Raw genomic sequence first — 53,775 nt, forward strand, 5'->3', positions numbered from 1 at the left:
CGGGCCGAATGCGCCGCCTATTCCGATTCCTATCGCCATGGCGATCGGAGAGCTCGACCGATTTGACGCCGACTGGATTGCGGACGATGAACGGCACGAGAGCTTGTGGCAGATCCCGAGGCTGGCCGCGCCGGATTGTCCTTCGACGGCCCATCCATCCCATTACCGTTTTTTCCGGAGATCACCTGGCAAAGCGTCAATGAGTTGATGCACTTTTCCGGTCGCGAACGCGATGTCCTCGCGCGGCAGATGGACTGTTATCTCAATCTCTTCCCACCTGCCGCCATGGTCTTTTGCGAACCTGACGGCGGCTTCCAAAGATGTGAATTGCACGGCCGGTGCGTTGGCGGTCCAGAACTGCACGCTGCAGTCCGCCGCACTGTAATCTAAAAATGCTTTTTCGGGATCTAACGCCATGGCGTTTGCTTTACACCGCCGGCGGTTGGTTGGCCAGCGAATGCCTACCCGTCGTAAAAAGCGCGTTGTCCGCCGAGGGGGAAGAAAACGCCTGCTTTCGGATTCATCAACGAAACAGGCGATTGCTTGAAAAAATGGCTCCCCGGGCCGGATAATTTTTATCAACTTTAATGCTCCATAATGTAAACAGCATATGTTTTAACCTATTGTTTTTGTTGCAATCACTTGTCTATTTTATCCAAGAGGCCTATTTATAGCGCATCACCCAAAAGTGGGGAAAAAGTGGGGAAGACATATGGGGAGCCATACTCGAAACGCGCTCACTGTGAAGGCTATAGCGGCCAGCAGGGCGGTCAAACTTCGTGATGGTGGCGGCCTTTGGTTGGTGACCAAAGGCACCGGCCGATACTGGATCCTTGTCTACACCCATGCCGGCCTCCGCCGAGAGATGGGCATCGGACCGCTGCATACGGTTGGCTTGGCAGACGCGAGAGAGAAGGCGGAGGAGGCCCGCAAACTTGTCCGAGCCGGTGTTGATCCGGTTGCAGTTCGGCAAGAAGAAAGGGCCGACACGCCGAAGGCAATGACTTTCGGTGCTTATGCCGATTCTTTTGTAGATGCAGCGGTGAAAGCTGGGCGGTGGCGCGGCGCTAAAACTGAGGCGCGGTGGCGCAACCTGCTTGAGAACCACGCCAAGCCGATCCGCGCGAAGACGCTGGCAAGCGTCAAAACGAAGGACGTGATCAATGTGCTCAATCCGATCTGGGGCTCGAAACAGGAAACTGCGGAAAAGCTGCGAGAGGCGATCGAGCGGGTGTTGGATGCAGCCAAAGTCGAGGGGCATCGTGTAGGGGACAATCCGGCCGCGTGGAGGGGCAATCTTGAGCATGCAATGCACAAGCCCCATCAGCTCACTGCCACTGCTCACCATGCTGCGATGCCGCATGCAGACTTGCCGGCCTTCATGAAGAAGCTCGCGAAGGTGAAAGGCGTAAGCGCTCGCGCCCTAGAACTTACCATACTGACAGGAGTGCGAAGCGGGGAAGCGCGCGGTGCTGTGTGGTCTGAGATTGACCTCGAAGCGAGCGTTTGGACGATCCCGGCAATCAGGATGAAGGGCGGCAAGTTACACCGCGTGCCGCTGTCGAAAGAGGTCGTGGGCTTGCTGCGAACGATGAAGGCACAATCCGTCAACGAGTTTGTTTTCCCCGGCGTCCGAGACAAGAAGCCTCTTTCCGACGCCAGCCTCGGCAAGGCGCTTCAGGCGGCGGGTGGCGGCGCCTACACCGTTCACGGCTTCCGGTCCACATTCCGCGATTGGGCGACAGAGGTTGCCCATGCTCCGCGAGAGATCGCAGAAGCCGCCCTGGCCCACGTGGTTGGTGATGCGGTCGAGCGATCTTACGCTCGGTCTGATGCGCTTGAAAGGCGCCGTGCCCTCATGCAGGAATGGGCAGCGTACTGCGGCTCGCTGTAAAGGCATGTAAACATACAAACTCGTCAAGAGGTTTATTGCAACCTCTGATAAATATCCATTTTGACTTTTTAGTATGTTTACATCACATTTAGAGCATAACCTTCGAGACCGCACGGTCTCGCCGCCCAGCGCTTCGGCGCAACGCATGCACCACTAGCCCGGCTTTTCACTTCGAAAATTCCACCCTGTCAAGCGCTCGGATTCTATCCGGCGAGAGGAGATGTTTGTGCAACCTGTGAATGACAACCTTCCAATGTTGATCAGCTTAAATGATGCGTGTCGTCTCACGAGCATGTCGCGCACGATGTTGAACCGATATCGTGCCGAAGGACGGTTCCCCGTGGCCGTAGAGCTTGGTGACCGGCGGGTCGCCTTCGTCCGCAGGGAAGTCACCGATTGGGTACAGGCCAAGATCGCCGCCCGGGCCGCCTGATTTCTGGACAATTCGGATCGAGCTGCCGACAATACGTCACGCCACCACATTTCGACATTTTGCCGACCGGCGCCGCCGGCGAGGAGGTTTTTTGCGCGTTTCTGAAACCACTAATGCGGTCCGCGGATATGGGCTCACCGTCTACAATGATGGCGATCGCGACATCTGCGGATTTCTCGACGGTTCTCCAGTCCTGATCCCATCGAGGGTCGAGAACGACGGAAACCTCCGCCGCCTGCGCTTCAATGAAGGTAAGCGCGAGATACGATCTCGAGGAGACATCTTTTGCGCCGACGCTGAGATTGCGGCGCTCGTCCGTGAGGCGGTCAACGAAAAACTTCAGCGTGACGCCGACGCTGCAAACGCCTTTCGTGTCACGGACAGCGGTGTAACCCGGCGCGGGAAATTCGTGTTCGTGACGGTGCATGTGGTGTCGATCCAGTCCGGTGCGCCTGACATCTTCAAATTCACAGTGGAGGCGCCGAGTTATGAGGTCCAATCCGATGGCCAGGCCGAATTCGGAAAGCTCATTTCAGCATTCGGCCTGAGCGAGATTGGCGACACAAATGAGCTCCATGGCCTAACGGCAACCGTGGAAACCCACAATGGCAGGCCGTCGTTTAAGCGTTGGGCGGCATGAGAATCCTCGACATCAAACCCGTCGTCAATGTGGGCGGCGGGACGATGAAGGTGGTCGCAAGCTTCGATCTACAGCTGACACCCGACATCGCAGTTTATGGAATGCGACTCCTGAAAGCACCCAACGGCCAGCACGTTTCATACGCGCCTACCGCGATTGGTGGTCGCCGATCGGTGACATTCGCTCGGCCCTTAGCTGAGGCCATCACCGCCGCTGCCTTACAGACACTGGAGCATGACACAGCCAATGGCGCCCATTCCGAAAGTTAAGATCAATCCGGCCGCTGTCTTCAATGAAGCGGCGATCAGAGCGCATGCTGAGATGGTCCATAGCCTTGCCGCCGGCATTGACGGCCTTCTCGTGACCTCCGCATACTTTGCAAATCCCACCGGAGACTGCGACGCACCTGGCGCCGTGACGCATCATGCCGTTGGCGATGTCGATGGCATGGTCGAAGCCATCACGGCTCACGCTTCTACCCCCAACGCGAATGTTTTCACTGGTCTGCAGGTCATGCGGAAGGGACTTGCCCGTGGGAAACGAGGTCGTGAAGCCGACATTGTTGCGGTTCTCGGCCTCGTCGTCGACCTAGACGCGGACACCGGCAAATCAGGCCAGATGCCGGTCGAGCCGAATTTGGTTCTCGAAACATCCGGCGGAAATTTCCAGCCTTTCGTGCTTTTCGACCGAGCAATATCACCAGCAGAGGCGAAGCCGTTGGCAGCGGCGCTGAAACGCGCGACCGGCAGCGACCATGGGACAGCAGACATCGCTCACGTCTGGCGCATTCCGGGTACGTTGAACTGGCCAAATAAGAAAAAGCTAGAGCGCGGTCGCTCACCAGAGCCTATCAGCGTTCTTGTGGATCTCGCGTGGGACGGCGCCTTGACGAGCGTCGATGAATTGCGCGCTGCGCTCGAGCCTTGGGCAGTTGCACCAGATGGTCACTCATCAGTGACAATCGGCGATCTGCCGTCGATTGAGGGTGTCGAACTGTCGACCCGCGCCGCCGAGATGCTGGCCGCCAACGATGTTGGCGACAGATCGGCGTGGGCGTCAAAGGTTGTTGAGCAACTGGCGTTCGATGGTCTCACAGCCGAGCAAGCATGCGCCGCATTTTTGTCCGCGACCGGCAACTGGTTCGAACGGTACGCCACGAAAGACCCCATTGCTGATTTCAGGCGGACGTGGGCGAAGTTTGGGATACCCCACATAGAAGAAAGAAAATCCAGCGCTGAGGTCTCAGCGGTCTTCATCGAGAAGAACGCTGGGAAGCGGGCACCGGTTGCCGCCAACGACAACACGCCGGCGGATCTCTGGTCGACGCCGCGGATGCATCCAGATCCGTTCACGCCTCAGGCGGCAGGTGGATTGCTTGCCGAGATCGCAACGTGGGTCAGCACGACAGCAATCGTTCCAGTGCCGGAATTATCGCTGGCGGCGGCCATTGCCCTCTTTGGAGGATGCTTCGGCAAGAAGGCGATTGGCCCCACCAACGCCGGCGTGAATATCTACTTCGCCACGTTGCTGGCGACAGCGGGAGGGAAGGGCCACCCGCCGAAGGCGATACGGGCGCTGGGAGACCTGTGTGGGGCAACTGGGGCCGTCAGCAATGGCGACCCGACCTCGTACGCTGCGATCGAGCGGATGCTTCGCAAGAGCATCTCCACGGTCGCGGTCCTCGACGAGTTCGGCATCCTCTTGCAGGACATCAACGGCAAAAACCAGAACTCCGCTTCGGCGTCCATCCGGAAGATGCTGCTGGCAATCTTCGATCAATCGAACAGCGTGTTTGACGGACGGATTTACGCCTCCTCAGAAACGAAAAAAGACGACGGCCCGTTGGTCGGTCCAGCCCTAACCGTCCTGGCAATGACGACGCCATCGACCCTTTACGCCGGCCTCAGTGCGGCATCTGTCGCGGACGGCTTCATCAACCGCTTTATCTTCGTCACCGGAGCGCGAGACGAGAACGGAATCCGCGTTCCCAGTCTCGATGTCAACCTGAAGCCGCCAACCACACTCGTCGCCTCTCTGCAAAGGGCAATCACTGACTTCCCTAAGCCGCCGGCAGGCTCAACCAAAGCAAAAGTGCCCTTCGACGGTGGTGAGCAGGGCGACGCATACAAGCGCTGGGGCGAGATCTTCATGTGGCAGCACCGGCCGGGATGGGACGAAGTATATAACGACATCAACGGTCGTGCTGCGGAAAACACCGTGAGGCTTGCGACCATAAGGGCTATCAGCCGCGACGCGCGTAACCCTGCTATCTCGCTCGATGACGTCGAATGGGCCTGGGCAATTGTCTACCGCTCGATCGAATTGATAGCCAATGGCGTCACCCGCCACATGTCATCCAGCCCGGCGGAGGCCCTCCGAAAGTGCATCGTCGAGATCCTGAGAGAGGCGCCCGACTGCACCATCGCTTACTCGGCACTCCTGCGCCGAAAGGGCGTCCGCGGAAGTGCCCTACGCGAAGTCGATGAGGCACTGCAGTACCTGATCGAGAGCAAGGAAATCAAAATTCTCGGCCGCCCCAAGCCGGGTGCCGGAAGCAAGTTTCAACTGCTCGATTTGGCAACGGAACTGGCAACGTAGCAACGGCGGTAGCGTAGAATTCGGCAGCCGTGGCAACGGTTGCCATCCATTGTCACGCTCTAGGAACAGGAAAATATATATATATCAATAAGATATATATAAAAAATATCTCTATTGCCATATTGCCAAGATGCTTTTCGACTTCGTTTTTAGGGGATTTAGTCTGCCTCTGAATCCATGTTGGCAATGTGGCAATACGGCAATGGCGGCTTAGGAAAGGAGGAATTCATGAGCAGGAGAGTTCGAACTGCGGAGGAATCCGCGCGCCGCGAGACCGCAGCTGCAAAGCTGGCCACCTACACGCTGCTGGCCGACAGCACGGCGCCCAGAGATCCGCGAGGGCGGGGCGATCATTTCCGCAAGCATCTGGTCGATGCACACCGGATCATCGAAACCCTTCAGCAGAAGATCAGGGACATCGAGGAGGAGCGGGACAAAGCGAAGGCCGACAAGGACTATGCCCTAAGCCTCTGTGTAACCAGGACCGTCGCAGAAGATGCGAGGCTTGCGGCTTTCCGGCTGGCAAGAGGCAAGGCGTCGCTCCTGGCCGAATGGCCGCCCGGCGTTCCAACCAGCATGTCGCACGCAATCGACTGCATTCCCGACCCGAAACCGAAGTGGAGCTAAAATGACGTCAGCACCCGAAAAGCACCGCGACCTTTCGCAACTATCTGCGCTGCTCGCGACCCACACTACCCCGGTGGCCGCTAAGCCCAAGACGGCGCCTAAACTCGTCGCCGCTGCCAACGACAACAAGCCCGTGCGGGTCAGATTGGCGTGGCCGGCATTCGAGCGGCTCGCACATCGGGGAGACTATGCTCGCTTGTATGCTCTCCGGCACTGGAAGAATATGATCTTTCCTGGATCCGAAGTTGATGTGTCGGAAGAGGATTATGATCCGGAGGTCGCGATCGAGATCCGGCCATCCGAAGGGGAATTGCTCACTGCCGTCGGGTGGGAGATAGTCGATCGCGAGCGCTGGGCCTTCACGGGTGAGATGGTCAATACGTATGAGCCGACGCAGGAGGTCTCGCCTAAATATCGCACCAACAGGAATGGCGCTCTGGAGGCGCGTCTTGGCGATCTGTTGTTTCGGGACGGCGATCTCAAGCAATGGGGCTCGACGAGGAAGGGTGCGGCCCTGCAGCCGGTTGAACGTTCTCGGGGCATCAAAGGCGGCGGCAAGTCATCCCGGTCGGAAAGCGCAATATGGTCCTACATTGAACTGCGTGGCGCCGTTTCGCCACTTACCGCGATACCGTATGCCAAGCCCATATCGAGTGAACCAGCGATCCATGATTGCTACTCACCATTGCCGCGAGAGGCTCCAAACGCGAAAGACAGGCATGGTCGGTACGGAGCCGCCGAAGCTCGCCAGTTGCTGCAGCAGTTCGGTGTCGACGGGAGCGTGCGCATTGATGAGTTGCCAATCAAGGCTACTCGCTGCCCAGACGGCCTCATCGATGGGAAACAATGGATCGGAGGAGTGAAGCAACCGAAGCCGACCGGCGAAATATCGGCGCCAGCCGGCCGAGAGCCTGAATTCGTGCGCCTGGTCGAAACGATCGACTATGTCGAACATCTCAGAAGCAGGCTTGGTCGGAACGCCAAGGTTCTCGACATGGCAATCACTGATGCCTCTGCGAAGGATATCGGCGTCGCTATGGGACTTGCACCAGCGTATGCCGAGAAGCGCGGGACGGCGGTGATCGATGCGGCGATCGACGCGCTAATCGAGGTCGATGAGACTGCGCGGCGGGAATTCGCACCATCAGAACAGAAAATTGCCGCCTGATGTCCGGTTAAGCGTAGGCTCGCGTCGTATTTGATTGAAGGGTTCAAATCCCAACGGCGCCTTCGGGCGCCGATTTCATTTGAGGCGCTGTATTCGAGCGGACGTTCAGACTCGCGATCGATGCCGGGACTGCCTCAATCCCCATTACCTGGCGCGCCTCCTCTCGCGACAGGTAGTCCCGCGGCCGGCTCCCTTCAGTGGTTGAGCTGGCCGCTTTCGCTTTTGCTAGGTATTCTAGTATGGCTTCCTATATACCGAGTCACATGCGTCTCGCTGGTAGCCAGGAGGTCAACAAGAGGTTGACAAACACTTGTACATAGCCCATATATTGCTTCGGAACGAGGGCGCTGGATCATTAGTTACCCAGGATCGTTTCACCAAAAAGGCTCGCTTCGGCGGGCCTTTTAATTTTGTGGCTTGACGGTATCACCCTTCGGAATGACGGAAAAGAGTTCGGCCTTCGGCTTTCGAGCGGTTAGTTCAAATACTGCTTGATCGAAAACCGTGTTCCCGTAGCCGTCCGCGCGTCCGATCATGCTCCTCATGCATGACATATGTACGCTAGCGACAATCACCGAAGACTCATGAAGTGCGCTGCATATCTGCTCGACCATGTCTGCGGTCGTGTATCCATCTTTTGATCTGCTGTTGTATAGATGCCGGCCCATAAACAGAATTTCATTACTCTCTAGAGCGTGAAGACCGAGGTCCGCTCGCGCCAAGTTTAGGTCTGTGAACTGCTGGATAGTGAATTGCCCAATGGGCACGATCGCGGCGCGATCGCCTGCCCCAATGGTTTGCAAGTTACTGAGAATCAATATCCGGGCGTTGTGGTAGATCGGCATTATTTCGTGCGTCCATATGTTCAATAATCATATGACACACCAAAGGTTGTCTCGTCATTCTCGTTTTCTGCTCTCCCTGGCGCTTTCGTTTTCTGATTACCGGGTGCAAACCGGGCGAGCGGGTTGATCGCCGTTCAGCGTGTGGCGTTCCCTTGCCGGCCATTCGTGGTCACGGGTCCACACTTCGATTGCCGACATAGCTCAGATGGAAGAGCGCCGTCTTTGTAATTCGGATGTCGCGGGTTCGATTCCTGCTGTCGGCTCCAACCACGGGGATGCCATGGCCAAGCCTGACAGGCGCTCAGAAGAAGCTGCGCTCTATCGTCGGCTCTACCAGTCAGCACGCTGGCGTCGCATCCGTCACCATCAGCTAGCCAGCCAGCCCCTTTGCGAGTGGTGTCTTGAATCCGAGATCGTCACCGAGGCGACAGAAGTGCACCACGATGGAGCCCATAGAGGCGACATAGAGCGCTTCTGGAGTGGCCCGTTCATCAGCACGTGCAAGTCGTGCCACGCGTCCAGAGGGCAGCGTGAAGACCTTGGGCAGGTGACGCAGACGTTCGGCGAGGATGGTTGGCCGGTCGGCTGACCCCCCATCCAATGTTCGGAGCCTTCCGGACCGGGAACCGGTGTTGGGCAAGAACGCGTTACGCCGCAAGTTTTGAGATTATTTTTAGCAGTCTAGGAGCGAGCCATGGGCGCGAGAGGACCGCGGCCTGAAACTCCAGAAATACAGGCACTAAAAGGCAATCCAGGTAAACGCAAGAAGCGTGCGCCGTCGATTAAGCCGACCGGCGCTACCGTCATCCCGAATTATCTGAAGGGTGATGCGCTAGCCTGCTTCAAGATGATCAGTGGCGCAATGCCACCAGGCTATTTTGCATCAACCGACACTGGATCGATAGCGGTCTACGCCGCTGCATGGGCCGACCACAAGGCTGCCGTTTCTGCGCTGGCCGTTGAGCCAGCAATCGTCGATGGATCGACTGGCAACAAGCAGCCGAACCCCTGGTTCAAAATCAAGAATGAAGCGGCGCGGATCATGATGGCGATGGGCGATCGGCTGGGGCTTGATCCCAAGTCGCGTGCCGCCTTGTCGCCGCCAGAGGAGAAAAAGTCATCGAAGTTCAGCGGCCTGATTGGGCGAAGCGCGGAGACGGCGTAACGACTGACGGCCTGGCACGCGCACAACAGGTGATTGATTTCATCGAATTACTGCGAGTGCCGAGCGGCGAGGGACAGGGCGAATACATCAAGCTTAGGCCGTGGCAGAAGCAGTTTGTCGTCGATTTGTACGCGCCACAGCACGCTGAAACCGGACGCCGCCGTGTGCGGCGAGCCATCCTGTCTGTGGCCCGAAAGAACGGAAAAACTGCACTTATTGCTGCGATCGTGCTGGCTCACCTGGTTGGCCCGGTATCGGAGATCAATGGCGAAATCTATTCAGCCGCCACCGATCGCGAGCAGGCCGGCCAGGTTTTCAAGTTCTGCCGGCAGATCGTAGAGGCTGATCCGGAACTTGATGCGGCAAGCGGCGGGCTGATAACGGTCGTTCCGTCGACCAAGACACTACTCTGCAAAACCAACGGGTCATTCTACCGCGCACTCTCTGCGGAGGCAGGCACGAAGCACGGTCTGAATCCATCTGTTTGGGTCTATGATGAGCTTGCGCAGGCGAGGGACCAAGAACTCTATGAGGTGATGAATACCTCGCAGGGCGCTAGGAAGGAGCCGCTCGGGATTGTTATCTCGACGCAGTCGCCCGATCCTGAGCATCCCCTCTCCAAGTTAGTTGATGACGGCCTTGTGGCGGACGACAATACGGTGTTGGTGCATCTGTACTGCGCCAATGACGATGCCGACATTATGGATGAGACGGCGTGGCGGGCTGCAAACCCCGCGCTTGGCGATTTCAGGTCCGTTGATGATTTGCGCGCCTTGGCCGTTCAGGCCACTCGAATGAAGACTTTGGAGTCTTCGTTCCGTAACCTTTACTTGAACCAGCGAGTTGACCAGAACTCGCCGCTTATCCCGCGGTCAGAATGGAAATCGTGCCAGACTGGCGACACGCTGCGTTTGGGCGAGAAAATTTACCTCGGCCTCGATCTTTCCGCAGTCGGCGACCTTACCGCCCTTGTGGGCGTCTCTGCGGAGTTCGCGGAAGATCGCATCGGTGCGTGGCACTGGAAGCCACAGGAATGGGTGCAGGACCATGCCCATCGTGACCGCGCGCCATACGATGTCTGGGCTCGCGCAGACGAGGGTTGGCTCGAGACCCCTCCGGGTCGCATTGTTGACTATGGCTTTGTCGCTAAACGTATCGCGCAAATCCGCGACGACTACGAGATTGTCGGCATAGCCTACGACCGTTGGCGCATCGAGCAGCTACTGGCCGAGTTCGTTCGCCTAGGCGTTGATGCATATATCGACGGCAAGGATAACGAACTGAGTGGTGGCATCAGACTTGTCCCTTGGGGGCAGGGCTTTCGTGACATGGCGCCCGCCGTTGATGCCCTTGAGGCCTCGGTGATCAATCGCAAGTTAAAGCACAACGGTAATCCCGTCCTGGGATTCTGCTTTTCGAACGCCATCGTGGTGTCCGACCCTTCTGGCAATCGCAAACTCGACAAGACAAAGACCCGCTTTCGTATCGATGGCGCTGTCGCCACCTGTCAGGCTCTTGGTCTCAAGTACCGGGAAGTCGAAAAGCCATCCGAAGCAACGTCCTTCTGGGCGGTCCTGGATCCCAACGAGCAATACTAAAACAAGGAATGCCCATGGGGATCTGGAACAGGTTGCTTGGCCGCGTGGCGGAGCAGAAATCCGTGTCTTTTGATCCGGTCTGGCTTGATTGGTTTGGCTCGCGCACTTCGAAAGCGGGCGTTCCGGTCAGTTGGGAACGGGCGCTTGATGTCAGCACTGTGTTTGCTTGCATCAGAGTGATCGCCAACGGCGTCGCCCAGGTGCCTCTGCAGGTCATGAAAGAGCTGCCGGACGGCAAAGGCGGAACGCCGGCGCTGGATCATCCTCTTTACAAGGTTCTCAATCGCCGGCCGAACAAGTGGATGACGGCATTTGAGCTGCTGGAAACGATGGTTTTTCACGTTGCCCTCACAGGCAATGCGTTTTTCTACAAGAATTTGGTCCGCGGCAAGGTCAAGGAGCTTATTCCGATCGACCCGGGATCGGTGACGATCACTCGTAACAACGACTATTCGTTGACTTACCGGGTAAGCGGACTTGATGGCCGCACGATGGAGTTTCCGCAGTCTCTAATCTGGCACGTAAAAGGGCCGTCCTGGGACACGTGGCGAGGGCTTGACGCGGTCAGGCAGGCGCGAGAGGCGATCGGCCTTACGATTGCTACAGAAAACACTCAGGCCGAGATGCATTCCAACGGGTTGCAGGCGGCAGGCACGTATTCCACCGAGCAAAAGATCGCCCCGGAGGATTACAAGAAGATTCAGGCTTGGATCGCGGCCCAAATCGGCGGCGCCAACAAGCATAAGCCGTTCGTCATAGATTCCGGTTTCAAATGGACCCAGCAGACGATGACCGGCGTTGATGCTCAGCATTTGGAAACGCGAAAGTTCCAAACAGAGCAGGTTTGTCAGTCATTTGGTGTATTTCCACAGATGATCGGCCACGCCGGGCAAGCAATGACGTTTGCGAGTGCCGAGCAGGTGTTTCTGGCCCATGTCGTCCATACGCTCGGTCCATGGTGGCGCAGGGTCGAGGAATCGATTGACGCGAACCTGCTGGACGGCGACGAGGATGAAGGTTTTTGCGCGAAATTCAACGCAAATGGCCTTTTGAAGGGCGCCGCCAAGGATCGCAGCGAATTCTATTCGAAGGCGCTTGGCTCTGGCGGGTCGCCTGCATGGATGACGCCGAATGAAATTCGAGCGCTCGAGGATATGAATCCAATCGCCGGCGGCGACGAATTGCCGAAACCGACGAATGTTGCGGGCGCAAAGCCGCCCACGAAGCCGCAGGACGGCCAGCAGGATCCAAATACATGACGAAAAACACTGGCGATGCGGCCGGTTCATCGGCCGTTGAGCATTTCAGCTTTACGCTCGGTGAAATCAAGGTCGCTGATGTCGTGGCGACCAACGGCGACATGACATTTTCGGGTTACGGCGCCGTTTTCGGCAACGTCGACTCTGGCGATGACGTCATCCTGAAGGGCGCCTTCACTGAAACGCTTGCGACAGCCAAAAAGACCGGCATCTGGCCCGCGATGCTGTCGCAGCACGGCGTTTATGGCAGCCAAATGACGCCTATTGGCGTCTGGACCGAGATGAAAGAGGACAATATCGGCCTCTACGTCGAAGGCAAGCTCGCCAACACTGAACGCGGCCGCGAAGCTTACGAGCTTCTCAAAATGAAGCCAAGACCGGCGATTTCGGGCCTTTCTATCGGCTTTAGGGCCAAGGAATGGCTGTTGCGGAGCGCTCCGGACGAGCCCAGGCGTACGCTGAAGTCAGTCGATCTGCTTGAAGTCAGCCTTGTGACGTTCCCGATGAACGGCAAGGCGCGCATTACGAGCGTAAAATCAGAGTTTAACCCACGAGAAATCGAAGACGGCCTGCGTGAAGCAGGTCTTTCGCGGGCCGACAGTGTGAAAGCTGTTGCAGTCTTCAAAAGCATACTGCTTCGCGACGAAGCAGAACCGGACACGGCTCCTCGTGATGAGGATATGACGGCCAAGAAGAGCGAAGCCGAGCTTACTAGGCTGGCTGCGCGCATCAAAGCGCTGATCGCCGGCTAACCAGCCGCGGCACGCTCACCAACCACCACCACATCACCAAATTAGGAGACCCGAATGTCGGATAAAACCGCCGTTGAACAGGTCATGTCTGCCTTCGAAGAATTCAAGGCCGCCAATGACAACCGCCTCAAGGAAATAGAGAAGAAGGGCACCGCTGACGTCGTCCTCTCCGAGAAGGTTGAGCGTATCAACACCGCTCTCGACAAGTTCGAGAAGGACAATCAGAAAGCCACTGCCGAGCTCCTGGAGACCAAGAAGGCTCTGGACGATGAGAAGAAACACGTCGACGAGCTCGAAGAGAAGCTTAACAGGCTCTCGCTGACAGCGGCGAATGACAATTTTCGTCGGGGCGAGGTGAAGTCGAAGGCGAACCTCTGGGCGCGCGCTGTGTTCGATGCGTCGGTGCTCGGCCAGGCCAGTATCCGACCGGAACAGCAGAAGGCTCTGGCCGACGTTGTCGCAGAATACAAAGCGCTCGGCATCGCAAACGACACGACCGGCGGCTACCTTGCGCCTGCCGAGTACATCCGGGAAATCATCAAGGGCGTCACAGATGTGTCTCCGGCACGCGCGCTTGCCCGAGTTCGCCAGACCGCATCCAAGGCGATCTTGATCCCGAAGCGCACCGGCCAGTTCGCTGCGCAGTGGGTTGCAGACCAGGGCACGAAATCCGAGACCGACGGCCTGCGCTACGGCATGTGGGAAATCCCGACCCACGAGATGTACGCGCTGATCGACATCTCAAACCAGAACCTTGAAGACTCCGCTTTCAACATGGAATCGGAAATCAGCTTCGAAGCAACCGAGCAGTTCGCCGTCGCGGAAGGCGCCGCCTTCGTTACGGGCAGTGGTGTCGGCCGGCCGGAAGGTTTCCTCACCGCTTCCGGCGTATCTGGCAGTAACTCGGGCTCCGCATCCACCATTGCCGACGCTGATGGCCAGGCTAACGGCCTGCTGACGCTGAAGTATGGCCTGAAAACCGCATACGCGCGCAATGCGACCTGGGCTCTAAACCGCACCACGCTCGGCTCCGTCCGCAAGCTCAAGACGGCGGAAAAGCAGTATCTGTGGATGCCTGGCATTTCTGGCCAGCCGAACACCATCGACGGCGACCCCTACGTCGAGGTTCCGGACATGCCGTCGGAAGGCGCAGGTCTCGTGCCGATCGCTTACGGCGATTTTGCCCGCGGCTACACGCTGGTTGACCGTATCCAGATGGAGATGCTCCGCGACCCCTACACGCAGGCAACCAGCGGCAACATCCGCTTCATCTTCCGCCGTCGTCTCGGCGGTCAGGTGACGCTTGCGGAAGCCATCCGCAAGCTGACTTGCTCGGTCTAACCCACAGGCGGGCGGCCTAGTGCCGCCCATTCTTTCTAGAAAAAGGAGATAGCCTGATGGCTTCCAAAGATCTTTACAACAACATTGGCATTGTGCAGGCGGTCGCGCCGCAGGTGCTCACCGCCACCAACACATCGAGCGGCGTTGACCTTGCTGGGTTTGAGTCGGCAACTGTCGTGATTAGCACTGGCGCCATTGTTGCGTCGGGCAACTTCACGCCAAAGCTGCAGGATTCTGCCGACAATTCGACCTTTGCTGACGTTGCGGCTGCTGACCTCATGGGCTCCTTCCCATCTGCGCTGGCAGCCACTACCGTCTATAAGGTTGGTTACAAGGGCAGCAAACGTTATGTGAGGTCGGTCCTGACGCAGAATAGCGGCACCTCAATCGCGGCCAGCGTCGATATCGTCCGCGCTCATGCCCGCAGCAAGCCTGTAGCGTAATGCTCCATAAAGTCGTGGCGCCGTTCCCATGTTCGTGGGACGGCATCACGTCCGTCGACCTGGAAATCGGGGACGAACGTGATTTCGGCAGCATGGCCGACGGCCTTGTCGCTATCGGCTGGATTGAGCCGATCAAAGCGCTCACGCCGACCGATGGGCTGCAAACGACGCGGGCCGCCCTCGGCCAAACCTCGCCAGTCCGACGCAAGAGGAAATAACCATGAGTTTGCGCCTTGTTTCGGTAATCGCGCCCATTGTGAGCTCTGCCGAAGCCAAGGCGCACCTTAGGGTTTTACATTCCGATGACGATGCCTACATCGACGGCCTCATTGCTGCGGCGAGCGATCATTTGCTCGGTGAAAACAGTTGGATCGGCCGTGCATCAGCCGCTTCTGAATGGGAGTTGACGCTTTGCGAGTTCCCGGCTGACCGCCTTGATATTCCAAAGCCTCCATTGGCGTCCGTCGATGGCGTGTTCTACACGCCTGCGGATGGTGGCGCAGAGGTAGAGCTGACTGGTTTTCGCACGCTCGATGTTGGCGTGAAAAACGGTGGCTACCTGCTGCCGGCCAAAAACACGAGCTGGCCAGAGACAGACGGCGAGCCAGGATCGGTTCGCATCGAATTCACTGCTGGATACGCGGCAATGCCGGCGTCCATCAAACACGCGGCGCTCCTCATGATCGGCCATTGGTACGAAAACAGAGAAGCCGCCACCGGGGCAAAGTTGAGCGACATGCCTATGGCTGTTGATGCGCTCCTGATGCCGTATCGAAACTGGCCCGCTTAGGCCGCATAAGGAAATTCCATGGCAGACATTAGTGTGACCGCAAGCGCGGTAGTAGCTGGCGCAAGCGCGCAGACAAAAACAGGCGTTGCTGGCGCGGCTATCGCCGCCGGCGATATCGTCTATCTCGACTCCACCACGACCGGCAAATGGCAGCTCGCCGACAGCGATGCGGCTACTGCCGAAGCCCGTGGCCAGACAAGCAATATCGGCGTCGCGCTGAACACCGCAGCGCTCAATCAGCCGGTTATCGTTCAGGTCTCTGGACCGGTAACGCTCGGCGCAGTGCTCACGGCCGGCACTGCGTACTATCTTTCGGACACACCTGGGAAGCTCTGCCCATTCGCCGACGACGTCGGTGGCGACTACATCACGCTGATGGGTCAGGCGGCCTCTACCTCTGTCCTGAACATTGATGTTCAGTATTCTGGCGTGGCCAGCGCCTAATGGCGGCGGGGGCGCTTAAGGAACGCGTCTCCTTTGCTGTTAGAAACGAGCAGGATGACGAGTTCGGCAACACGGTTGCTGACTGGATCGAGCAGTTTCAGGATGCGGCGGAATACGTTCACCTCCGCGGAGGCGAGTCCGTAATAGCGGCTCGCCTTGAAAACCGCCACCCGCAAGTCATCCGCGTTCGTGCCAGCACGGCAACTCGGCGAGTGACGGCGGAATGGCGGGTCACTGATACCCGCACCAACGTTGAATACGCGATCCGAGACGTGACGGCATCCACCGATAAAAAGTGGATCGATCTTCTCTGCGAACGCGGAGTCCTGCCGTAAGGCAAACAAGGCTGGCGGCAGATGGTTCAAGGTATCTCTGATCTTAAGAAAGCTGTCGCCGCGCTGCCTAAGCGCGTCGAGGCGGCGGCCAGACCAGCAATTGAAGCCGGCGCCGAGGAGCTCGTCAAGATGATGAAGCGCCTGGCGCCAGTTGATGACGGCGACCTTCGCGACACAATTGGTTGGACATGGGGCAACGCCCCGGCTGGATCAGCAGTTATCGCTCAGAGCGATCCCAATGAGCGCGGCCTCCGCATTACCGTCTATGCAGGCAACGCCAAGGCCTACTACGCGTCCTTCGTGGAATTTGGCACGGCTCCGCACAACGTTGCGACCGGCGGCGGCAATAAGGGCTTCAAAGGCGAGGCGCACGGCCACCCAGGCACGAGGGCGCATCCGTTTTTCTTTCCGTCCTATCGGGCCCTCAGGAAACGCATTCAGTCGCGCATCAGGCGCGAGATGAAAAAGGCGATCAAATTCGTCGGGCCGGTTAAGCAGGGTGAGGCTGATTGATGGGCGCACAAGCTGAGCTGCAAAAGCTCCTCTACGACACGTTGCGCGCCACGACCGCAATCATGGCCTTGGTTGGCGGCGTTTATGACCGCGTGCCGACCGATCCATACAAGGACAAGGCGGCCTACATCAGCTTCGGTCCATCCGACGTGGTTGATGACAGCGCCGATTGTTCAGTCAGCGGCACCCATTCGTTCCAACTGGACGTGTGGAGCAAGGCGGTCGGCCAGGTTGAGGCAAAAAACATCGTCGATCTTATTTATCGCACGCTTCACGAAGCTGACTTGGCGCTTACGGCAAACGCCTTGGCTGAAATCCGCGTGGATTTTCGCCGCGTGTTTACCGACTCTGACGGGCTCACCACGCATGGCGTTGTGAGCGTAACGGCCAGCATCGAAGAGCCAGAATGACGACAGGTGAAAACATGGCGTGGGCCGTCTTCTCTGCCGAATGCAATTGGTCTCGGCCAAAATCCAAATTCAGTTTCCACGCCAAACCAGATCCGAAGCCGCAAAGCTTCCCGCATGACTTCGTCGACTACGCCGTTTCAATCGGGCGGGCGACGCGAGCAACGCCGCCACGGCGGCCACAGAAACAAAAGGTGGGCGCGTAGCCCGTGACCAGCCGCCGTGAGGCGGTTATTTATTGGAGAAATCAATGACGCGCGCTACCACCGCGAACTTTCATCAGATGGTGCTCGAGGTCGAAGTGACCAACGGCTCCGGCGTTTACAGCAAGATCTGCGGCCTGACTTCCCGCGGCATCAACCGCCAGCACAACATGCAGACTTCGGAAGTTCCGGACTGCGACGATGAATCGTTGCCTGCCGCTGTTGAGCGCGCCGTTCAGTCTTCCGAAGTGACGGTTTCCGCCTCCGGCGTATGGGCATCGCAGTCGCATGAGATTCTGCTTGATTGGTGGGGTGCCGGCCAGCCGAAGAACATCCGTATTCACCACGTCAACGCGGCGATCGGTGACACGGAGTACGAATCCGGTGCCGCATATTTGGCCTCGATCAACAACGCTGCTGAACGCGGCACGAAGGTCACCGCCGAGCTAGATATCCAGTTCGACGGGATCCCGACGCGTACCGCCAGGACCTCCTAATGCGGGGGGCAGAGGAGATAACGTGGCCAGGCGGAGAGCATTCTTTCCGCCTGGGCATCGGCGAGCTTAGGGCTATAGAACAGAAGTGCGACGCCGGTTGCGCCGTTGTCATGATGCGCCTGCTTTCCTCGCAATGGAAAATTGACGACGTGATAGGGCCGATCCGTCTTGGCTTGATCGGCGGCGGCATGGAAGAGCGGTTGGCCCAAAAGGCCATTGAAGCGGCTCTCGATGTTGCCAGCCCTTACGCCCTGGCGGTCACTTCGGCAGAAATCCTGCGAAGATTTATAATGTGGGAGACCGACGACCAGCCGGGGGAGCCCCAGGCGGGGATAGCGAAGGAAAGCTAGACCCGCTGCCAAACGGCAAGACACGCTGGTCAAGCTATCTCGCCGCTGGCGCTGTTATTGGATACTCGCCTCGCGATGTCGATGACATGACGCTCTGGGAATTCGCGTGCTGCTCGGAGGGCTATAGAAAAGCCCACGCCAGTGAAGAACCGCCACCTCCGCCAATGGGCGAGGATGAGCTGGCAGATCTCGGAATTGTAGGGTTCTAAATGGCCGCGACAGCAGACGACACCGCACGCCTCCTTGTATCAATCGAGGCGACGACTAAGAAATTCGAAAAGCAGCTCTCCGGCATTGCGAAAGCAGCCGGAGATACAGCTAGCGGAATCGAAAACAAGTTTAAGCGCGCAAACGACAACGCGGCCAGCAGCTTTGTGAATTCCGGCCGCAAGGCCGAGCAGTCGCTTGGCGCTCAGCGCGCCGCGGTGCAGAACCTGTCGTTCCAGTTGAACGACATCGCGACGTCGCTGGCTGGCGGCGCATCGCCGTTTCAGGTGATGGCCCAGCAGGGTAGCCAGGTGGCTCAGGTCTTCAATGGCTCAGGGGGCGGTCTTGTTGGTGCGGTTAAAACCCTTGGCGGCGCGTTCGCGCAGATGGTCAATCCGGTGTCGCTGGCTTCGTTCGCCCTTATCGGCCTGGCCGGCGCCGCCGTTCAATACCTCACGACGCTAAAGGGCGATGTCCCCGACACCGACAAGCTGCTCCAGGCACACGCCGAGGTCATCAAGTCGTTTGACGCGGCCTGGGGCATCGCAAAGAAGGGCGCGGATGGCTACTCAGATTCGATCAAGAAGATCGAACTGCAGAAGCTGAATGACAAATTCGGCGATCTCCGAAAAGACATCGAGGCGGCGGGCAAGGAACTAAAATCAGATGTTCTGAGTGTGCCGGTCAGCGAGTTTGGCGGAGCCACGCAGACCGTTGCCGATTTCCAACACGCCCTTGGCCAACTGAATAAGGACATTCCGGATTTCCGTGACTTCTCGCTTGAGATGGAGAAGATCGAGGGAATGAAGGGGATCCCTGAGAACATCAGGGAACTGGCAAAGCAACTGCGCTTGTCGGCGAACGAGTCCATACCCTTGCAGGAAGCGATCGAGGCCACGGACAAGCGCTTAAAAACGCTTTACCTGACGGGCGAGCAGGCAAAGGACGCATTCGCGACCCTGACTTCTTCGGCCATTGGTCTCGGCATTAATGGTGGCAGCGCCATCAGCGATATTGCCGGCAAGATCAAGAGCGAGCTGATTCCTGCCATGGGCCAAGCGCTAACACAGGTTGGCGAGTACGCCAAAAACCTGAATGACCTTCAGACGCAGATCAACAAGTCACCGCTCGGCACGCTTTCGCCGCTGTATTCTGGCGGTGGCAAATTCCTCGATCGTGAGGGGGCCAGCGCCCAAGATTTCAATGATGCCAATCTCGACGAGGTTGGCAAGTCGGCCGCGGCCAAACTTATTCGCGGTTTTGAAGGCTTCATCACGAACGCCAAGTGGGACACGAACCATTTTCGCGTCGGCTTCGGATCTGACACCGCTACTCGCGCCAATGGCCAGATTGAGGAAGTCACCAAGGATACCATCGTCACACTCGACGATGCGCAGCGCGATCTGTCCAGGCGCATCATGGAATTCCAGAACGGAATTCAGAATGCAATCGGCCTAGAGACGTGGAAAAGCCTCTCAGAGGGACAGCAGGCGGCGCTGACGTCGATCGCCTACAATTACGGATCTCTGCCTGATGCGATCGTGAACGCGATCAAGGAGGGCGGTGGGCCGGAGAAGGTGGCGAAGGCAATTGCTGCGCTGACGTCCAACCCCGGCCGAAGGAAAGAAGAGGCTCAAACCTACCTTTCCGGCACGGGTATCTCGATGAACGAAGCCGGCCTTGGCGACAAGAAGACGCCGGACCAACTGTTCCAAGGCGATGTTGCCGAGGTGCAGAAGCGCATCGACATGCTGAACGCTCAGTATGCGGCGCAGGCCAAGCTAAATCCGCTTGTGAACGACTACGGTTTCGCCGTCGAAAAGGCGCGCATTGAGCAGCAATTGCTGTCCGAGGCACAGAAGGCTGGCGTCTCGATAACGCCTGAACTGGCCGCAAGCATTGATGCACTGGCAACGAACTACGCCAAGGCATCGTCTGCCGGCGACCAGTTGAAAGCATCGCAAGAGCAGATCAAGAAATCTGCCGAGGCTTTCCGGGATCTGGGACGCGATGTTGTGGGCGGATTCATCTCCGATCTTCGAAGCGGCAAGTCAGCAGCTGAAGCCTTGGCTAACGCCTTGAATAAGGTCGTCGACAAACTCATCGATGTTGGCCTTAACGCTGTCTTTGGCGGCGGCGGCGGTATCGGCGGCCTATTGGGCGGCGGCGGTAAAGGCGGCCTATTGGGCGGGATGATCATTCCAGGCATCCTGCATAGCGGCGGTGTCGCTGGGGCCGACGGTTACGGCCACGGTCGCTCGGTCTCGCCGAGAGCGTTTGCTGGTGCCAAGCGCTACCACACAGGCGGCGTTGCAGGCCTTCAGCCTGGCGAAGTCCCGGCCATTCTTCAGCGTGGCGAAGTCGTTTTGCCTCGCGGCACGAAGATGGGCGGCGGCGGCAAGACGCAGATCCAAGTCGGCGTGTCTGTCGACGACACTGGCGGCCTACAGGCCTACGTGAAGTCGGTCAGCAACGACACGGTAGCCGCGGCCAGCCCGCGCATCGTGAATGCTGCGAATCAGCAGGTTGTTCCGACTATGGCCAAGTATCAAAACGACAGCGCCGGCGGCGATTACAGGAACGGATAACGCATGCCTGACATCATCGAATGGCCGTTCTGCACACTAACCCCACAGCAAGTTGCCCCGTGTCTCGTGCCATTCACGAGATCCGGCGGCAAGTCGCTCGGCGGCGTCGAGCCAGTGGTCCGCACGGACCTTGGCTTTTGGACCGTGGATTATACCGGGGTTGTCATTCAGAACCGGTATCGCAATCAATGGAAGACGTGGCAGGCGATCAGGCAAAAGCTTGGCGGCCGGGCGGGCCTGATCGCAGTGCGCGTTCCGTCATCACTTTCGGCGCCATACGTGTCTGGGCATTTCGAGCCAACCAGCGAAACGACGCACGGTGACGATACGCCTTTTGACGACGACACCGAATATCTGCAGGGCGCGATTTCCGTTGTGTCCGTGGGCGTCACGCCGATTGCCTCTACATCGATCAAGCTTCGCATCATCAATGCCGAGGCGGACCTTGTAGGCGTTCGCTTTAGCTACAACCACGCGCTCTATGAGACTGGCCCAGTCATCGAAATCGATGGCGATACATGGACGGTTCCCATTTCGCCAAGCGTGCGCGAGCTAATTCCAGATGGTGCCGATCTGAATTTCGACCGGCCTACGGTCCTGTGCCACCTCTCCGAGGATCGCGGCATGGACATCTCACAGGACGCCATCACCAAGAACACTCGGCCAAACGTCAGCTTCATCGAGGCGACCGACTACTGGAACTCGCTGGTTTAGCTGCGGTTGCAATATTGATTGGAGCCACGCGTGGCAAGTCTTCGTATTTTGTGCCAGGTGGAGCTTCCATCTGGCAGTCTTCGTTTTTGGGATGGCTCAGGCGGCCCGTTCGCCGATGCTGATGGCGAAATCTATCGCGCTTGCGTTCTAACTGAGGATGCTTTGGCGCAGATCGAAGCGGCAATCAACGCCGAGGCGTTCACGCTGTCTCTGGTGCTTTCCGGCATCGACGAGGCGGCAAGCAACGCCATTTGGGAAGACTACCAGGACGGCAATATTGTCGGCTCGATTTTCCGAGTCCTGTTGCAGAAGTGCGACGATTACGAGCAGCCAACCGGCTCGTCTATCGTCAAGTTCACGGGCACTATTTCCAATCTGAATTTCGTCGATCAGGCCAGCGACAAGGGCATCAGCTCGTCCATTCAGGTTGACGTCGCCAACCGCTTCACGCTGCGTTCCGTAACCAATGGCGCCGTGCTGTCGGATGTCGATCAGCGCGCTCGAGCGAAGATTTTGAACCCATCCGCGGCTGATGACAGATTTTGCGAACGCATCCCCGGCCTGAAAGATCGAACGATCAGATGGCCGCAGTGGGGGTAGGAGAACACATGAACGACAAAAAAGAAAAGTTGGTCTCGATCGTACTCAGTGTCAGATTTGACGCGGCCGGGGATCCAGAAATCTACGCTTCATCCGTTTCTCCACGAAGCACTCGGATTGTCTTCGAGAACGTCCCAACCGGCAGGTCGTAGGTTGCTTCAACCTCGGCGAGGAACGACTCGGCGTCGCCTATTTTCTCGGGGTAGGCCTTGGCCCATTCGGCGCAAAAACTCATCAAGGCCGTTTGGTAGCCGGTGATGATGTTCGTGACCTGAGTTAAGTCAATATTGATATTGGTTTCCATGGTCCCATCCCCAATGGCGGCACACCAGCGTAAGTCGATTCCGACTTCCGCACAACTCGCCGCGTTCATCCAAGACCACAACACCCGCGCCTGGCGGCCCTGCCAAGTCGATTGCTGCATGTTCCTAGCGTCTTGGGCGATGTGGCTAGGCCATCCCGATCCGGCCGCGCATCTTCGCGGGACATACACCGACGACGACGGATTCCGCTCCATCATTGCCCAGGCGGGCGGCGTCGAGCCTGTAGTTCAGCCTTGTGCCGATACCATAGGCGGAAGGCGCATCGAGCGGCCGCGACTTGGCGCGATAGGCGTCATCGGATCACCAACGAACATTCAAAGGCAGTGGGGCGCCATCTTCGACGGCAACCGCTGGCTCGTGCGCTTCCGCGACAATGTCGCGCCAATGACGGCGCGCGCCCTGGCAATCTGGGAAATCTAGTTTCATGCCTCAAACTCTTGCGCTGCTGCCGCTGATCGTTTCATCGGCGGCCACGACGGTTGCTGCGGCAAACGCTCTCTACCTCGGCACTGCTGCGCTGCTCTATGGCGGTCTATCTGTCGGGCTTGGGCTTGTTTCAAAGGCACTCATGCCGAAACCATCGGTTCCAAAACCAGAGGACGGCACATACAATCTCAAACAGTCAGTTCCGTCGCTGCCAATCATTCTCGGCCGCGTAAAGAAAGCTGGCGACTACGTCTTTCTAGAGGAAACAAACGGCGTTGCGTACCACATCATCGTTCACGCCGGGCACAGGATACAAGGTTACGTCAAGCACTACCTGCACGACGAAGAGATCACAATCGACGGCACGGGCACGGTCACTTCGCCAGCGCACTTCTTCGACGACGGCAATGATTATGTAAATATCACCTCGCGTTTGGGTCTGCCAGCTGAGACAGCCTACGCCGACGTCGTTTCGTTCTTCTCGTCTATATGGACGAACAACCATCGAGGCGACGGCCTGGCATCGATCAAGATGCGCTGCGCCACGGCACCTTCGAAGGACTATCTCAAGATCTATCCCAACCAGATGCCGGAACATTCGGCGGTGATAGATGGAATGCGGCTATACGACCCGCGTACCGGGACAACTGTATTCACGAACAACCTCGCGGTCATGCGCTTGTGGCACCTCACCAGCCCATACGGCGGCAAGTTGTCGCTTAGCGATATGTATCTGCCAGACTGGATCAATGCGGCGAACGTCTGCGCTCAGAACGTCACCAATCGTAGTGGCGGTACGGAGAATCGATACGACGGCGGCATGTGGTTTAGGGCCAACAGCGATCCAGTCGAGGTCGGCAAGACGCTCGATCAGGCCGCTGAACTCGTCGTTTATGAGCGCGCAGATGGGCTGATTGGTGTTCACGCCGGCGAATATGTCGAGCCGACGATTACACTGACCAGAAACGAGATCGTTTCCTTCAGCCTAAACGCCAATGTCGATCCGGCTACCACAGTCCTTGCGGTTCGCGGACGCTTCACAGACCCGAGCGATCTATACAACACCAATGACGCCGCCATCTATGGAAACCCATATGTCGGCGAGGACACCGAGCGGACTTTGACTGTCGAGAATGTGGCGGTGCAGTCGCACAACCATATTCAACGCCTTCAGAAGCTTGCGTATATCAGGCGCAATGGCGCGCGAGTCAGCATCACGGCTCATTACGACCCAGACAATGACGTTTCATATCATCGGTTTATTCGCGTTCAGTATGCGCCAAAGCTCTCCGATGCGGTGATCGAAATCACGTCAAAGGTCACGATATCTCTAAGGGATATGACCGTGACTTTTAGCGGAATCGTCGTTCCAAGTAATCTGTACGCCTTCAACGCCGCCACGGAAGAGGGCGCGCCAGGGTCGTCGATCGTAATCATTCCTCCATCCAATGCTCCGGTGCCTGTCAACTTCGACGTTGTCATCCAGACGGAAGTTGTTTCTGGCGGTTCGTCTGCTGCTTACGCTCTGGCCACCTGGGATTTCGCTTCTGCATCCCTGACCTACGAGCTTGAGTGGGAGAAGATTACGGGGTCTACCGGGCCGCAATCCGTAATTTCCAACGCCGGCGAGACGCAGGTTCGCTCAAGCTACCTTGCCGACGGCACACAATACAAATTCCGTCTGCGCAGTTGGTCTGGTGGCGCGAGCTCTGACTGGACAGCCTATGAAAACAGAACGGCAACGGCCGACTCAACGCCGCCTGGCGTCGTTACCGGCGTATCCGCAACTGGCGGTGCAGGGCAGGCAACGTTCAACTGGACGGCGCCGAACAGTGCGAACTACGCAGCGGCTCGAATCTACATGAACACAGTGAACAGCTTCTCCGGATCGACGCTTGTTGCGACCGAATACGGCGCACCCAACGCCGCGGACAGCCGCATTGTGACCGGCCTATCTGCCGGTACGAAATATGGTTTCATCGAAGCGATAAACGCGTCCGGAACGCCAGCGACCCCGCAAGCAACCGGCTCATTCACCGTCACCTGATAATTGGAGTGCACATGCCTGCACCTTTGGCTGCGGTCGTCTTTGACGACTACAATACTTCCGGCGTGCCGGCTTCTGGCAACAAGAAAGTCAAAAAGACCGAAGCGCGAGCTTGGGGCCTGTGGCTTGAATCGTTTATCACTGCCATCGGCGCAAACAGTGGCTCTGTATTCACAACGCGGGCCGCCCTGTTTGCAGACTTGGCGCACGTCGCCAACTCGATGGCTTGGGTTATAGGCGACACGACCGTCGCCTATAACGGCATCTACCGCAAGAGCGGCGCCTCTGGCACTGGTTCTTGGACTCGCGTCGGCGACCTTCCGTACAGCTTCATCACCGCGATCGATGCTGGCGCCGGCACACCAAACGCCATTCAGGCGACTAGCACGCTTCCAATTTCGAGCTCTGCACTCGTCCTCATGAACATCTTTGAGGACAACACGGCCTCGCCGGTAACGGTGGCATTCAACGGTGGATCAACACTCACCGTCAAGAGCAACAGCGGTAACAACATTTCCGCTGGCGGCCTCGCGGCCGGCATGCAGGTGCTCGGCATTGTCGCAGGATCCGAATTCAGGCTGGTCAGCGATCAGGTCTCGGCCGCAATCATTGCCGATGCTGAGGCGGCAGCCGCAACCGCGGTAGCCTCTGCTGCGACGGCAACATCTGCGGCAGCAACGGCGGTAGCCGCAGCCACATCGCTCACAAACATTCCGGTGACGTTCAAGGCGTTCGCCGACCTCACCGCCGACACGACTTTGAGCTATGGCGGTGCGCTTCCAGTCACTGCTGGCTCGACGGTCGTGACGGTGTCGTCCAAGGGCTGGAGCTATATCGTCGCCGCATCAGGCGCGAGTGACTATCACATCATCACCGCCGGCGGTGTGAAACTTTATGCGCTTCCGTTCAACGGATATGTGCACATCGAGCAGTTCATTCAGGCCGGCTACGTCAATAGCACAACAAACATCCTCACCGCATTCACCGCGGCACTGGCTACCGCCCATCGCGTCAAGGGCGATCCAGAGCACATCTATGGTGTCAACGGCAAGATCACCCTCCTTGCCGGATCCTGGCTTGAAGATATTGCGGCCAAGCAGCTTACGCCGCACGCCACCACCAGCGTCGTAACGATCGGCGCAACATCTGTCAGCAATGTAACGCTGAAGCGGGTGAAGGTCGATCGCAATGGTGACGGTACGGGCGGCTCGCTCAACAATGCCGCAGGTATCTCGATCAACGGTGGATCTGGCCATTACTTAGAAGATTGCGAAGTCTTTGGTTCCGACGCCGGCACTGGTATCGTCCTCACGAGCGCCGCCGATTTTCAGGTTGTTAGACCCCATGTCCACGACATTCTGTACGTCTCGGCTTCGCTGCCTGCGGACGACCAGGCGCAAGGCTTGTGGCTCAGCGCCTGTTCTGACTTCTCGGTCCTAGAACCGAAGATCCATCATATCGGCGGCATTGTCGGTGGCTCTTATCGGCGCGCCTTCGGCCGCATGTTGCCGGTTGGTCTCGGCTGCTCCCACTTCCGTATCATCGGCGGTGAGATGTACGATGGCGATGTCGGTATCGACCTCACCGGATCGGCTGGCAATTTCAACTTCGTCCTCATGGGCGTTACTGTCCGCGATGTTGAAACATGGGGCATCAAGCTAGCAAACTACAACCGATATGGCACGGTCATGGGCTGCAACGTCCATCGAGCCGGCTCGGCTGGCTTTGTTGGATCTGGCCCAACAGTCGATGTTGACGCCGGCAGCCCCGTACCCGCAAGCCTTCCGCAGCACGTGACTTTCATCGGCTGCGGCGCATGGGATACCGGCAACGGCAATACTGGCCGCGGCACTTCTCAGCCGGCAGGATTCCTCATTATCCCTGGCGCTGCGCCGTCCTATCAGGACTACCCGCGCGGCTATCGGATGATAGGATGCACGGCGTACGACAACCAGACCGTCAAGACGCAGTATCACGGTTTCCGTTGCGAGACGAACTTTGGCGGCCAGCCGATGAACGAGGTGATAAACTGCAAGTCTGGAGGCTATGCCGCCGGAGGCCAGCACGTCGCACTGTTCCCGTATCCGGCTTGCCGTGTCTATAACAGCGCGGCTATCTCGATCCCGAATAACTCGTCGACGATCGTTTCCTTCAACGCCGAAGATTTCGACGGCGCATCGATGCATAGCCTCGTGTCGAACACTGAAGCCGTTCTTGTCCAAGAAGCAGGCTGGTACCGTGTTGAAGGCCAGGCGACATTTGCGCAGAACGGCACCGGGTTGCGCAGTGCTATCGTCAGTTTCGGCGGGGTCAATCTGCCGCGCATCGCTGATAGCCAAGGCGGAAGCTCCGCCAATGACACGACGGTTCGCGTTAGCGGGGTTGTCTATGTCAGTGACATTAGCGGACCATTCAGGCTCAGCCTGTTCCAGAATTCGGGCGGCGCCCTGAATGCGAGCAATGTGCAACTGACGGTGACGAGGGCGATGCCAAACAATTGACGAAAAGGAGGGGCGGGCTTCGGCCTGCCCCTTACCGCTTCGGAGATGGGATCGACGAACTTGATTTTAATCGGGACTTGGATGTCGGTCTCTGTGCCGGAAAGGGCCCGATTGCTGGCAAATGAATTTCCGAAATAACGGGAACGTTGTAATTGTTTATGGTGACGTTACCTGAGCTGGAAACCTTGGCGACGTACACCGCAGCCGCGGCAGAGATGACAGCAGCAGCAATCATCGCGACCGATTCCTGCTTGAGGCCACGGAAAATACGAGAGAATTTCGGGGAAATTTTCTCCGCTTCAAGTGACGCTTGGGCCGTCGAAATCTCGTTTCTCTGAAGCCGGATTGCCACGTCTTGAAGCGCCCGCAAGGCATCCGGGCTCACAGCTGCATCAATTAGAATGTCAAGTCGATCCTTCGTCGCCTGGTAAAAACCAGGCAGAACTTCTGATCGCGCGCCGCATGTTGGGCAATCTGTTTCGCATCCCACCATAGAAAAATAAGCATCATCTTCTAAGGCGAAGCCCCTGGCTTGGAATATGCCATGTTTGACGCAAAAGGCCGGCGGGTAATGTGCAACCATGTCTCGTCCCCAAAAGCCAACGCCATCAACAATCTATATCAGAGGAGATGCTGCATGCCGAATCTATGTTACTCGATGCGACTGACGATCAATCAAAAAATCGCTTTGTTCTCCACAGGGTTTATTGCGGGGATAGCGTGGATGATGATCTGGGTGTTGGTGCTCTAACCACCGTGCTCTCGCATCGATGTCGTAAGGATGTTCCTCTCCGCCCAGCATCAGCCCTTTCGCCCGCGGGCCATGGCCTACGTTCGTGGATTTTAGTCGATAAAGCCAATGCCGTTGCTTAGGCGGGCCTAACTCTCAAAAACCGGAGCCAACAATGCTTCGCACGCTTTTCTCAGGCGCGCGTGACGCTGTCGCGCGCGTGCTCATTCCCGATGCCGGCTTCACGTGGAAGCGCGCATGGTCGCTCCGGCTGATCGAGCTCGCCGCCCTATCCGACCTCATCCTCAACTTTGTGCCAGTCATCTCAGATTACCTGCCGCGGTGGCTGACGCTCGCGCTGCTTGGCGGCGCGTATGTCGCCCGCCTGCTTATTCAGAACAAGGAGCCCGCCAATGGCGACAAGGCTTAGAAAGACCGGCGGCGGCCTCGCCGCTATAACGCTTGCAGGCGCGATGGCCATCCAAACGGTTGGCGGTTTCGAAGGGCTGAAGCTCTACGCCTACCGCGATGTCGTTGGCATCTGGACCGCCTGCTACGGGGAAACGCAGGGCATCAAGCCTGGGATGAAATTCTCAAAGGCTGACTGCGACAACATGCTGATCGACAGCCTGGTCGAGCACGAAGCTGGCATGCGTGCTTGCCTCAAGGCGCCAGACGCGCTGCCCATCCAGACTTATGTTGCTGGCGTATCGCTGACCTACAATATCGGCACGGGCGGCTTCTGCGGCTCGACTGTCGTGCGGAAGCTGAATGCCGGCGACATCCGCGGCGCATGTGACGCCTTCCTCATGTGGGACAAGGCGAAGGGTCGCAAGATCGCAGGCCTTACCAAACGCCGTGAGGCGGAAAGGGCGCTCTGCCTAAAAGGGGTCGCATGATCGGGTGGTTCGCAAAACTCCTAGGCATCAATAAATGGATCGTCAGCGCCATCACGGCGCTTGCCTTGGTCGGCGCCATTGGCCTTGGCGCATGGTGGATCCACGGCACCATCTATGACAGCGGCTATCAGGCGGCCAGCGCGGTTAAGAATGCCGAAATCGCCGAACTCAAAGAAGACTTCGCCAAACAGCGCGCCGCTGCCGTCGAGGCCCGCAACGCGGAAGTGGAGCGCCAAGCCGCCGCAAACAACGCCGCCAAGACGCGCGAGGCGGCCCGCATCGCTGAAATGCAGGCCCAAACCGAAATCCTTCAATCCCAAATCGAGGAGCTGCAGCGTGAAGCCAGCGAAGATCCTGATGCTGGCCGCACTGCTCTCGGTGCTTCCAGCGTGCAGCGCGTTAACAAGGTCCGGTAGACTAGTCGTCGCTCCGCCTCATCCAGTTCTGGTGAGGCCAGACAGCGCCTTGACGGCGAAATGCCTTGGTCCGGTCGACCTTGGCGACAAGCCGCTGACGCAGGCCGCGCTGGAGAAACTCTGGATCACGGATCGCCAGCGGCTGCTGACATGCATTCGTCGCCACTTGGCGCTAGTTGGATTCTACGCCGACCGCGACGCTGGCCTTGAGGGTATACAATGACGATGCCAGCAATGACCATAAAGCTTCGCTGTGATGCGACGTCATTTAGCGCGCTCCTATCGGATCTTGATGCCTCGCTTAAATCTATTCCGGAGATCCGCGAGGCTCTTATCCGCTTCCTCGATTCCGGCGAGGAGCTTTTCCGCATCGACCGTGACGTCCTTCCCGCATCCATCGCAGGTGAACTGCTTGTTCGCCTCCATCCAAGCGATGCTCTTCGCCGTTTTGTGACCGCATCCCGGGCAGGGGATGCTGATCTCTGCATCTTTAAACATGCAACTCCTCCGGTTGGTGATTCCAATGCCACCACAACTGAAGCGGAAGTGCAATGACGCCAGAAGAGATCATGAAGGCCATTCTATTCTTCCTGTCCGTCGCTGGCGCTGGCTGGGGCATCTGGTGGAAGATTGATGGCCGCGTCAAGGAAAGCGAAAAAGCCAGCGAAAAACGCATCAAATCGGCGGAAGACAAGGCCGACAAGGCGACCGCTGATCTGGCCGCACATAAATTGCATGCTGCCGAGACCTTCGCCACGAAAGCCGGCATGCAGGAGCAGACCGCTCAATTGCTTAGAGCCATCGAAGGCGTTGGCAACCGCATCGATGGCTTGCATGAGCGCCTAGATCGCGCATTTGAGCGCACCACCAGCCGCACTACGCGCTGACCTCTCCGCTTCGCGGACCCACCAAAAATTTCTGGAAATCATCATGGCAACCGAACTTCTCGCGGTGGGCTCCACCGCGGCCAATTCCGCTGATCTCGTCATCGCCTCCGGGTCAACTGTAACCGTCGGGATCAAGGGCGCCGCGACTGCGCAAGCCCGGGTCCGCATCACACTCAAGGACGATGCGGGTGGCTATACCGACGTGGGCGAACTCACGCCATTCCGTCCGGCGATCGCGATCACCGCGCCAGGCACCTATCGCTTTACACGCGTTGCTGGCGAAACGTGCGGGGTCTTCAGTGCTTAATAGCAGCACGTTTCTAACTTCACCACTATCGCCGATCGGTAAGTATAGCGTTTCGGGCCGCCTCCCTGGAGGCGCCGGCGCCTCTCTGCCTGACTTCACCTTCCAGGCAGAGACTGACGCTCTAAACGTCTCAAAGACCGCCGCCGGCATCCCCATGTCCCGGCGACAGAAGCTAACGTTCGACCGGCTGATCACCCGCATCAAAGGTGCTGGCGTGAGCATGACGAACGCCAAGGCTCTTTACTCTCCCGACACCCCGACCGAGATCAACAGCCGCGTCAACAAATTCCACCCAGGAACGAACGATCTGACGCTGACTGGCGCCGGCACGCCGACTTACACCGCGAACGACAGATGGAGTGGTTGGTCGTCGACCACGAAATACAACACGGGCATCGGCCTGCAGTCTTTCGCGCAAGGTCAGTTCACGATCTTCTACTACAGCCGAACCGCGACGGGGGCGGCCGGTGGCGACTTCGGGGCGCAGACGGCCGGTGGCGACGGCATCGGGGCAAACACGAGGGACGCATCCAACAAGTTCAACGCGCGTCTGCAGGCCACGAACTATGCGTCGGTGGCGACGAACATAACGCCCGGCCAGGGCATGTACAGCATCAGGCCCGGCAGTCTCGACACCCTCGGGATTACCCGGGAGGTGCCAAGCGTAACTTACGTCGCGCCGGCCACCAACCCGACCATTCACCTTGGTGGCATCAACGGAGGCGCGGTATCGGCGCACGATTGCGGCCTGTTCGCCATCTTCGACGTCAGATTGACCGACGCGCAGTGCATGGAGATCAGCGCCGCGCTTCTGGATTACTATCTGAAAATCCGCTTCGGCATGGTCGATTACTACGAGGCCGGCAAGGCCCCGACGACGGTAGACTTCGATGCCCTCGTTTACGGCGCCGGTCCGGCGTCGATCGCGACTGCGAGGGGGCTTAAGGAGGAGGGTAAGACAGTCGGCATCCTTCTCGATGCGCTGGCGAAAACCGATTGGGATATCGGCGGGATGCCAGGGAATGGGCTGGCTTATATCGACAGCTATGCGTTCACTGCCTGCAAAGGTTTCTACCGTGACCTCACGTCGTGGGTGAACAGCACGATCATCAATCGGGTCGACACGAACACGCAAACGGGCAACTCGGTTGAATGCTGGCAATTCGTTTCCGGCGTCCGTCGCTGCCTCGACCCGACGCGGACGAACGGAACGCTTCTGCTGGGGCTGGATATCCCGGTTTACTTCTCGACCGGCATTGCATCCATCACGGCGGTCGGGACCAAGGACACTGCGGTCATTACGAACGACGGCAGGACATTCACTGCTAAGCAGTTCATCGCGGGCGACTACGATGGCGAGTATATCCATATGTCTCCCGGCATTCCGACGATTACGGGCGGCGAAGCGGCCGGCGCAGGCTCGGAAGCGAACAACGGTTACAAGGGATCGAGCGCCCTCAGCAAGCCTTACGGCTCGGATATCGATCCCTACGTCGTGGCCGGCAATCCGGCCTCCGGCCTTCTGCCCGATATCCAAGGCACCATGCCCTTGCCCGGCCTGACGGTCGACGCCCCCGATCCGTCGATCCAGAGCATGAATTACCGTCTGGCGATGACGAACGATCCGGCGCGCAAGGTGCCAGTCACTGCGATTGACCCGCATCGCAATTACAACGCGCTTCGCTATGAGACAGCCGCTCGAGCGTATGTCCTCAATCCCAGCGTCACGATCGGCAACCCGGCGAACACACAAACTATTCTGCAGTTCGCTGTCGGGGGCACGACTGACAAGATGGACGTCAATAACGGCTCCGGCGGGCTATCCACCGACCTTCCAGGAAGCGGCTATCGCTATGCGACCGCCGCGAACCAGAACGCGCGCCAAGCAGTCATCGATGACCTTCGTGATTATCAACTCGGCTGGTTCTGGTGGCATGCGAATTCCGGCGATAGCCGCATTCCATCGACGCTGGTAACGCAGTTCCAGGCATTTGGCCTCGACGCGCACAACTTCCTGGACCCCGGTCCCGGTGGCCTTCTCTTCTGGCCGAACCGCCCGTATCAGCGCGATCCCATCTGGAGGCTCAAGAACACCGGCTACGTCTCCACGGCGCAGGACTATTGCAAGACGGACGGCTCGGCTCTGCGTTCCGACAAGACGGTGGCGGTCACCTCCTACGACTGCGACAAGCATCCGCCGTGGAAAGTCGCTTCCGGCGGCCTGCTCTACACGCAGGGCAGTGTTCCCGGTGGCCTGGTTGCCGGCGCCGACAAGATCGCGCCCATTCCACTTGAAGAGATCGTCCCTGACGCCGCGGTCAAGACGAACGTCATCGTTCCATGGGCCTCTTCGTGCACGATCCTCTGCTGGTATATGGCGCGCTTGGAGCTGACCGGTGCCCTGAAGGGTACGGCGGCCGCCTATATCGCGTCCATGGCGATCGACGGAAACATCAACGTACAAGATGTTGATTATCCGACCCTGCGCGCAAAGATCCTTGCGAGCTACGTCAATCACCCGATCTTGCCGCAAGTGGCATAGCCGCCCATCCAGCCGCCTCTCCTTAGTCGGGGAGGCGGCTTTTTGTTTTTCACCAAGGATGCCGAAGTGAAGAAGCTCTGCGCCCACATGCGGGCGACGATTGAACATGAGCTTGCGATGCCGTATCTATTGATGAAAAGGTACTGATGGCGATGTCTGTAGCACTCTTGAAAGAGCGAGTGAAAAGGTTAGAGGACTTCCCCAACCCGGATTGGCCGTCGCTAGATGCTGATCCAGCCGAGGTGGCAGCTTCTTACGCACGCGGTTTTGCAAAGTTTCTTTTCAAGCTTCGAACCGCTGATGCACTCGATCGAGCGGCCCTTGCTCGCACGGTTGACAGTGCGATTGAAGGGAACAACAGAGATGCATTGATTGAATTGAGATTAGCTTGCCTGGATTACGGCACGGCCTCCTACAAAAATATCCTGCGCGCGCGCCAAGTCATCCAGCAAATGCAACAGGTTATCGGGCATCGTGCCGCTCGCATAGGCGACCCGGGGAAGCGGAGATATTTTCGTGCACAGAGCGCCCAGTCCGTAAAGACGCACGAGCAGATGATCGCGCTCGACGAGGCCTTTATCTCGTATCTTCAGAATGAGATTCAGCCGAAAATCGATAACAAAATCCGAGAGCAGGCGAGGTCGATTGCCAACGATAAATCAGCCATCCGCGAAGACTTGAAAAGGCGGTATCCCAAGGTCACGGCTTATTTGGCTAGATGATCACGCCAATCTGGGTAGACGTCGATGACGTGATTACTATCAATGCCGATCAAGTATCTATGACTGGTGAGACGCATTTTCTGCGAGATATCGGCGCCCTGGAGAGCGCCGTGATGTCGCCGCGCAACCATTGGCATTACGAGAGCCAAGGTCTCTTGGGAGCGTTTGGCAACCTGCTCTTTGCGATCGCGAAGGCGCACGCCTTCGAACAAGGCAATAAAAGAACAGCGTTCTATGCTGCTGCAGAATTCCTAGAAAGAAACGGCGCCACCCTAATCATGCCCGATGATGAGTTTTGGGCAAGCAAGATTGAAGACGTCGTTTTAGGCAGTTGGCAACTGGAAGATTTCGTCCGTGTTATTAGGATCTTTATTATTCTGCCATGAAGGCCCATCGCGACGCCGTCTCTGCGCAACTGTCTGGACTGATCAATCACACCAATCGTTCCGCCGCTTCGGGCTCCAGGTGCGCGCGAAGCCCTCCCGAAGCAGCTTCTTCCCGATCTCTTCACCGTTCGTTCGGTAGATGTTGATGAGCGGCCGGTGTGTGGGTGTCTTGTCCACCGCGCCGCTGAAGACCACCTTCAGGCCGCGCTCGGCCAGCAGCTCTTTCAGCCTGCTTTTGGCGATCAGCGCCAGCTTCCGTTCCTTGATGCATTTCGCGTGCGATCCAATCTCCGGCGTATCGATGCCCGAGACGAACGGAACACCTTCCCCCAGCAGTCGCATATTTTGCCCGTCGCATTTCACCGTGTCGCCGTCGACGACGGTCAAAGAGGCGCATATAATCAGTCCAGCTATCATTGAATGGTATTCCCAAGCTCGGCTGCTTCGAGCTTCCGCCTGAGTGCCTGTTCCTGCTCGTTTGACTTATGCGGGAAGTGCTCGAAGCACCACCAGCGCGTCGGCACTGTTGGGGATGGGCTATTGCCTCAGCCTACCCATTCCGCGCAACCTGCCTGTTCGCAATAATGGACATACATTTCCGGCGCCTTCGTCAGGGCCGGCCTGTCGGTATCGCTCATCTGATCAAATCAAACTTGGGTTGCTAAAGGCTCAACAGGCGGCAGATGGACAAGCTGATCATCGGCAAGCCCGCTGTCGATACCGGGAGAAAGCGGAATGCCGTCTTCATCGGTCCCAAGCTAATTGCCGAGATCGAATACAGGGCCTGGACGGACGACGGCAAGCTCCGTCACGCGTCCTACAAGGGGCTTCGGGACGCGGCTGATGAGGCGGTGGTTTATGAGTTGGAATAATCTGTCAACGGCTATCGTCCGCAACCGATGCAAGGCTTGATAACTCCTGTCAGAGTCAAAATTATGAAAATCGATATAAAGGAGGTCACCACCAGCACAAAAGGCATGGCGATAAAGAACTTTGCTTTCGGCTTCGCCAAAAAGCGTTCATCTTGCGATTGGGAAAAATAGAGGTTAGGCCCGAAATCTTTGCTGAAATCGAACCCGTTACTGCGGTAGAAAATGATGGATCTGATGTACCAATACCAGCTGTACGCGCAAAAGCCCCCCACGAGGCATAGCCCGATCCACAATTGAATTCTATCATCACTCAATCACGCTTCCCCATCAACATCGCCGTCTTCATCTAAGGTATGCACCGGCAGGTAGGTGTTCTTCTCCATCCACTCTCGAAATCAATGTTGCACTTTTATTTTCGTAATTATGCTGAATATAGTCGCCGCCCTAATTTGTGATCGGCTTTCCATGGACGAGCAACGGGAGTTTCTCCATGGAGAGTACGTGTCCTAAAGCTGCAATCAGCCGCCATCGCGACTTCCAATGTAGTCGCCCCACTTGTCAAACGCGTGGTACGTTGCTTCCTCGGCTTTTGCTTGCCGAAAATACCTACAGCTAATCTCATACTCAGAAGAATACTCTGTCCAGGATTCGCACCGGATCACTCGACCTTCGGAACTTTTATAGCCCTTATATTTCTGATTAAGGAATGCTTCGAAATACGGAATGCTCGGTTTGAAGCTAATGCCAGAAACTATCCACACCAACGCCCAAAGTGCGAGAACTCCCCCAATGGCGCATCCGACAAAGGACAGTCCTCGAAATAAGATTTTCAAGGCTAGACCCCGAATCCAGTTGGCGATGCCCAACTCGTAGCACGCCAGACGGCAGCTTTCTAGGTTTTGTACTCAAGCTCAGACTTCCGGAATGAGGTCGATAGAGCGCACCGAAGACGTCTTTCTGCAGCCAATACGAATCGACGAGATGGGGTGATGACGCCCCCGGGACCGCCAAAACGCATCTTGGTAATTAGCCGCCGTCACTAGTCATCGGATTCCATCTCGGCAATCTCGTCGGTCAGGGCAACTGCGTGCTCGCTGAGAACCTCAGCAACATTGTCGAGAAGCTGAGCCAATTCGGGGTCGCTCTCGAAAAGTTGCTCCTGCTTCGCTTTCAACTTCCCGATATAGAAATTGTGGATATGCAGTGAACCGGTCATCTGCGCGAGGCTTGGCATGGGGATGCTCCGGGAATAGTGGGTGCGGCCCGCTCAATAGTTGATTGGCAATTCACCAATCTGTTGACGACTGAAACGCCTGGCACGTTGCATGTTGCGCAACTAGGTGAGTTGTAGCACTGTTGTCTTGGCTGTCGGCGAGACCAGCATTCGCGCTGATCTCGCCCCGAGGAGCCACCTAGCGCGGGAGAATACGGTTTGCCTGCAAGCTTATGCCGTATTCCCCGTTGCCAGGAGCTTGAGTGAGACAGCATCACAGCCCAAAATCAAGCGGCAGCGATCGCCCGTCCAAGTGAAATCCCCGTTTTCCCCCAAATGCCCACAGAAAACCGAACCCGTGCCGAAATTTACCGGTCTGGGTGCTCTCGCATCCACTTATCGTACGGATCTTCCTGATCCGCCGGCGTCAGTCCGCTGATCTCGTCAAGCTTGGCGTCGATAGCCCGCCTGTCCCATTTGCGTGTGCCAGAGATGCATGGCGGCATCTTGTAGGTTGCCACCCACAGCGAGAACGTCGATTCGGCGATGCCGCAGTAAGCCGCGGCGTCTTTGCGACCGATGAGGCGAGGGGTATTGTCGGTCATTCGCCCTTGCCCTTGTTCCTCGCCAAGCGGGTCTTTCGAAGCGCGGTCATGTTCCTTTTCTGCTGGAAGTCTGCAGTTTTGTTCTCCCGATGCTGGCGCTTGTCGGCCTTGGTTTCTTCCTTGAGCAGCAGCGGAATGTCATCGACAGAGACCAACATCGACCTTCCGATCTTCTTGGCTATGCCGAGGCGCCTGGCCTTTTCCCAAACCGAGCGCCCGGTAACATGAATCCCGCTGGATGCTGAAATTCGTTCAGCGATTTGTTGGGGTGTACGGAGATTGTCGAGGAGATCGATCATGGCTCGGGATCACCCCATTTGGTTTTGATCCTCTTGCCGCTGTCCCTCTTCCACGTGCCGAGCCGCTCTTCGCCATCTGGCGCGACAGCTTGAAGGCCGGCCGTGATTCCGAAGTACCCGTCGTAAAAGCGCATCACCAAAGGCACCGGCCTGCCATCATGCAGTGGATCGATGCGCGGGAAACCTTTCCGCTCAAGTTGCGGGATGACAGCTTTGATCCACATGGATGCGCGCTCTTTGCCAACAACGGCGATGGCGAGTTCTTTATCCGTCGCGAAAAGAGGGAGCTTAGGGAAGAGGTCTGTCACGTGCGCACCGCCCGCGTGGACGCTGGACGCTTTTTTCTAGTCAGCTTTTGGAGCTTTTCGAACAGGTTATGGTCAGAGATGTATGGCTTCACCGCCGGCGGCTTGGGCTGCCTGGCTGGTTCCCGCATCACCTCCCAGAGCGCCAACAGATCTTGTTCTGAGAACAAGTAGTCGCGACCGACGCGTGAGCATAGGCCGTGCGCTTTGCCGAGCTTGATCACGCCACGATTGGTCAGCCTGAGACGTTCGGCGGCTTCGTCAGCCGTGTAGATGGTGTCGAGTGGAATGGTTGGCCTCAAGAGCACACCTCCAAGAAAAGAACAAACATCTGCCGCCGGCACGAATGCCGATAGCTGGTTTATCCTCTTCAAGTGGTGATTAGGCGGGATGGCCTGCGCGGAGTGGTGGGCCGCAGTTGGAAGCTATTGAGACTTTTGGGAGCGGTCAAGGGCTGGTAGAGTGCCTCTAGAAGCCTCGGCCTCGATCGCTTTGAGCCAAAACCCATACGCTTGCCGATGGCTTTCATCAAACTCATCGGAGGGCCAATCGTTGCAGCCGGTCAACATAAGCTTGAGCTCACCTGCAAGGACACATACGCCTCGAAGGAGGGTCTCCAGGTCAGAGTATGTTACTTTTGCGGCTTTGATCTCCGGCCACGAGATATGCGCGACCTGGCCGTTCCGAAATGACTGGATCCTGCCAAATGCTTTGAAGTCGATGGCTCGATACGCCTCAAAAAATCGAGCAACAGAAGCTGTCACCGCTCCGCGCGCAACCTCTATCGAGCTCGGCGGCTCAGCAGCCGCGAACAAACTGCTTATCTCATCTATAGCTGCATCAGTCTGCAGGTATTTGTAGACGGACTGAAACGATATCCTAGATCCTCTATCCATAGTCGCGAACAGGCGAATGATCGCCATCAGCGCCATCTCCTGTCGATAGTCGGATGCGTGGTGAGCCGCGGTAGGCCACTTATCTGCGGACTTTTTGATCGCTTCGTTGATGCCAGAATAAAACCCATATGCCCGCGCGGCCATTTCCGACCACGCGTGCAACTGCGGCTCCATCCTCGCCACATCCTCGATGGTAACGAGCAGTTCACCGATATCAGAAGTCTCGTTCGCCATGCGCTAGCTTGGGTCTCGCAAACGGACGCCAGGACCGTTGCCGTTGGAGTCGATGAAGATGATGCCGACATCCTCGAGAGCTCGCACCACGGCGGCCACGTTGTTGGTGAGGCCTTCGATCGCGCCCTTGCTAGCCTCCATCCGACGCAATGTTGGCGCCGAGACGTTCGCAGATGCGGCGAGTTCCACCTGGCCAATGCCAAGAAGAGCCCGCGCCGCAGCAAGCTGCTTCCCTGTAATGTGATTAAAATCGCTCAAAATGACGAAAATCGCTTGACGCGCCTTCTGTTGATGGTATTAGTTATCGTATTGAGCGATTTTAATCAACATGAGGACGCGTCAAATGACAACTCACGCCGCAGTAAAGACCGCCAACAGAACTGCGCTTCCACGCTCTCTGCTGGGCAGACGACCCATCAGAAAGTCCGAATACCAGTTTGCTTTTGAAATGGGTCAACTCGTTACGCTGGTCTGCACAGCCGAACAAGCCGTGATCGTTGCCCGCATTCAGATACTAGATTGCATAGACGAGTACGTAATCGAGATTGTTGACGTGGATTGCGATCCGCTCCGAGTTCTTGAGTTCCAGATTGCATGATTTTCCATCCCTGCCGGTCCATCACCCGGCAGGAGAAGCGACGCCGCTTGATACGGCGCCGTGGCCGGGCGCGGCCCAGCTCTATGGGCGCGCTCGGTTCTATTTCGGCCTTGCCCGGGCCGAACCGCGGTCAGCCGTTGTCGCCGCATGATGCGGCTGACCGCTTCTAATTACCACGCCACCACAAGCGCGCCGCCGGCCTCACCAGCTGGCGGCTTCCTCACGTAACGGAACCTTATGTCTCGGGCCGGGTTTCCGTATCTCTAGGAAAGGAATAACCCGTGAAAAAAATTACGAAAATACTCTCCGCCGGTTCGCTTGCGGTGGCTATGAGCTTCACGTCTCTTACGACCGCATTCGCTCTTCCCGTCGCAACTCCAAATGTTCCCGTAGCCACCTCGCAGGTGGATCAGGTGCAGTATCGCGGCGATAATCGTGATCTCCGCCGCCATCGCAACGGCTACTACGACGGACAGCGCGGCTACCGGGATCGTCGACCAGGGTATCGCCGGCATTCTGACGGTTACTGGTATCCGCTAGCTGCGTTCGGCGCTGCTGCAATTATCGGGGGAGCAATAGCCAACCAACCCCGCGCCAACTACGGTGGCTCGCGCCACGTACAGTGGTGCGCGGACCGCTACCGATCATACCGCGCCTATGACAATACCTACGTCCCTCGGGCTGGGATGCGTGCGTACTGTAATTCTCCATACAGCTGATTGTAGCTCATAAGCGATCCGCCGGCCTCACCGGCCGGCGGTTTTCATATTTCCGGTCTAGCGCTTCCGGCGGGCGCCACCAGAAAAGCTACACCGCGGCGATGTGGTCATATGCTTAAACCTGGGCGATCCGCTGTCGCTACTGTACGGCCGGACATAGCGATCGCACTCGGGACAAAGGTATACTGATTGACGTCGGTAAAGCGCGTCCTGGATTTTGCAGTCTTCCAGTTCACCCATCAAATTGCGGCGCTTAGCTGAGAGAAGAGGCGGCATGTAATCACCGGATCCCACCGGGTGGCTTTTCGGCGGCTGCTTTGAAATACGAATAGACGGTCTCAACCCATTCGCCACCTGGGATTTTTGCGAGCACTGGTACAATGCCGCCCGCGGATAAAAGGGCGGTGATGATTGCTGCCGCTAACCGCTTCCGCCCGTCTGCGATGATATCGCGGCCGATTCCGAGAGCGACCTTCGAAACGACCGACCAAACATTCTCCAGTGAACGCGTGAGCGACAGAACATCCCGATTGTCAGGGATCTCGCTGTCCTGAACCCACTTAGAGGCTGTATCGAGCGCATCGATTACCGACATGTCGGCGAGATGCTCATCCTGTAGTTGTTTCACCAGCTCTGCGGTGGATTGAGTGAGTTTCTCGACCGAGCCAGCATCAATATTAAGGTCTGCTGCGTTCTTCGAGTAGATTCGCCAGTCCTCAAACTGCGCAAGGGCGGAAAATACGCTCTCGATATGGCCGATCAAGAGGCTAAACAATGTCGGTGAGAGTTCTTCAATATCGCCGTGGACGAGCCTGCGGCAGATTTGGGCACGCACTCCCACCTGAACGACATTCTTATAACCTGCTATAGTCACCTGAAGCTGCCGAAAGGCCTCCTTGAGACGAGGTGATGAGTTTGTCGCCGCCAAGTCACTGATCACGTAATGGCCGTGTTCCACGGCCGCCTCAAGGGCAGCCATCGCCATTTCCTTCTCACGTGATGAGGGGCGTAATGGCTGATCAATGACTTTCAGCACATCTTCGTCGAGCCGGAATTGAAACGCGGCGGTCTTTTGCCCTGGCAAGGACTCGAGCAGTTCGTCTGGCCCAAGTTGATTGAGGCCAAATTTTAGGCCGAGCACTAGGTTAGCCAAATTGGGTTGATCGTCAGGTATCGGGATATTTCTAATCTGCTTCTCAAGAGCCGCGACATCGGCAGCTCGCAAAGAATCGACTTTGCTAAGATATCTCCTTACTTCCGCTTTCACAGCCGCTAGCGGAATCGCGATGTGATCCGATCGCTCATAAGTTCGTTCCAGACGGCTTACGCGCCCTTCCAGCTCGATAAGGAGATTGCGAAGTTTGTCTGGCTTCATGCATTTCCCGCCGCCATTGCACGCAACGGACTATACGGGCGGCGCTAGAGTAGCGCTAGCGGCCAGAGAATAAGTTATTCACAGGCCGCCAAAAGCGGGGAGGGAAAGTGGGGAAGTAAGTGCCTGCTTTCGGATTTCTCAACAAAAACAGGCACTTATTTCTTAAAATGGCTCCCCGGGCCGGATTCGAACCGGCGACCTGTCGATTAACAGTCGAATGCTCTACCGCTGAGCTACCAGGGATCACTGCTTGGCGCGGTGTGAGTGGGCTAATACAAACGCTTTCCCGATTTGCCAAGCGGTTTTTTCAAAAAAATGAAATGAACTTGTATTTGGGTTGCCTGCGCCCATCTCTGGGGAATGACAAAAGGGAATGATCGCAGAGAGACGAGGGGCGGCGAAAAGCGCGAGGCGCGGGCAAGGCGCTTCGGCATCGATCATGCCAGCGGCAGGCTTGTGCTCGGCTCCTTCAGCATCGGCTTGCCGCGCTCGCGCATCGCGCGGATGGGGCTCGGCGTAGCTCTCATCTTGTGCGGGTTCCTGGGCTTCCTGCCCATCCTCGGCTTCTGGATGCTGCCGCTTGGCTTCATCGTGCTCTCGCACGATCTGCCGTTTGCGCGCCGGCTTCGGCGTCGGCTGGCGGTCTGGTGGCACAGGCGGGGGAAACCAGCTGGCTGACGGCCGCCCCCGTGGAACGGTGGAGCGCTTTTCGCATTTGTGGTTTATGAAGTGTAAGTGCGCCACAATGGCCCAGGTGACGAAATGAAGCTATTTTTTGTGGTTGTCCTGTCCGCGGCGAGCATGCTCTCCGGCGCTCCCGCCGAGGCCCAGAGTGTCGACAGCGGCGGTTTCGACGCCCGCGGCATCTGCCGCCGGCCCGAAGGCTGCGTGGTCGATCATGGCCAGGGTGGCTATAGCGGACCTCGCAACTATCGCAACTTCAACGGTCGCAACGAGCGCAATGGCGACAATGACCGCGACCGGAACAATCGTCGTTATCGTTCTCAGAACAGAAGCGACAATTTCGCCCCCACAGCCAACCGCCTTGCCGCCGGCCCTGTGATGGAACTGGGCGTGCCGCCTATGCAAATTCGGGTCTAGTTGGATCTGAGTTCGCTTTCCTCGAAAACTCCGCCATGGTCCGGGTCGAGGCTGGTCGCCATCAACAGGCTGCAGGCGGCAAGGAGGAGGACGAGCTTCATGGTGTAAGACGCCACGGAAACCGGTTGCCGACGGCCCTGTGATACGCGAGACGGCGCTATATAATATTTATAATAGAAGTGCGGATCATCCGTTTCCAGCAGGTTCCGATAGACGTGCGGTGGGATATTCGCGTGTTTCACCGGCGTAGAACCGGGAAACTTTACATGGAGATCCCTGGTTTCGGCATCGTATGCGGCATGCATATGCTTAGATTTGAGGGCAGCCCAATCCATCGCAGCTCCTTACCCTCCCGAGGATAATTGAGGCCTGGACGGCGATCGAAGTCAAGCTGCCAATTTGTTTCAAATGCAATCATTGGCAGGAAATGGGGCATCGCGACGGTCATGGAAATTCCAGCCTGCACCCGTGCCGTTCCGGGATCGGAAAATGCCCTTTTCGGTAGAGGTGGAATGGCGTTTTTCCGAAATGCCCTCTTGCGATTTCCTTACGATCATTCTAAACGCTCGCCACGGCTCAGATAACGAGCGCGTGAGGCCTCGTGGCGGAGTGGTGACGCAGAGGACTGCAAATCCTTGTACCCCGGTTCAATTCCGGGCGAGGCCTCCAACATCTTCCCACATGACAAACCCGTCTGAAATGCGCCCAAACGATGGGCGCTGCATGGGCGCTTCAGGCGCAAATGCTACCAGACCCGCTGGCCAGGCGAAAAATCGAACTGTGACGGATTGATTCCGGTGAGGCGGTAGAGCGCCTTCAGGCCGCCTTTGCGGATTTCCGCCTGATATTGCAGATCGCTCAATTCAGACCGGTCATCGATTTCAGGGCCGTCGCCGAGCAGCCGTCGCATGCCCTGCGGCGAAATGCGGGTGAAACTGCGAATGTCGCCGCTGCTGTATTTGATCAGCAACAGCCGGGCATCAGCGTTGTAGTGAAGCGCTTCTATACCGCGCGATTGGATCAGGAAGGTTTGCATGCGCGCACCCATAGCGGAAGGTGAGGGCGCTGCAACAAAATGGTTGACGTAACGTTAATGTGCGTGCGGTCGCAAAGGGTTGGAACTGTTGGAAAAATGCGCGCACCTGCGGTCGCGCCGCTATTTCAAGTGGAATGGAGCGCATGTCAAAACTGCGTCCGCCAGCGTGAGGTTGCCGCAGACGCGATGCGGGGGAGATCGCCGAGCGTAGTTCGGCGCGCTATCGCCTCCAGGTCGTTTCGCCGTCCAGCAGCCCGCAGCAGAATATGCCGACAAGCGCTGCGAGGATGAAGAAATCGAACAGCGTGAAATATTCGAAAATCGCAGACATGGCCTGCTCCTCCCATTTCCTCCGTTGCAGATCATATCATGAAGGGGCAGAAGCTTCCACGCTGGAGTTGCAGCGTCCACTCCGTCTCCTGTGGCGCGGAAGAGGCGTCTGCCGGATTCTTTTCGCCGGCGGCTGCCAAGCCTTGAAAGCATCCGTGGCGGGGATTAAGAGACGAAGGACAGGAACCGCTTTTCAAAGAGCGAGAGGACATGATGGATTTCGAAGCAGCGCGCGTAAAGATGGTCGACACTCAGGTTCGCACCACGGACGTTACCTCCCATTCCGTGCTGATGGCGCTTCTCACGGTGCCGCGTGAGGCTTTCGTGCCGGAGAAGGCGAAGCTGTTGGCCTATATCGACAACGATGTCGAAATATCAGCCGCCGCACCGGGAAAGCCGGCCCGATTCCTGATGGAGGCGTCTCCGCTCGCCAAGCTGCTGCAACTCGCCGCGATCACCAAGGATGATTTCGTCCTCGAAGTCGGTTGCGGCACAGGTTACACCTCGGCGCTGCTGTCAATGGTTGCCGGCTCCGTCATCGCGCTCGAATGCGACGAGACGCTGGCCGCCGAGGCGAAGGCCAAGCTTGCCGACTATGCCAAAGTCGAGGTCGTCACCGGCCCGCTCGAAAAAGGTTACGCTGCCGGCGCTCCCTATGATCTGATTTTCGTCAACGGCGCCGTCGAGGAAGTTCCAGCAGCCCTTCTCGGTCAACTGCGCGATGGTGGCCGCCTGATCACGGTCGAGGGTTACGGCAATGCCGCCCGCGCCAAGGTCTTCGTCGCCGAACGCGGCGCGGTTTCGGAAAACGTCTTCTTCAATGCCTCGGTCAAGCCGCTGCCGGGTTTCGCCAAGGCGCGCGAATTCGTTTTCTGACATCGTTCTTGTCGACGAAATTCAACGACGGGCGCCATCGGCGCCCGTTTTTTATGAGCGCCGCTGGAAAGCCTTCACAAACATAATTTATCCTGACGCCGCCACAAAATCACGGCAGGCTTTGCGGGTGGCAAACATTGGGTAACAAAACTGTGCATGGCCGCATTCATTTGATTCGCGATGATTTTTTTCCCGCCTGGGGTATTCTAAGGTCGTGGTGATTCGGATGAATGCTCCACACCATCCGGTCGTTGTTTTGGAATAACGGGGATAGATATGGCTCAGCCAAGTGTAGCGCGTGAACCGTCCATGGAAGAAATTCTGGCCTCCATCCGCCAGATTATCGAAAGCAATGAGCCCGGCGCCGGCAAGGCGATTTCCCCATCCCTGCCGCCGGTCTACGGCGCCGACGAGGATGAGAACAGCTCCGAAATCCATTTGACGGTCGACGACACCTATGCCGGTGTGGAATTCCCCGAACCGGTCATGCGCTCTTCCGATCCGCGTTTTGTCGCCGCCAATTCGGCCGGCACCCCCGAAGCGGAAGTGCCGGCCCGCGCGCTGTCGCTTGCCGATGTCGCCGCCCGCGTGCGCGCCGCCTCCGAGCGCAGCGCCGTGCAGGCCGGTCAGGCACTGCGCGAAATTCCGAGCGGCTTCCGTCAGCCCGAACCGCAACCGGCCGCAATACCGGAGCCGCCGCGCGCCGTGGCGCCACAACCCCAACCGCAACCCTCACAGCCCTTTTTCCCGGCTGCCGCAGCGCCTGCTCAGCATGCTCCGATCCAGCAGCCGGCCGAGCCGGTGCTGACGGAAGCGCCTGGGGTGGCCGTCGCCGAGCCGGCGCCTGCCGTCGAAACAGCGCCGCCGGCTATGGAGCCTGCTCAGTCGTCGGTCGAGCGTTTCCTGCCGAGCGTTATGGACGAGGTCCAGCCGGCGCTGCTTTCGGAAGATGCCGGCCTGCAGATCAGCCGTTCCTTCGAGGAGCTCGCCGCCGCGATCGACGGTGCTGAACGCCGCTCGCTGGACGAAATCGCCGAGGACATGCTGCGCCCGATGCTGCGCGAATGGCTTGATGACAATTTGCCGACACTGGTCGAGCGGTTGGTGCGCGAAGAAATTGAGCGCGTGGCACGCGGCCCGCGCCGCTGATCGGATTGCTTTTTCCTGAAAAGCCGCTCCGGTCTCCGGGGCGGCTTTTTTATTGACTTGCCCGTGGCCATCCTATTTACAACCTCCATCCTCGAACCTCGAAATTGGTCAGAAAATGCTCGACAAGACCTATGATTCCGCCGCCGTCGAACCAAAAATCGCCGCGAAATGGGATGAGGCGGACGCTTTCCGCGCCGGCGCGAACGCCAAGCCCGGGGCCGAGACCTTCACCATCGTGATCCCACCGCCGAATGTCACCGGTTCGCTGCATATGGGCCATGCGCTGAACAATACGCTGCAGGATATCCTGGTCCGTTTCGAGCGCATGCGCGGCAAGGACGTGCTCTGGCAGCCGGGCATGGACCATGCCGGCATCGCCACGCAGATGGTCGTCGAGCGCAAGCTGATGGAACAGCAGCTGCCGGGCCGCCGCGACATGGGCCGCGACGCCTTCATCGACAAGGTCTGGGAATGGAAGGCCGAATCGGGCGGACTGATCTTCAACCAGCTGAAACGTCTGGGTGCATCCTGCGACTGGTCGCGCGAACGTTTCACCATGGACGAGGGCCTGTCGAAGGCCGTTCTCGAGGTTTTCGTCACGCTCTACAAGGAAGGGCTGATCTACAAGGACAAGCGTCTGGTCAACTGGGATCCGAAGCTCCTGACGGCGATCTCCGACCTTGAAGTCGAACAGCACGAGATCAAGGGCAATCTCTGGCATCTTCGTTATCCGCTGGAGCCGGGCGTTACCTACCAGTACCCGATCGCTTTCGACGAGGAAGGCAAGCCGACCGAATGGGAAACGCGCGACTATATGGTCGTTGCGACCACGCGACCGGAGACGATGCTGGGTGATACCGGTGTTGCCGTCAATCCGGAGGACGAGCGTTACAAGTCGATCATCGGCAAGCACGTCATCTTGCCGATCGTCGGCCGCCGCATTCCGGTCGTTGCTGACGGCTACGCCGATCCGACCGCCGGTACCGGTGCCGTCAAGATCACGCCTGCGCATGACTTCAACGACTTCGACGTCGGCAAACGGGCTGGCCTGCGCGCGATCAACATCCTGAATATCGACGGCACGATCACCATCAAGGACAATGAGGATTTTCTCGAAGGCCTCGACAATCCGGCGGCGCTGCATGGCGCCTGGGATCGCCTGGAAGGGCAGGACCGTTTCTATGCGCGCAAGGTCATCGTCGAGATTTTCGAAGAGGCCGGCCTTCTCGACAAGATCGAGCCACACAAGCACATGGTCCCGCATGGCGACCGCGGCGGCGTGCCGATCGAGCCGCGGCTGACCGAACAATGGTATGTCGATGCCAAGACGCTCGCCGAGCCGGCGATCGCCTCGGTCCGCGAAGGCCGCACCAGGATGGTGCCGAAGAGCTGGGACAAGACCTATTACGAATGGATGGAAAACATCCAGCCCTGGTGCGTCTCCCGTCAGCTCTGGTGGGGTCACCAGATTCCCGCTTGGTATGGCCCGGACGGCCAGGTCTTCGTCGAAAAGACCGAGGAAGAGGCGCTGCAGGCGGCGATCCAGCATTACCTCTCGCATGAGGGGCCGATGAAGGCCTATGTCGAGGACCTGCTCGAAAACTTCAAGCCGGGCGAGATCCTGACGCGGGACGAGGACGTGCTCGACACATGGTTCTCCTCCGCGCTCTGGCCCTTCTCGACGCTCGGCTGGCCGGACGAGACGCCGGAGCTGGCACGTTATTACCCGACCAACGTTCTCGTCACCGGTTTCGACATCATCTTCTTCTGGGTCGCCCGCATGATGATGATGGGCCTGCACTTCATGAAGGACGAGGACGGGCAGCCCGTCGAGCCCTTCCAGACCGTCTATGTCCACGCGCTGGTGCGCGACAAGAACGGGCAGAAGATGTCGAAGTCGAAGGGCAACGTCATCGATCCCCTGGAACTGATCGACGAATACGGCGCCGACGCGCTGCGCTTCACCTTGGCGATCATGGCCGCGCAGGGCCGCGACGTGAAACTCGATCCGGCCCGCATCGCCGGCTACCGTAATTTCGGCACCAAGCTCTGGAACGCCACGCGTTTTGCCGAGATGAACGGGGCGAAGAGCGATCCGCATTTCGTGCCGGAGGCGGCCGAGCTCACCATCAACCGCTGGATCCTGACGGAACTTGCCCGTACGGAACGTGACGTTACGGAAGCACTCGAAGCCTTCCGCTTCAACGATGCCGCCGGTGCGCTCTATCGCTTCGTCTGGAACGAGGTCTGCGACTGGTATCTCGAACTCTTGAAGCCGGTCTTCAACGGCGAGGACGAGGGCGCCAAGGCTGAAGCCCAGGCCTGCAGCGCCTATATTCTCGAAGAGATCTACAAGCTCCTGCATCCCTTCATGCCCTTCATGACCGAAGAGCTTTGGGCCCATACCGCAGGCGATGGCAAAGAGCGCGACACACTGGTCTGCCACGCCGAATGGCCTGCGCCCTCCTATGCCGACGACGGCGCCGCCGACGAGATCAACTGGCTGATCGACCTCGTCTCCGGCATCCGCTCGGTGCGCGCTGAAATGAACGTGCCGCCGTCGGCGACAGCCCCGCTCGTCGTCGTCAAGGCCAACAGCCTGACGCGTGAAAGGCTGTTCCGCCACGACGCGGCCATCAAGCGGCTTGCGCGCGTCGAGGCGATATCGCTGGCGGAGGACGCGCCGAAGGGTGCCGCACAGATCGTTGTCGCCGAGGCCACCATCTGCCTGCCGCTCGGCAAGCTGATCGACCTTTCCGCCGAAAAGGCTCGGCTCGAAAAGGCGATTGCCAAGATGGAAGGCGAGATCTCCCGGATCGACGGCAAGCTCTCCAACGAGAAGTTCGTCGCCAATGCCAATCCCGAAGTGGTCGAGGCCGAACGCGAGCGCCTTGAGGAACTGAAGGGTCAGATCGGCAGCCTGACGACCGCTCTTTCCAGGGTGAGCGAAGCCGGGTAAATTTCCCCGACCCATTTTGGTAAGTTATTTCAAAGACGCGCCCTTTGCGGGGTGCGTCTTTTTTACTGCTGCCTCATGCGATTCGGTCCCGAACCAGCAGATTTTAGGCGTCTCAGCCTGTGGATTGTTGTCGTACAAGGGGCCTGCCGGCGAAAAGTGCCACTGTTGTCGGATTGATACAGCTTCTGCAATGTTTGGAATGAAAACCCAAAAGTACCGCTGAAATGCCGCCAAGTTCGAAAAAAATTTTATTAACCAGATTTTTTGACGTGTCCGTCAATTTCTTTACGTAAATTAGCCACTGCAATGGCCGGGAGCGCCGCTGAGGGGCGCGTTGCCATATCACGCGAACACTTACTAGAGTGGGGTCACATCAATTGCTGGAGTGGGGGAGACACAATGGCATCTCGTAGGTTTTCCAAGGGCATAACATCGCTCGTTCTTTTTTCGTCGCTTGCATCGCCATCCTTTGCCGGCGGTCTGGAGCGCGGCGGATACAATATCGACCTTCTCTTCGACAATTCGCGGTTTGCCGTGCAGTCCGGTGCGACCTATGTCATGCCGCAGCGTAAGCTGAAGAACGTCAAGGACACCGATCCCACCGATGGCCTCGGCACCAACGGCATCGGCGGCGGTTCGACCACGGCGGATGATACCGAGGATTACTGGGTCCCCTATCTCGGCGTGAAGGTTGGTCTCGGCGACTCGATCGACTGCATGGGCGATTTTTCGACACCCTTCGGCGCACACACCAATCCCGGCGCTGACTGGCTTGGCGTCAACGACAATATCGAAACCAAGATCAGCACCCGCAATTACGGCGCCACCTGCTCCTATCGTTTCGATATGGGTCCCGGCCAGCTTCGCCTGATCGGCGGCGGATTCTATCAGACGGTCGAAGGTTTCAAGACGCGCCTCGTGGCGCCGATCACCACAATGCCGGCCGCGCTGATCTATGACGGCACCGGTCGTCTGGATCTTGCCGACCAGGCTATGGGATGGCGGGCGGGCATCGCCTACGAAATCGAGGAATATGCCTTCCGCGCCAGCCTGGTCTACAACAGCAAGGTCAAGTATGACGATCTCACCGGCACGGTCGACCTGACCGAGGTGCCGAAGGCCGCCAATCCCAAAAATCCCTACCTCGGTGTCGTGACGCCGGTCTATGGGGAGGCCGAGGCGCCGGATTCCGTTGAGCTCAAGCTTCAGAGCGGCATTGCGCCCGATTGGCTCGCCTTCGGGTCGGTCAAGTGGACGAACTGGAGCGTGCTGCAGTCGATCGCCTTCTGCCCGAAGGCCACCAAGGGCGTCGTCGCCTGCTCCGCCAGCAGCCAGCTCACCTCGCTCGATCTCTTCTACCGCGACGGCTGGACGGTCAGCGGCGGCGTCGGCCACAAGTTCAACGACCAATGGTCCGGTGCCCTCAGCCTGACCTGGGATCGCGGCACGAGCCAGGGCTACGGCGCCCAGACCGATACATGGACGCTCGGCGCAGGTGTCGCCTATACGCCGGTCGAGAATGTCGAGTGGCGTCTGGCCGGCGCGCTCGGCATCATGACGGGCGGGGATTCCGGTACCTACGTCTATAATGGCCGGACCTATGGCAACGACGTCTCCTATTCCTTCGGCGACGATCTGGTCGCGGCTCTTTCCACCAGCGTAAAGGTCAAGTTCTGATCCTGCGATCCAAGTAAAAGTGTTAAAGCCCGGCAGTTTGCCGGGCTTTTCTTTGGGCGGTCGGCAAGACAAATCGACGTTCCAATTTGTGACGATTCAGCAACACTTTTTTACGACGATTGGCGTAAGGTGGCGGCGGGGCGAATTTGTCCATTTCCCGCCACAAAGAGGGCGCAGCGCTATTTGCAGGCGAGGAGATGGCAGGCTTACGGTGCGTGTAAATAGTAGCATGGGTCGATTTTTTTCCGGTAACACCAGATCGCACGGCGCGATTGGCGACAGTCGTTTGATTGCAGTCGTTTCGCTTTCCGAACAAGGCTGTTCCGGCCGCCAATCCGGCCTTGCGATGACGTCGCCGATCCATCCATTGTCGTTGTTTTCGACCCGTTCGGATGAGCAGCCTAGCTTTGCCGGAGACGTCGATACCGCTTTCGTCACATTTGCTGTTTACGAATGCGATGAGGCGGGAAGGCGGATGCCGCACCTGCCGAAAGAATGCCACGGAGATTGCAGTCGGGGCCATGCCGGGAGCCGGGTGGTTCTGAATGATGGGCTGAGAATAGCGCCTTTGAGAAAAGGCCACTGGGCTGGATGCGACGCGGGTAAGGGAGCCATTGAGCTCGCCGCGGGATCGCTCGCCTCGAAGGAATACATCCGCGGGATGCAGGGCGCGAGCGCCGTTGCCGCCTGCCTGAGATGAACGAAAGAAATCGGTTGAAATGGTGACGTCCGAGTTCAAACTGTTCAAATTCATGCTGATGGGCATGTCGATAGCCGTCGCGCTGGCGCTGTCCGGTCCGTGCCGCGCATTCGATATCAAAGGCGGCGTCAGCAAGGAATCCGGACCCTTCGACCTCTTCAAGTTCGGCTTCAAGGCCTACAAGAACGGCCAGAAGGAAGAGGCGGTGGAAGCCTATAGATACGCCGCCGAAAAGGGGCACACCGGCTCGCGCTGGGCGCTTGCCAACATGTATGCCGATGGCGACGGCGTCACCCAGGATGATTTCGAAGCCTTCAAGATCTATAGCGAGATCGCCCAGCAGGGCGTCGAGCCCGGTTCGGAAGATACCGGCTTCTTCGTCAACGCGCTGCTCTCGCTCGCCAACTATTACAAGCACGGCATTGCCGGCAGCCCGGTCAGGATCGACCTCAGCCAGGCACGCCAACTTTATTTCCAGGTGGCCTCCACCTTTGGCGTCCCCGAAGCGCAGTTCCAACTGGCGCAGATGATGCTCGCCGGCGAGGGCGGCAATGCCAGCCCGCAGCAGGCGAAGAAATGGTTGAACCAGGCCCGCAAGAGCGGCCATCCCGGCGCCATGGCGGTCTTCGGCAATATCCTGTTCGACGAAGGCCAGACGGCCCGTGGTCTGGCGCTGATGACGGCGGCACTCGACCGCTGCAAGCCCAAGGACTGTGGCTGGATGGAAGCGTTGCAGGAGCAGGCCTTCTCTGTTGCGAACGAGGCCGACCGCCGCACGGCGGTATCCCTCTCGCACAGCATCGCGACCGGTTCCGACGACTAGAGGAGTGCCGTGCATCCTTTCGGACCCACGGCACGGTAAGGCGGAAAAGCCTCAGCCTGCAAAATCGAAATAGGCGATAACAGGCACGTGGTCGGACGGCTTTTCCCAAGCCCGCACATGTTTCTCGATCGCGGCCGACGTCATCCGGTCGGCGGCTTCCGGCGACAGCATCAGATGGTCGATGCGGATGCCGTTGTTCTTCGGCCAGGCGCCGGCCTGATAATCCCAGAAGGAATAGAACTGCGTCGCATCCGTCGTCGCGCGCACCGCATCCGTCAGCCCGAGATTTTCGAGCCGGCGGAACGCCGCCCGCGTCTGCGGCAGAAACAGCGCATCGTTTTCCCAGACCTTGGGATCGAAGCAGTCGTGCGGTTCCGGGATGACATTGTAATCGCCGGCAAGGACCAGCATCTCCTCATAGGCCAGCCGTTCGGCGGCGAACGCCCGCAGGCGCTCCATCCAGGCGAGCTTGTAGGGATATTTCTCCGTGTCGACGGGATTGCCGTTCGGCAGGTAGAGGCAGCAGACACGCAGGATGCGCGTGTCGGGGAGCGTGAACACGGCTTCGAGGAAACGCGCCTGTTCGTCCAGCGGGTCGCCGGGTAGGCCGCGGTTCACTTCGAAAGGGGAACTCTTGGAGAGGATCGCCACGCCGTTGAAGCCCTTCTGGCCGTGCGTCTCGACGTGATAGCCGAGCGCCTCGATCTCCAGCCGCGGAAACCCTTCGTCGACGGTTTTGATTTCCTGCAGGCAGACGATATCGGGATCGGAATCCTTGAGCCATTGCGTGAGATTGTCGATGCGCGCCTTAACGCCGTTGATGTTCCAGGTCGCGATCTTCATGGCTCTGTCCCGTTAGCTTCGTGCGCTTCTTTTATCGCGGTATTTCACCAGGGGACAAGACGATAAACCGGCCGGAAATAGTTCTTCGGCCGGTTCGTTGGGGAGAAGGCCGTGCGTTCAGAAGTCAGATCGAGAAGCTGGTGCCACAGCCGCAGCTTGCCACCGCGTTCGGGTTCTTGATCTGGAAGGATTGGCCAAGCAGATTGTCGACGAAGTCGATCTCCGAGCCTGCCATATAGACGAGCGACAGGCTGTCGATCAGCACCTTGGCGTCGTTCTTTTCGACGACGATGTCGTCGTCGCCGGCGTTATCGGCAAGATCGAACTTGTAGGAAAAGCCCGAACAGCCGCCGCCTTCGACGGAAACGCGCAACGCGCTCTTGCCGGCTTCGGCGCCGACGATCGCAGCGATACGCTTTGCCGCGGCATCTGAAAGGGTTACACTCGTATCCGTCATGTTTCCTCCTGCCGGGGTCAAGATCCGGAGAGAATGGGTTTTGGCACTGAAATGTTCAAATGCCTGATATCAAAGAAACTTACCATAATCCTAGCGAAAAGGCGATGATAC

General features: G+C 58.1%; 64 protein-coding genes, 3 tRNA genes and 3 pseudogenes. 49 read left to right on the plus strand and 21 right to left on the minus strand.

Annotated features, from left to right (window positions below):
* Positions 1-162: 162 nt before the first annotated feature.
* Positions 163-417: a hypothetical protein gene (locus FHX10_RS35590; RefSeq protein ID WP_017991185.1), complete on the minus strand. Its 255-nt coding sequence runs from the start codon at positions 415-417 to the stop codon at positions 163-165.
* Positions 418-712: 295 nt separating this feature from the next.
* Between FHX10_RS35590 and FHX10_RS15840 the strand changes: the two genes are divergently transcribed.
* From FHX10_RS15840 to FHX10_RS15870, 7 genes are all read left to right on the plus strand, one after another.
* Complete coding sequence (locus FHX10_RS15840) at positions 713-1,894, plus strand: site-specific integrase (protein ID WP_184389603.1); 1,182 nt, start codon at positions 713-715, stop codon at positions 1,892-1,894.
* A gap of 253 nt (positions 1,895-2,147) precedes the next feature.
* Positions 2,148-2,327 carry an AlpA family transcriptional regulator gene (locus FHX10_RS35130; protein WP_281413920.1) on the plus strand — a complete coding sequence of 60 codons (180 nt, stop codon included), beginning with the start codon at positions 2,148-2,150 and terminating at the stop codon, positions 2,325-2,327.
* Between the two features lie 91 nt (positions 2,328-2,418).
* Entirely contained in the window at positions 2,419-2,967 is a 549-nt protein-coding gene (locus FHX10_RS15850) for a hypothetical protein (protein ID WP_184389607.1), read from the plus strand.
* Complete coding sequence (locus FHX10_RS15855) at positions 2,964-3,236, plus strand: hypothetical protein (protein ID WP_184389609.1); 273 nt, start codon at positions 2,964-2,966, stop codon at positions 3,234-3,236. Before FHX10_RS15850 ends, FHX10_RS15855 begins: the two co-directional genes overlap by 4 nt.
* Positions 3,214-5,565 carry a DUF3987 domain-containing protein gene (locus FHX10_RS15860; RefSeq protein WP_210294414.1) on the plus strand — a complete coding sequence of 784 codons (2,352 nt, stop codon included), beginning with the start codon at positions 3,214-3,216 and terminating at the stop codon, positions 5,563-5,565. Before FHX10_RS15855 ends, FHX10_RS15860 begins: the two co-directional genes overlap by 23 nt.
* A gap of 228 nt (positions 5,566-5,793) precedes the next feature.
* Complete coding sequence (locus FHX10_RS15865) at positions 5,794-6,192, plus strand: hypothetical protein (protein WP_184389612.1); 399 nt, start codon at positions 5,794-5,796, stop codon at positions 6,190-6,192.
* Between the two features lies 1 nt (position 6,193).
* Entirely contained in the window at positions 6,194-7,360 is a 1,167-nt protein-coding gene (locus FHX10_RS15870; RefSeq protein ID WP_184389614.1) for a hypothetical protein, read from the plus strand.
* 404 nt (positions 7,361-7,764) lie between these two features.
* Here FHX10_RS15870 and FHX10_RS15875 read toward each other — a convergent pair whose 3' ends face one another.
* Positions 7,765-8,205 carry a hypothetical protein gene (locus FHX10_RS15875; RefSeq protein ID WP_184389616.1) on the minus strand — a complete coding sequence of 147 codons (441 nt, stop codon included), beginning with the start codon at positions 8,203-8,205 and terminating at the stop codon, positions 7,765-7,767.
* Positions 8,206-8,395: 190 nt separating this feature from the next.
* Here FHX10_RS15875 and FHX10_RS15880 point away from each other — a divergent pair.
* From FHX10_RS15880 to FHX10_RS15970, 19 genes are all read left to right on the plus strand, one after another.
* Positions 8,396-8,471 (plus strand) — tRNA-Thr (locus tag FHX10_RS15880).
* A 14-nt stretch (positions 8,472-8,485) separates the two neighbouring features.
* Entirely contained in the window at positions 8,486-8,794 is a 309-nt protein-coding gene (locus tag FHX10_RS15885; RefSeq protein WP_184389618.1) for an HNH endonuclease, read from the plus strand.
* A gap of 105 nt (positions 8,795-8,899) precedes the next feature.
* The gene (locus FHX10_RS15890; RefSeq protein ID WP_184389619.1) at positions 8,900-9,370 is read left to right on the plus strand and encodes a phage terminase small subunit P27 family; all 471 of its coding nucleotides are present in this window, start codon (positions 8,900-8,902) and stop codon (positions 9,368-9,370) included.
* A gap of 29 nt (positions 9,371-9,399) precedes the next feature.
* Positions 9,400-10,968, plus strand: coding sequence for a terminase large subunit (locus FHX10_RS15895; protein ID WP_184389620.1), 1,569 nt, complete (start codon positions 9,400-9,402; stop codon positions 10,966-10,968).
* 14 nt (positions 10,969-10,982) lie between these two features.
* Entirely contained in the window at positions 10,983-12,227 is a 1,245-nt protein-coding gene (locus FHX10_RS15900; protein WP_184389621.1) for a phage portal protein, read from the plus strand.
* The gene (locus tag FHX10_RS15905; protein ID WP_184389623.1) at positions 12,224-12,979 is read left to right on the plus strand and encodes an HK97 family phage prohead protease; all 756 of its coding nucleotides are present in this window, start codon (positions 12,224-12,226) and stop codon (positions 12,977-12,979) included. The genes FHX10_RS15900 and FHX10_RS15905 overlap by 4 nt, the downstream gene beginning before the upstream one ends.
* A gap of 54 nt (positions 12,980-13,033) precedes the next feature.
* Positions 13,034-14,320, plus strand: a complete 1,287-nt coding sequence (locus tag FHX10_RS15910; RefSeq protein ID WP_184389624.1) for a phage major capsid protein — start codon at positions 13,034-13,036, stop codon at positions 14,318-14,320.
* Positions 14,321-14,376: 56 nt separating this feature from the next.
* Entirely contained in the window at positions 14,377-14,763 is a 387-nt protein-coding gene (locus tag FHX10_RS15915) for a hypothetical protein (protein WP_184389625.1), read from the plus strand.
* Positions 14,763-14,981, plus strand: coding sequence for a hypothetical protein (locus FHX10_RS15920; RefSeq protein ID WP_184389626.1), 219 nt, complete (start codon positions 14,763-14,765; stop codon positions 14,979-14,981). Before FHX10_RS15915 ends, FHX10_RS15920 begins: the two co-directional genes overlap by 1 nt.
* A 2-nt stretch (positions 14,982-14,983) precedes the next feature.
* Positions 14,984-15,553: a head-tail connector protein gene (locus FHX10_RS15925; protein WP_184389627.1), complete on the plus strand. Its 570-nt coding sequence runs from the start codon at positions 14,984-14,986 to the stop codon at positions 15,551-15,553.
* 18 nt (positions 15,554-15,571) lie between these two features.
* Positions 15,572-15,997 (plus strand): hypothetical protein, encoded by a 426-nt coding sequence (locus tag FHX10_RS15930; protein WP_184389630.1) that lies wholly within the window; start codon positions 15,572-15,574, stop codon positions 15,995-15,997.
* Positions 15,997-16,332: a head-tail adaptor protein gene (locus FHX10_RS15935; protein ID WP_184389632.1), complete on the plus strand. Its 336-nt coding sequence runs from the start codon at positions 15,997-15,999 to the stop codon at positions 16,330-16,332. The genes FHX10_RS15930 and FHX10_RS15935 overlap by 1 nt, the downstream gene beginning before the upstream one ends.
* Positions 16,333-16,353: 21 nt before the next feature.
* Positions 16,354-16,845 carry an HK97-gp10 family putative phage morphogenesis protein gene (locus FHX10_RS15940; RefSeq protein WP_184389634.1) on the plus strand — a complete coding sequence of 164 codons (492 nt, stop codon included), beginning with the start codon at positions 16,354-16,356 and terminating at the stop codon, positions 16,843-16,845.
* Entirely contained in the window at positions 16,845-17,255 is a 411-nt protein-coding gene (locus FHX10_RS15945) for a DUF3168 domain-containing protein (protein ID WP_184389635.1), read from the plus strand. Before FHX10_RS15940 ends, FHX10_RS15945 begins: the two co-directional genes overlap by 1 nt.
* A gap of 247 nt (positions 17,256-17,502) precedes the next feature.
* Positions 17,503-17,952, plus strand: a complete 450-nt coding sequence (locus FHX10_RS15950; RefSeq protein ID WP_184389639.1) for a phage tail tube protein — start codon at positions 17,503-17,505, stop codon at positions 17,950-17,952.
* On the plus strand, positions 17,952-18,302 hold the full coding sequence (locus FHX10_RS15955; RefSeq protein WP_184389641.1) for a gene transfer agent family protein: 351 nt from the start codon (positions 17,952-17,954) through the stop codon (positions 18,300-18,302). Before FHX10_RS15950 ends, FHX10_RS15955 begins: the two co-directional genes overlap by 1 nt.
* A gap of 209 nt (positions 18,303-18,511) precedes the next feature.
* The gene (locus FHX10_RS15960; RefSeq protein ID WP_184389642.1) at positions 18,512-21,097 is read left to right on the plus strand and encodes a phage tail length tape measure family protein; all 2,586 of its coding nucleotides are present in this window, start codon (positions 18,512-18,514) and stop codon (positions 21,095-21,097) included.
* A gap of 3 nt (positions 21,098-21,100) precedes the next feature.
* Positions 21,101-21,811 (plus strand): hypothetical protein, encoded by a 711-nt coding sequence (locus tag FHX10_RS15965; protein WP_184389644.1) that lies wholly within the window; start codon positions 21,101-21,103, stop codon positions 21,809-21,811.
* Positions 21,812-21,841: 30 nt separating this feature from the next.
* Positions 21,842-22,411 (plus strand): hypothetical protein, encoded by a 570-nt coding sequence (locus FHX10_RS15970; RefSeq protein ID WP_312862859.1) that lies wholly within the window; start codon positions 21,842-21,844, stop codon positions 22,409-22,411.
* A gap of 82 nt (positions 22,412-22,493) precedes the next feature.
* Here the strand turns inward: FHX10_RS15970 and FHX10_RS15975 are convergent, their stop codons facing one another.
* Positions 22,494-22,715, minus strand: coding sequence for a hypothetical protein (locus FHX10_RS15975; RefSeq protein WP_184389646.1), 222 nt, complete (start codon positions 22,713-22,715; stop codon positions 22,494-22,496).
* A gap of 13 nt (positions 22,716-22,728) precedes the next feature.
* Between FHX10_RS15975 and FHX10_RS15980 the strand changes: the two genes are divergently transcribed.
* The 3 genes from FHX10_RS15980 to FHX10_RS15990 are packed head-to-tail and all read left to right on the plus strand — an operon-like array spanning position 22,729 to position 27,708.
* Positions 22,729-23,154, plus strand: a complete 426-nt coding sequence (locus FHX10_RS15980; protein WP_184389648.1) for a DUF6950 family protein — start codon at positions 22,729-22,731, stop codon at positions 23,152-23,154.
* Between the two features lie 4 nt (positions 23,155-23,158).
* Complete coding sequence (locus tag FHX10_RS15985) at positions 23,159-25,207, plus strand: hypothetical protein (RefSeq protein WP_184389650.1); 2,049 nt, start codon at positions 23,159-23,161, stop codon at positions 25,205-25,207.
* Positions 25,208-25,221: 14 nt separating this feature from the next.
* The gene (locus FHX10_RS15990; RefSeq protein ID WP_184389651.1) at positions 25,222-27,708 is read left to right on the plus strand and encodes a hypothetical protein; all 2,487 of its coding nucleotides are present in this window, start codon (positions 25,222-25,224) and stop codon (positions 27,706-27,708) included.
* 31 nt (positions 27,709-27,739) lie between these two features.
* Here FHX10_RS15990 and FHX10_RS15995 read toward each other — a convergent pair whose 3' ends face one another.
* Positions 27,740-28,291 (minus strand): hypothetical protein, encoded by a 552-nt coding sequence (locus tag FHX10_RS15995; protein ID WP_184389653.1) that lies wholly within the window; start codon positions 28,289-28,291, stop codon positions 27,740-27,742.
* A gap of 322 nt (positions 28,292-28,613) precedes the next feature.
* Here FHX10_RS15995 and FHX10_RS16000 point away from each other — a divergent pair, with 322 nt between their 5' ends.
* From FHX10_RS16000 to FHX10_RS16040, 9 genes are all read left to right on the plus strand, one after another.
* Positions 28,614-28,868, plus strand: a complete 255-nt coding sequence (locus FHX10_RS16000) for a hypothetical protein (protein ID WP_184389657.1) — start codon at positions 28,614-28,616, stop codon at positions 28,866-28,868.
* The gene (locus FHX10_RS16005; protein ID WP_184389659.1) at positions 28,852-29,337 is read left to right on the plus strand and encodes a lysozyme; all 486 of its coding nucleotides are present in this window, start codon (positions 28,852-28,854) and stop codon (positions 29,335-29,337) included. Before FHX10_RS16000 ends, FHX10_RS16005 begins: the two co-directional genes overlap by 17 nt.
* A complete protein-coding gene (locus FHX10_RS16010; protein ID WP_184389661.1) occupies positions 29,334-29,753 on the plus strand; it encodes a hypothetical protein in 420 nt (139 codons plus the stop codon). The genes FHX10_RS16005 and FHX10_RS16010 overlap by 4 nt, the downstream gene beginning before the upstream one ends.
* Before the next feature lie 219 nt (positions 29,754-29,972).
* Positions 29,973-30,308 (plus strand): hypothetical protein, encoded by a 336-nt coding sequence (locus FHX10_RS16015; protein ID WP_184389664.1) that lies wholly within the window; start codon positions 29,973-29,975, stop codon positions 30,306-30,308.
* Positions 30,305-30,640 (plus strand): hypothetical protein, encoded by a 336-nt coding sequence (locus FHX10_RS16020; protein WP_184389666.1) that lies wholly within the window; start codon positions 30,305-30,307, stop codon positions 30,638-30,640. The genes FHX10_RS16015 and FHX10_RS16020 overlap by 4 nt, the downstream gene beginning before the upstream one ends.
* Positions 30,641-30,683: 43 nt before the next feature.
* Positions 30,684-30,947: a hypothetical protein gene (locus FHX10_RS16025; protein ID WP_184389668.1), complete on the plus strand. Its 264-nt coding sequence runs from the start codon at positions 30,684-30,686 to the stop codon at positions 30,945-30,947.
* Positions 30,948-31,101: 154 nt separating this feature from the next.
* Positions 31,102-33,489, plus strand: coding sequence for an FAD-dependent oxidoreductase (locus FHX10_RS16030; protein WP_245426798.1), 2,388 nt, complete (start codon positions 31,102-31,104; stop codon positions 33,487-33,489).
* Positions 33,490-33,635: 146 nt separating this feature from the next.
* Complete coding sequence (locus FHX10_RS16035) at positions 33,636-34,211, plus strand: hypothetical protein (RefSeq protein ID WP_184389670.1); 576 nt, start codon at positions 33,636-33,638, stop codon at positions 34,209-34,211.
* On the plus strand, positions 34,208-34,597 hold the full coding sequence (locus tag FHX10_RS16040) for a type II toxin-antitoxin system death-on-curing family toxin (protein ID WP_184389673.1): 390 nt from the start codon (positions 34,208-34,210) through the stop codon (positions 34,595-34,597). Before FHX10_RS16035 ends, FHX10_RS16040 begins: the two co-directional genes overlap by 4 nt.
* Before the next feature lie 42 nt (positions 34,598-34,639).
* Here FHX10_RS16040 and FHX10_RS16045 read toward each other — a convergent pair whose 3' ends face one another.
* Both FHX10_RS16045 and FHX10_RS35135 read right to left on the minus strand, forming a co-directional pair.
* Entirely contained in the window at positions 34,640-35,014 is a 375-nt protein-coding gene (locus FHX10_RS16045; RefSeq protein ID WP_184389674.1) for a thermonuclease family protein, read from the minus strand.
* A pseudogene (locus FHX10_RS35135) lies at positions 35,011-35,235 on the minus strand (hypothetical protein). Before FHX10_RS35135 ends, FHX10_RS16045 begins: the two are co-directional and overlap by 4 nt.
* Positions 35,236-35,271: 36 nt before the next feature.
* On the opposite strand from FHX10_RS35135, the pseudogene FHX10_RS16050 reads away from it, so the two are divergent.
* Positions 35,272-35,469, plus strand: a pseudogene (locus FHX10_RS16050) (ATP-dependent DNA ligase); the annotation flags it as partial.
* A gap of 314 nt (positions 35,470-35,783) precedes the next feature.
* Here FHX10_RS16050 and FHX10_RS35145 read toward each other — a convergent pair.
* From FHX10_RS35145 to FHX10_RS16085, 8 genes and pseudogenes are all read right to left on the minus strand, one after another.
* Positions 35,784-35,861: pseudogene (locus FHX10_RS35145) on the minus strand (CopG family transcriptional regulator); the annotation flags it as partial.
* A gap of 647 nt (positions 35,862-36,508) precedes the next feature.
* A complete protein-coding gene (locus FHX10_RS16055; protein WP_184389679.1) occupies positions 36,509-36,703 on the minus strand; it encodes a hypothetical protein in 195 nt (64 codons plus the stop codon).
* Positions 36,704-37,050: 347 nt separating this feature from the next.
* Entirely contained in the window at positions 37,051-37,287 is a 237-nt protein-coding gene (locus tag FHX10_RS16060; RefSeq protein WP_184389681.1) for an AlpA family transcriptional regulator, read from the minus strand.
* On the minus strand, positions 37,284-37,586 hold the full coding sequence (locus tag FHX10_RS16065) for a hypothetical protein (protein WP_184389683.1): 303 nt from the start codon (positions 37,584-37,586) through the stop codon (positions 37,284-37,286). Before FHX10_RS16065 ends, FHX10_RS16060 begins: the two co-directional genes overlap by 4 nt.
* On the minus strand, positions 37,583-37,894 hold the full coding sequence (locus tag FHX10_RS16070) for a hypothetical protein (protein WP_184389686.1): 312 nt from the start codon (positions 37,892-37,894) through the stop codon (positions 37,583-37,585). Before FHX10_RS16070 ends, FHX10_RS16065 begins: the two co-directional genes overlap by 4 nt.
* Positions 37,891-38,193, minus strand: a complete 303-nt coding sequence (locus FHX10_RS16075; RefSeq protein WP_184389688.1) for a helix-turn-helix domain-containing protein — start codon at positions 38,191-38,193, stop codon at positions 37,891-37,893. The genes FHX10_RS16070 and FHX10_RS16075 overlap by 4 nt, the downstream gene beginning before the upstream one ends.
* Positions 38,194-38,316: 123 nt before the next feature.
* Complete coding sequence (locus FHX10_RS16080; RefSeq protein ID WP_184389690.1) at positions 38,317-39,021, minus strand: hypothetical protein; 705 nt, start codon at positions 39,019-39,021, stop codon at positions 38,317-38,319.
* A 3-nt stretch (positions 39,022-39,024) separates the two neighbouring features.
* Positions 39,025-39,279 (minus strand): helix-turn-helix transcriptional regulator, encoded by a 255-nt coding sequence (locus FHX10_RS16085; RefSeq protein ID WP_184389692.1) that lies wholly within the window; start codon positions 39,277-39,279, stop codon positions 39,025-39,027.
* A gap of 85 nt (positions 39,280-39,364) precedes the next feature.
* Between FHX10_RS16085 and FHX10_RS16090 the strand changes: the two genes are divergently transcribed.
* Together FHX10_RS16090 and FHX10_RS16095 are read left to right on the plus strand one after the other, a co-directional pair.
* Positions 39,365-39,619 (plus strand): hypothetical protein, encoded by a 255-nt coding sequence (locus FHX10_RS16090; protein ID WP_184389694.1) that lies wholly within the window; start codon positions 39,365-39,367, stop codon positions 39,617-39,619.
* Between the two features lie 329 nt (positions 39,620-39,948).
* On the plus strand, positions 39,949-40,338 hold the full coding sequence (locus FHX10_RS16095; protein WP_184389998.1) for a BA14K family protein: 390 nt from the start codon (positions 39,949-39,951) through the stop codon (positions 40,336-40,338).
* A 280-nt stretch (positions 40,339-40,618) separates the two neighbouring features.
* Here FHX10_RS16095 and FHX10_RS16100 read toward each other — a convergent pair whose 3' ends face one another.
* Together FHX10_RS16100 and FHX10_RS16105 are read right to left on the minus strand one after the other, a co-directional pair.
* Positions 40,619-41,713 carry a hypothetical protein gene (locus tag FHX10_RS16100; protein WP_184389697.1) on the minus strand — a complete coding sequence of 365 codons (1,095 nt, stop codon included), beginning with the start codon at positions 41,711-41,713 and terminating at the stop codon, positions 40,619-40,621.
* 168 nt (positions 41,714-41,881) lie between these two features.
* A tRNA-Asn gene (locus FHX10_RS16105) sits at positions 41,882-41,956 on the minus strand.
* A gap of 117 nt (positions 41,957-42,073) precedes the next feature.
* Between FHX10_RS16105 and FHX10_RS35150 the strand changes: the two genes are divergently transcribed.
* Both FHX10_RS35150 and FHX10_RS16115 read left to right on the plus strand, forming a co-directional pair.
* Positions 42,074-42,391 (plus strand): hypothetical protein, encoded by a 318-nt coding sequence (locus FHX10_RS35150; protein ID WP_047614760.1) that lies wholly within the window; start codon positions 42,074-42,076, stop codon positions 42,389-42,391.
* Positions 42,392-42,475: 84 nt separating this feature from the next.
* A complete protein-coding gene (locus FHX10_RS16115) occupies positions 42,476-42,814 on the plus strand; it encodes a hypothetical protein (protein ID WP_047614762.1) in 339 nt (112 codons plus the stop codon).
* On the opposite strand, the gene FHX10_RS16120 is transcribed toward FHX10_RS16115, so the two are convergent.
* Positions 42,811-43,149: a KTSC domain-containing protein gene (locus FHX10_RS16120; RefSeq protein WP_097543836.1), complete on the minus strand. Its 339-nt coding sequence runs from the start codon at positions 43,147-43,149 to the stop codon at positions 42,811-42,813. The two genes, FHX10_RS16115 and FHX10_RS16120, sit on opposite strands and share 4 nt — an antisense overlap.
* 260 nt (positions 43,150-43,409) lie before the next feature.
* On the opposite strand from FHX10_RS16120, the gene FHX10_RS16125 reads away from it, so the two are divergent.
* Positions 43,410-43,483: transfer RNA gene (locus tag FHX10_RS16125), tRNA-Cys, on the plus strand.
* A gap of 76 nt (positions 43,484-43,559) precedes the next feature.
* Here the strand turns inward: FHX10_RS16125 and FHX10_RS16130 are convergent.
* Positions 43,560-43,862 (minus strand): hypothetical protein, encoded by a 303-nt coding sequence (locus FHX10_RS16130; protein ID WP_097543837.1) that lies wholly within the window; start codon positions 43,860-43,862, stop codon positions 43,560-43,562.
* A gap of 528 nt (positions 43,863-44,390) precedes the next feature.
* On the opposite strand from FHX10_RS16130, the gene FHX10_RS16135 reads away from it, so the two are divergent.
* From FHX10_RS16135 to FHX10_RS16150, 4 genes are all read left to right on the plus strand, one after another.
* Positions 44,391-45,056, plus strand: coding sequence for a protein-L-isoaspartate O-methyltransferase (locus FHX10_RS16135; protein WP_174824495.1), 666 nt, complete (start codon positions 44,391-44,393; stop codon positions 45,054-45,056).
* A 276-nt stretch (positions 45,057-45,332) separates the two neighbouring features.
* A complete protein-coding gene (locus FHX10_RS16140) occupies positions 45,333-46,205 on the plus strand; it encodes a DUF2497 domain-containing protein (protein ID WP_063475453.1) in 873 nt (290 codons plus the stop codon).
* A gap of 115 nt (positions 46,206-46,320) precedes the next feature.
* Positions 46,321-49,164, plus strand: coding sequence for a valine--tRNA ligase (locus FHX10_RS16145; RefSeq protein ID WP_047614767.1), 2,844 nt, complete (start codon positions 46,321-46,323; stop codon positions 49,162-49,164).
* A gap of 399 nt (positions 49,165-49,563) precedes the next feature.
* Complete coding sequence (locus FHX10_RS16150; RefSeq protein WP_047614769.1) at positions 49,564-50,841, plus strand: OmpP1/FadL family transporter; 1,278 nt, start codon at positions 49,564-49,566, stop codon at positions 50,839-50,841.
* A gap of 22 nt (positions 50,842-50,863) precedes the next feature.
* On the opposite strand, the gene FHX10_RS16155 is transcribed toward FHX10_RS16150, so the two are convergent.
* Positions 50,864-51,607: a hypothetical protein gene (locus tag FHX10_RS16155; protein ID WP_164735957.1), complete on the minus strand. Its 744-nt coding sequence runs from the start codon at positions 51,605-51,607 to the stop codon at positions 50,864-50,866.
* Between FHX10_RS16155 and exoR the strand changes: the two genes are divergently transcribed.
* Positions 51,561-52,364: an exopolysaccharide production regulator ExoR gene (gene exoR / locus FHX10_RS16160; RefSeq protein ID WP_047614771.1), complete on the plus strand. Its 804-nt coding sequence runs from the start codon at positions 51,561-51,563 to the stop codon at positions 52,362-52,364. The genes FHX10_RS16155 and exoR overlap by 47 nt on opposite strands.
* A gap of 51 nt (positions 52,365-52,415) precedes the next feature.
* Here the strand turns inward: exoR and xth are convergent, their stop codons facing one another.
* Positions 52,416-53,207, minus strand: a complete 792-nt coding sequence (xth, locus tag FHX10_RS16165; protein WP_047614772.1) for an exodeoxyribonuclease III — start codon at positions 53,205-53,207, stop codon at positions 52,416-52,418.
* A gap of 124 nt (positions 53,208-53,331) precedes the next feature.
* The gene (gene erpA, locus FHX10_RS16170; RefSeq protein ID WP_063475454.1) at positions 53,332-53,664 is read right to left on the minus strand and encodes an iron-sulfur cluster insertion protein ErpA; all 333 of its coding nucleotides are present in this window, start codon (positions 53,662-53,664) and stop codon (positions 53,332-53,334) included.
* Between the last annotated feature and the right edge of the window lie 111 nt (positions 53,665-53,775).

This window comes from Rhizobium sp. BK591, assembly GCF_014195045.1.
In the GTDB taxonomy this organism is placed as follows: domain Bacteria; phylum Pseudomonadota; class Alphaproteobacteria; order Rhizobiales; family Rhizobiaceae; genus Rhizobium; species Rhizobium anhuiense.

Coding starts and splice junctions, on each gene's coding strand:
- FHX10_RS35590 (WP_017991185.1), bottom strand. CDS start 417: ATGGCGTTAGATCCCGAAAAAGCATTTTTAGATTACAGTGCGGCGGAC.
- FHX10_RS15840 (WP_184389603.1), top strand. CDS start 713: ATGGGGAGCCATACTCGAAACGCGCTCACTGTGAAGGCTATAGCGGCC.
- FHX10_RS35130 (WP_281413920.1), top strand. CDS start 2,148: ATGTTGATCAGCTTAAATGATGCGTGTCGTCTCACGAGCATGTCGCGC.
- FHX10_RS15855 (WP_184389609.1), top strand. CDS start 2,964: ATGAGAATCCTCGACATCAAACCCGTCGTCAATGTGGGCGGCGGGACG.
- FHX10_RS15860 (WP_210294414.1), top strand. CDS start 3,214: ATGGCGCCCATTCCGAAAGTTAAGATCAATCCGGCCGCTGTCTTCAAT.
- FHX10_RS15865 (WP_184389612.1), top strand. CDS start 5,794: ATGAGCAGGAGAGTTCGAACTGCGGAGGAATCCGCGCGCCGCGAGACC.
- FHX10_RS15870 (WP_184389614.1), top strand. CDS start 6,194: ATGACGTCAGCACCCGAAAAGCACCGCGACCTTTCGCAACTATCTGCG.
- FHX10_RS15875 (WP_184389616.1), bottom strand. CDS start 8,205: ATGCCGATCTACCACAACGCCCGGATATTGATTCTCAGTAACTTGCAA.
- FHX10_RS15885 (WP_184389618.1), top strand. CDS start 8,486: ATGGCCAAGCCTGACAGGCGCTCAGAAGAAGCTGCGCTCTATCGTCGG.
- FHX10_RS15890 (WP_184389619.1), top strand. CDS start 8,900: ATGGGCGCGAGAGGACCGCGGCCTGAAACTCCAGAAATACAGGCACTA.
- FHX10_RS15900 (WP_184389621.1), top strand. CDS start 10,983: ATGGGGATCTGGAACAGGTTGCTTGGCCGCGTGGCGGAGCAGAAATCC.
- FHX10_RS15905 (WP_184389623.1), top strand. CDS start 12,224: ATGACGAAAAACACTGGCGATGCGGCCGGTTCATCGGCCGTTGAGCAT.
- FHX10_RS15910 (WP_184389624.1), top strand. CDS start 13,034: ATGTCGGATAAAACCGCCGTTGAACAGGTCATGTCTGCCTTCGAAGAA.
- FHX10_RS15915 (WP_184389625.1), top strand. CDS start 14,377: ATGGCTTCCAAAGATCTTTACAACAACATTGGCATTGTGCAGGCGGTC.
- FHX10_RS15920 (WP_184389626.1), top strand. CDS start 14,763: ATGCTCCATAAAGTCGTGGCGCCGTTCCCATGTTCGTGGGACGGCATC.
- FHX10_RS15925 (WP_184389627.1), top strand. CDS start 14,984: ATGAGTTTGCGCCTTGTTTCGGTAATCGCGCCCATTGTGAGCTCTGCC.
- FHX10_RS15930 (WP_184389630.1), top strand. CDS start 15,572: ATGGCAGACATTAGTGTGACCGCAAGCGCGGTAGTAGCTGGCGCAAGC.
- FHX10_RS15935 (WP_184389632.1), top strand. CDS start 15,997: ATGGCGGCGGGGGCGCTTAAGGAACGCGTCTCCTTTGCTGTTAGAAAC.
- FHX10_RS15940 (WP_184389634.1), top strand. CDS start 16,354: ATGGTTCAAGGTATCTCTGATCTTAAGAAAGCTGTCGCCGCGCTGCCT.
- FHX10_RS15945 (WP_184389635.1), top strand. CDS start 16,845: ATGGGCGCACAAGCTGAGCTGCAAAAGCTCCTCTACGACACGTTGCGC.
- FHX10_RS15950 (WP_184389639.1), top strand. CDS start 17,503: ATGACGCGCGCTACCACCGCGAACTTTCATCAGATGGTGCTCGAGGTC.
- FHX10_RS15955 (WP_184389641.1), top strand. CDS start 17,952: ATGCGGGGGGCAGAGGAGATAACGTGGCCAGGCGGAGAGCATTCTTTC.
- FHX10_RS15960 (WP_184389642.1), top strand. CDS start 18,512: ATGGCCGCGACAGCAGACGACACCGCACGCCTCCTTGTATCAATCGAG.
- FHX10_RS15965 (WP_184389644.1), top strand. CDS start 21,101: ATGCCTGACATCATCGAATGGCCGTTCTGCACACTAACCCCACAGCAA.
- FHX10_RS15975 (WP_184389646.1), bottom strand. CDS start 22,715: ATGGAAACCAATATCAATATTGACTTAACTCAGGTCACGAACATCATC.
- FHX10_RS15980 (WP_184389648.1), top strand. CDS start 22,729: ATGGCGGCACACCAGCGTAAGTCGATTCCGACTTCCGCACAACTCGCC.
- FHX10_RS15985 (WP_184389650.1), top strand. CDS start 23,159: ATGCCTCAAACTCTTGCGCTGCTGCCGCTGATCGTTTCATCGGCGGCC.
- FHX10_RS15990 (WP_184389651.1), top strand. CDS start 25,222: ATGCCTGCACCTTTGGCTGCGGTCGTCTTTGACGACTACAATACTTCC.
- FHX10_RS15995 (WP_184389653.1), bottom strand. CDS start 28,291: ATGGTTGCACATTACCCGCCGGCCTTTTGCGTCAAACATGGCATATTC.
- FHX10_RS16000 (WP_184389657.1), top strand. CDS start 28,614: ATGCTTCGCACGCTTTTCTCAGGCGCGCGTGACGCTGTCGCGCGCGTG.
- FHX10_RS16005 (WP_184389659.1), top strand. CDS start 28,852: ATGGCGACAAGGCTTAGAAAGACCGGCGGCGGCCTCGCCGCTATAACG.
- FHX10_RS16010 (WP_184389661.1), top strand. CDS start 29,334: ATGATCGGGTGGTTCGCAAAACTCCTAGGCATCAATAAATGGATCGTC.
- FHX10_RS16015 (WP_184389664.1), top strand. CDS start 29,973: ATGACGATGCCAGCAATGACCATAAAGCTTCGCTGTGATGCGACGTCA.
- FHX10_RS16020 (WP_184389666.1), top strand. CDS start 30,305: ATGACGCCAGAAGAGATCATGAAGGCCATTCTATTCTTCCTGTCCGTC.
- FHX10_RS16025 (WP_184389668.1), top strand. CDS start 30,684: ATGGCAACCGAACTTCTCGCGGTGGGCTCCACCGCGGCCAATTCCGCT.
- FHX10_RS16030 (WP_245426798.1), top strand. CDS start 31,102: ATGTCCCGGCGACAGAAGCTAACGTTCGACCGGCTGATCACCCGCATC.
- FHX10_RS16035 (WP_184389670.1), top strand. CDS start 33,636: ATGGCGATGTCTGTAGCACTCTTGAAAGAGCGAGTGAAAAGGTTAGAG.
- FHX10_RS16040 (WP_184389673.1), top strand. CDS start 34,208: ATGATCACGCCAATCTGGGTAGACGTCGATGACGTGATTACTATCAAT.
- FHX10_RS16045 (WP_184389674.1), bottom strand. CDS start 35,014: ATGATAGCTGGACTGATTATATGCGCCTCTTTGACCGTCGTCGACGGC.
- FHX10_RS16055 (WP_184389679.1), bottom strand. CDS start 36,703: ATGCCAAGCCTCGCGCAGATGACCGGTTCACTGCATATCCACAATTTC.
- FHX10_RS16060 (WP_184389681.1), bottom strand. CDS start 37,287: ATGACCGACAATACCCCTCGCCTCATCGGTCGCAAAGACGCCGCGGCT.
- FHX10_RS16065 (WP_184389683.1), bottom strand. CDS start 37,586: ATGATCGATCTCCTCGACAATCTCCGTACACCCCAACAAATCGCTGAA.
- FHX10_RS16080 (WP_184389690.1), bottom strand. CDS start 39,021: ATGGCGAACGAGACTTCTGATATCGGTGAACTGCTCGTTACCATCGAG.
- FHX10_RS16090 (WP_184389694.1), top strand. CDS start 39,365: ATGACAACTCACGCCGCAGTAAAGACCGCCAACAGAACTGCGCTTCCA.
- FHX10_RS16095 (WP_184389998.1), top strand. CDS start 39,949: ATGAGCTTCACGTCTCTTACGACCGCATTCGCTCTTCCCGTCGCAACT.
- FHX10_RS16100 (WP_184389697.1), bottom strand. CDS start 41,713: ATGAAGCCAGACAAACTTCGCAATCTCCTTATCGAGCTGGAAGGGCGC.
- FHX10_RS35150 (WP_047614760.1), top strand. CDS start 42,074: ATGACAAAAGGGAATGATCGCAGAGAGACGAGGGGCGGCGAAAAGCGC.
- FHX10_RS16115 (WP_047614762.1), top strand. CDS start 42,476: ATGAAGCTATTTTTTGTGGTTGTCCTGTCCGCGGCGAGCATGCTCTCC.
- FHX10_RS16120 (WP_097543836.1), bottom strand. CDS start 43,149: ATGGATTGGGCTGCCCTCAAATCTAAGCATATGCATGCCGCATACGAT.
- FHX10_RS16130 (WP_097543837.1), bottom strand. CDS start 43,862: ATGGGTGCGCGCATGCAAACCTTCCTGATCCAATCGCGCGGTATAGAA.
- FHX10_RS16135 (WP_174824495.1), top strand. CDS start 44,391: ATGATGGATTTCGAAGCAGCGCGCGTAAAGATGGTCGACACTCAGGTT.
- FHX10_RS16140 (WP_063475453.1), top strand. CDS start 45,333: ATGGCTCAGCCAAGTGTAGCGCGTGAACCGTCCATGGAAGAAATTCTG.
- FHX10_RS16145 (WP_047614767.1), top strand. CDS start 46,321: ATGCTCGACAAGACCTATGATTCCGCCGCCGTCGAACCAAAAATCGCC.
- FHX10_RS16150 (WP_047614769.1), top strand. CDS start 49,564: ATGGCATCTCGTAGGTTTTCCAAGGGCATAACATCGCTCGTTCTTTTT.
- exoR (WP_047614771.1), top strand. CDS start 51,561: ATGGTGACGTCCGAGTTCAAACTGTTCAAATTCATGCTGATGGGCATG.
- FHX10_RS16155 (WP_164735957.1), bottom strand. CDS start 51,607: ATGCCCATCAGCATGAATTTGAACAGTTTGAACTCGGACGTCACCATT.
- xth (WP_047614772.1), bottom strand. CDS start 53,207: ATGAAGATCGCGACCTGGAACATCAACGGCGTTAAGGCGCGCATCGAC.
- erpA (WP_063475454.1), bottom strand. CDS start 53,664: ATGACGGATACGAGTGTAACCCTTTCAGATGCCGCGGCAAAGCGTATC.